The 57,256-nt window shown below is 55.4% G+C and carries 56 protein-coding genes and 1 other RNA gene (2 of these 57 only partly in view); 30 read left to right on the top strand and 27 right to left on the bottom strand.

The annotated features are described in order from the left end of the window. The 3 genes from KXG62_RS13515 to KXG62_RS13505 form a co-directional block, all read left to right on the top strand. A protein-coding gene (locus KXG62_RS13515; RefSeq protein WP_218092502.1) for an alpha-1,3-galactosidase-related protein crosses the window boundary here: on the top strand, positions 1-909 show its 3' portion. It extends 837 nt beyond the left edge of the window; only the last 909 of its 1,746 coding nucleotides appear in the window; its start codon lies off the left edge, out of view; the stop codon is at positions 907-909. Between the two features lie 32 nt (positions 910-941). Continuing rightward, complete coding sequence (locus KXG62_RS13510; protein ID WP_218092501.1) at positions 942-2,282, top strand: ABC transporter substrate-binding protein; 1,341 nt, start codon at positions 942-944, stop codon at positions 2,280-2,282. A gap of 93 nt (positions 2,283-2,375) precedes the next feature. Next, the gene (locus KXG62_RS13505) at positions 2,376-4,256 is read left to right on the top strand and encodes a bifunctional metallophosphatase/5'-nucleotidase (protein WP_218092500.1); all 1,881 of its coding nucleotides are present in this window, start codon (positions 2,376-2,378) and stop codon (positions 4,254-4,256) included. Between the two features lie 100 nt (positions 4,257-4,356). On the opposite strand, the gene KXG62_RS13500 is transcribed toward KXG62_RS13505, so the two are convergent. The 3 genes from KXG62_RS13500 to KXG62_RS13490 form a co-directional block, all read right to left on the bottom strand. Next, positions 4,357-4,539 (bottom strand): hypothetical protein, encoded by a 183-nt coding sequence (locus KXG62_RS13500; RefSeq protein ID WP_218092499.1) that lies wholly within the window; start codon positions 4,537-4,539, stop codon positions 4,357-4,359. Between the two features lie 49 nt (positions 4,540-4,588). Continuing rightward, the gene (locus tag KXG62_RS13495) at positions 4,589-5,800 is read right to left on the bottom strand and encodes an MFS transporter (protein ID WP_218092498.1); all 1,212 of its coding nucleotides are present in this window, start codon (positions 5,798-5,800) and stop codon (positions 4,589-4,591) included. A gap of 241 nt (positions 5,801-6,041) precedes the next feature. After that, positions 6,042-6,794, bottom strand: a complete 753-nt coding sequence (locus KXG62_RS13490; RefSeq protein WP_218092497.1) for a metallophosphoesterase family protein — start codon at positions 6,792-6,794, stop codon at positions 6,042-6,044. A 401-nt stretch (positions 6,795-7,195) separates the two neighbouring features. Here KXG62_RS13490 and KXG62_RS13485 point away from each other — a divergent pair, with 401 nt between their 5' ends. From KXG62_RS13485 to KXG62_RS13475, 3 genes are all read left to right on the top strand, one after another. Continuing rightward, positions 7,196-8,773 (top strand): CapA family protein, encoded by a 1,578-nt coding sequence (locus tag KXG62_RS13485; RefSeq protein WP_246627435.1) that lies wholly within the window; start codon positions 7,196-7,198, stop codon positions 8,771-8,773. Between the two features lie 17 nt (positions 8,774-8,790). Next, complete coding sequence (locus KXG62_RS13480) at positions 8,791-9,423, top strand: fumarylacetoacetate hydrolase family protein (RefSeq protein ID WP_218092496.1); 633 nt, start codon at positions 8,791-8,793, stop codon at positions 9,421-9,423. A 106-nt stretch (positions 9,424-9,529) separates the two neighbouring features. Next, positions 9,530-10,357, top strand: coding sequence for a DUF92 domain-containing protein (locus KXG62_RS13475; RefSeq protein WP_218092495.1), 828 nt, complete (start codon positions 9,530-9,532; stop codon positions 10,355-10,357). 168 nt (positions 10,358-10,525) lie between these two features. Here KXG62_RS13475 and KXG62_RS13470 read toward each other — a convergent pair whose 3' ends face one another. The 3 genes from KXG62_RS13470 to KXG62_RS13460 form a co-directional block, all read right to left on the bottom strand. Then, positions 10,526-13,000 carry a beta-propeller domain-containing protein gene (locus KXG62_RS13470; protein ID WP_246627434.1) on the bottom strand — a complete coding sequence of 825 codons (2,475 nt, stop codon included), beginning with the start codon at positions 12,998-13,000 and terminating at the stop codon, positions 10,526-10,528. A gap of 137 nt (positions 13,001-13,137) precedes the next feature. Beyond that, a complete protein-coding gene (gene pepF / locus KXG62_RS13465) occupies positions 13,138-14,928 on the bottom strand; it encodes an oligoendopeptidase F (RefSeq protein ID WP_218092494.1) in 1,791 nt (596 codons plus the stop codon). A 231-nt stretch (positions 14,929-15,159) separates the two neighbouring features. Further along, positions 15,160-15,342, bottom strand: coding sequence for a hypothetical protein (locus KXG62_RS13460; protein ID WP_218092493.1), 183 nt, complete (start codon positions 15,340-15,342; stop codon positions 15,160-15,162). A 164-nt stretch (positions 15,343-15,506) separates the two neighbouring features. On the opposite strand from KXG62_RS13460, the gene KXG62_RS13455 reads away from it, so the two are divergent. Continuing rightward, entirely contained in the window at positions 15,507-17,201 is a 1,695-nt protein-coding gene (locus KXG62_RS13455) for a thiamine pyrophosphate-binding protein (protein ID WP_218092492.1), read from the top strand. 106 nt (positions 17,202-17,307) lie between these two features. On the opposite strand, the gene KXG62_RS13450 is transcribed toward KXG62_RS13455, so the two are convergent. Together KXG62_RS13450 and KXG62_RS13445 are read right to left on the bottom strand one after the other, a co-directional pair. After that, entirely contained in the window at positions 17,308-18,111 is an 804-nt protein-coding gene (locus KXG62_RS13450) for a TerC family protein (RefSeq protein WP_218092491.1), read from the bottom strand. Between the two features lie 308 nt (positions 18,112-18,419). Further along, complete coding sequence (locus KXG62_RS13445) at positions 18,420-18,653, bottom strand: hypothetical protein (protein ID WP_218092490.1); 234 nt, start codon at positions 18,651-18,653, stop codon at positions 18,420-18,422. 305 nt (positions 18,654-18,958) lie between these two features. Here KXG62_RS13445 and KXG62_RS13440 point away from each other — a divergent pair, with 305 nt between their 5' ends. The 4 genes from KXG62_RS13440 to KXG62_RS13425 all read left to right on the top strand — a co-directional run bounded on the left by KXG62_RS13440 (position 18,959) and on the right by KXG62_RS13425 (position 23,501). After that, on the top strand, positions 18,959-19,684 hold the full coding sequence (locus tag KXG62_RS13440; RefSeq protein WP_218092489.1) for a class I SAM-dependent methyltransferase: 726 nt from the start codon (positions 18,959-18,961) through the stop codon (positions 19,682-19,684). 93 nt (positions 19,685-19,777) lie between these two features. Beyond that, positions 19,778-19,975 (top strand): cold-shock protein, encoded by a 198-nt coding sequence (locus KXG62_RS13435; protein WP_036680064.1) that lies wholly within the window; start codon positions 19,778-19,780, stop codon positions 19,973-19,975. A 452-nt stretch (positions 19,976-20,427) separates the two neighbouring features. Beyond that, positions 20,428-21,441 carry an ABC transporter substrate-binding protein gene (locus tag KXG62_RS13430; RefSeq protein WP_218092488.1) on the top strand — a complete coding sequence of 338 codons (1,014 nt, stop codon included), beginning with the start codon at positions 20,428-20,430 and terminating at the stop codon, positions 21,439-21,441. Next, complete coding sequence (locus KXG62_RS13425) at positions 21,438-23,501, top strand: iron ABC transporter permease (protein ID WP_246627433.1); 2,064 nt, start codon at positions 21,438-21,440, stop codon at positions 23,499-23,501. Before KXG62_RS13430 ends, KXG62_RS13425 begins: the two co-directional genes overlap by 4 nt. 247 nt (positions 23,502-23,748) lie before the next feature. On the opposite strand, the gene KXG62_RS13420 is transcribed toward KXG62_RS13425, so the two are convergent. The 6 genes from KXG62_RS13420 to KXG62_RS13395 all read right to left on the bottom strand — a co-directional run bounded on the left by KXG62_RS13420 (position 23,749) and on the right by KXG62_RS13395 (position 30,543). Continuing rightward, entirely contained in the window at positions 23,749-24,414 is a 666-nt protein-coding gene (locus KXG62_RS13420; RefSeq protein ID WP_218092487.1) for a nitroreductase family protein, read from the bottom strand. 210 nt (positions 24,415-24,624) lie between these two features. Further along, positions 24,625-25,722 (bottom strand): efflux RND transporter periplasmic adaptor subunit, encoded by a 1,098-nt coding sequence (locus tag KXG62_RS13415; protein ID WP_218092486.1) that lies wholly within the window; start codon positions 25,720-25,722, stop codon positions 24,625-24,627. A 21-nt stretch (positions 25,723-25,743) separates the two neighbouring features. Beyond that, on the bottom strand, positions 25,744-27,144 hold the full coding sequence (locus KXG62_RS13410; RefSeq protein WP_218092485.1) for an ABC transporter permease: 1,401 nt from the start codon (positions 27,142-27,144) through the stop codon (positions 25,744-25,746). Further along, a complete protein-coding gene (locus KXG62_RS13405) occupies positions 27,141-27,833 on the bottom strand; it encodes an ABC transporter ATP-binding protein (protein ID WP_218092484.1) in 693 nt (230 codons plus the stop codon). Before KXG62_RS13405 ends, KXG62_RS13410 begins: the two co-directional genes overlap by 4 nt. A gap of 164 nt (positions 27,834-27,997) precedes the next feature. Then, on the bottom strand, positions 27,998-29,185 hold the full coding sequence (locus KXG62_RS13400; RefSeq protein ID WP_218092483.1) for an MFS transporter: 1,188 nt from the start codon (positions 29,183-29,185) through the stop codon (positions 27,998-28,000). Further along, on the bottom strand, positions 29,182-30,543 hold the full coding sequence (locus KXG62_RS13395) for a multi antimicrobial extrusion protein MatE (RefSeq protein ID WP_218092482.1): 1,362 nt from the start codon (positions 30,541-30,543) through the stop codon (positions 29,182-29,184). The genes KXG62_RS13400 and KXG62_RS13395 overlap by 4 nt, the downstream gene beginning before the upstream one ends. 164 nt (positions 30,544-30,707) lie before the next feature. Here KXG62_RS13395 and KXG62_RS13390 point away from each other — a divergent pair, with 164 nt between their 5' ends. From KXG62_RS13390 to pfkA, 4 genes are all read left to right on the top strand, one after another. Continuing rightward, complete coding sequence (locus KXG62_RS13390; protein ID WP_218092481.1) at positions 30,708-31,025, top strand: hypothetical protein; 318 nt, start codon at positions 30,708-30,710, stop codon at positions 31,023-31,025. 171 nt (positions 31,026-31,196) lie between these two features. Continuing rightward, the gene (locus tag KXG62_RS13385; RefSeq protein WP_218092480.1) at positions 31,197-31,802 is read left to right on the top strand and encodes a hypothetical protein; all 606 of its coding nucleotides are present in this window, start codon (positions 31,197-31,199) and stop codon (positions 31,800-31,802) included. A 43-nt stretch (positions 31,803-31,845) separates the two neighbouring features. Continuing rightward, positions 31,846-32,871, top strand: a complete 1,026-nt coding sequence (locus KXG62_RS13380) for a tetraprenyl-beta-curcumene synthase family protein (RefSeq protein ID WP_218092594.1) — start codon at positions 31,846-31,848, stop codon at positions 32,869-32,871. Positions 32,872-32,926: 55 nt separating this feature from the next. After that, positions 32,927-33,892, top strand: coding sequence for a 6-phosphofructokinase (pfkA, locus tag KXG62_RS13375; RefSeq protein ID WP_218092479.1), 966 nt, complete (start codon positions 32,927-32,929; stop codon positions 33,890-33,892). 128 nt (positions 33,893-34,020) lie between these two features. On the opposite strand, the gene KXG62_RS13370 is transcribed toward pfkA, so the two are convergent. Further along, positions 34,021-34,476, bottom strand: a complete 456-nt coding sequence (locus KXG62_RS13370; protein ID WP_218092478.1) for a peroxiredoxin — start codon at positions 34,474-34,476, stop codon at positions 34,021-34,023. Between the two features lie 172 nt (positions 34,477-34,648). Between KXG62_RS13370 and KXG62_RS13365 the strand changes: the two genes are divergently transcribed. The 3 genes from KXG62_RS13365 to KXG62_RS13355 all read left to right on the top strand — a co-directional run bounded on the left by KXG62_RS13365 (position 34,649) and on the right by KXG62_RS13355 (position 37,256). Beyond that, the gene (locus KXG62_RS13365) at positions 34,649-35,185 is read left to right on the top strand and encodes an NADPH-dependent FMN reductase (protein ID WP_218092477.1); all 537 of its coding nucleotides are present in this window, start codon (positions 34,649-34,651) and stop codon (positions 35,183-35,185) included. A gap of 36 nt (positions 35,186-35,221) precedes the next feature. Then, positions 35,222-35,914: a uracil-DNA glycosylase gene (locus tag KXG62_RS13360; protein ID WP_246627432.1), complete on the top strand. Its 693-nt coding sequence runs from the start codon at positions 35,222-35,224 to the stop codon at positions 35,912-35,914. A gap of 181 nt (positions 35,915-36,095) precedes the next feature. After that, positions 36,096-37,256 carry an MFS transporter gene (locus KXG62_RS13355; RefSeq protein ID WP_218092475.1) on the top strand — a complete coding sequence of 387 codons (1,161 nt, stop codon included), beginning with the start codon at positions 36,096-36,098 and terminating at the stop codon, positions 37,254-37,256. A gap of 84 nt (positions 37,257-37,340) precedes the next feature. On the opposite strand, the gene tatA is transcribed toward KXG62_RS13355, so the two are convergent. From tatA to KXG62_RS13330, 5 genes are all read right to left on the bottom strand, one after another. Next, on the bottom strand, positions 37,341-37,592 hold the full coding sequence (tatA, locus tag KXG62_RS13350; RefSeq protein ID WP_218092474.1) for a twin-arginine translocase TatA/TatE family subunit: 252 nt from the start codon (positions 37,590-37,592) through the stop codon (positions 37,341-37,343). A 173-nt stretch (positions 37,593-37,765) separates the two neighbouring features. Then, the gene (locus KXG62_RS13345; RefSeq protein WP_218092473.1) at positions 37,766-37,960 is read right to left on the bottom strand and encodes a hypothetical protein; all 195 of its coding nucleotides are present in this window, start codon (positions 37,958-37,960) and stop codon (positions 37,766-37,768) included. 177 nt (positions 37,961-38,137) lie between these two features. Next, positions 38,138-38,974, bottom strand: coding sequence for a YitT family protein (locus tag KXG62_RS13340; RefSeq protein ID WP_218092472.1), 837 nt, complete (start codon positions 38,972-38,974; stop codon positions 38,138-38,140). 172 nt (positions 38,975-39,146) lie between these two features. Beyond that, positions 39,147-39,953, bottom strand: a complete 807-nt coding sequence (locus tag KXG62_RS13335; protein WP_218092471.1) for a DUF4247 domain-containing protein — start codon at positions 39,951-39,953, stop codon at positions 39,147-39,149. A 78-nt stretch (positions 39,954-40,031) separates the two neighbouring features. After that, positions 40,032-40,568, bottom strand: a complete 537-nt coding sequence (locus KXG62_RS13330; RefSeq protein ID WP_218092470.1) for a DUF4178 domain-containing protein — start codon at positions 40,566-40,568, stop codon at positions 40,032-40,034. A 294-nt stretch (positions 40,569-40,862) separates the two neighbouring features. Between KXG62_RS13330 and cshA the strand changes: the two genes are divergently transcribed. Then, positions 40,863-42,452 carry a degradosome RNA helicase CshA gene (gene cshA, locus KXG62_RS13325; protein ID WP_218092469.1) on the top strand — a complete coding sequence of 530 codons (1,590 nt, stop codon included), beginning with the start codon at positions 40,863-40,865 and terminating at the stop codon, positions 42,450-42,452. Between the two features lie 156 nt (positions 42,453-42,608). Here cshA and KXG62_RS13320 read toward each other — a convergent pair whose 3' ends face one another. Continuing rightward, a complete protein-coding gene (locus tag KXG62_RS13320) occupies positions 42,609-42,704 on the bottom strand; it encodes a sporulation protein YjcZ (RefSeq protein WP_218092468.1) in 96 nt (31 codons plus the stop codon). 172 nt (positions 42,705-42,876) lie between these two features. Between KXG62_RS13320 and KXG62_RS13315 the strand changes: the two genes are divergently transcribed. From KXG62_RS13315 to fsa, 3 genes are all read left to right on the top strand, one after another. Next, positions 42,877-43,752: a YesL family protein gene (locus KXG62_RS13315; protein ID WP_218092467.1), complete on the top strand. Its 876-nt coding sequence runs from the start codon at positions 42,877-42,879 to the stop codon at positions 43,750-43,752. An 84-nt stretch (positions 43,753-43,836) separates the two neighbouring features. Then, positions 43,837-44,017: non-coding RNA, 6S RNA (ssrS, locus tag KXG62_RS13310), on the top strand. Between the two features lie 43 nt (positions 44,018-44,060). Next, the gene (gene fsa / locus KXG62_RS13305) at positions 44,061-44,717 is read left to right on the top strand and encodes a fructose-6-phosphate aldolase (RefSeq protein WP_218092593.1); all 657 of its coding nucleotides are present in this window, start codon (positions 44,061-44,063) and stop codon (positions 44,715-44,717) included. Positions 44,718-44,842: 125 nt separating this feature from the next. Here fsa and xylB read toward each other — a convergent pair whose 3' ends face one another. After that, positions 44,843-46,366, bottom strand: coding sequence for a xylulokinase (gene xylB / locus KXG62_RS13300; RefSeq protein WP_218092466.1), 1,524 nt, complete (start codon positions 46,364-46,366; stop codon positions 44,843-44,845). Positions 46,367-46,699: 333 nt separating this feature from the next. Between xylB and KXG62_RS13295 the strand changes: the two genes are divergently transcribed. After that, entirely contained in the window at positions 46,700-47,089 is a 390-nt protein-coding gene (locus KXG62_RS13295) for a DUF1499 domain-containing protein (RefSeq protein WP_218092465.1), read from the top strand. Positions 47,090-47,149: 60 nt separating this feature from the next. Here KXG62_RS13295 and tpx read toward each other — a convergent pair whose 3' ends face one another. After that, complete coding sequence (gene tpx, locus KXG62_RS13290) at positions 47,150-47,653, bottom strand: thiol peroxidase (RefSeq protein ID WP_218092464.1); 504 nt, start codon at positions 47,651-47,653, stop codon at positions 47,150-47,152. Positions 47,654-47,766: 113 nt separating this feature from the next. On the opposite strand from tpx, the gene gltC reads away from it, so the two are divergent. Next, on the top strand, positions 47,767-48,657 hold the full coding sequence (gltC, locus tag KXG62_RS13285) for a glutamate biosynthesis transcriptional regulator GltC (protein ID WP_218092463.1): 891 nt from the start codon (positions 47,767-47,769) through the stop codon (positions 48,655-48,657). Positions 48,658-48,700: 43 nt separating this feature from the next. Here gltC and KXG62_RS13280 read toward each other — a convergent pair whose 3' ends face one another. Then, positions 48,701-48,847 carry a hypothetical protein gene (locus KXG62_RS13280; RefSeq protein WP_218092462.1) on the bottom strand — a complete coding sequence of 49 codons (147 nt, stop codon included), beginning with the start codon at positions 48,845-48,847 and terminating at the stop codon, positions 48,701-48,703. A gap of 155 nt (positions 48,848-49,002) precedes the next feature. On the opposite strand from KXG62_RS13280, the gene KXG62_RS13275 reads away from it, so the two are divergent. The 3 genes from KXG62_RS13275 (at position 49,003) to KXG62_RS13265 (ending at position 51,920) form a co-directional block, all read left to right on the top strand. Continuing rightward, entirely contained in the window at positions 49,003-50,838 is a 1,836-nt protein-coding gene (locus tag KXG62_RS13275; protein WP_218092461.1) for an ABC transporter substrate-binding protein, read from the top strand. 138 nt (positions 50,839-50,976) lie between these two features. Then, entirely contained in the window at positions 50,977-51,573 is a 597-nt protein-coding gene (locus KXG62_RS13270; protein WP_218092460.1) for a YdeI/OmpD-associated family protein, read from the top strand. A gap of 44 nt (positions 51,574-51,617) precedes the next feature. Beyond that, on the top strand, positions 51,618-51,920 hold the full coding sequence (locus KXG62_RS13265; RefSeq protein ID WP_218092459.1) for a putative quinol monooxygenase: 303 nt from the start codon (positions 51,618-51,620) through the stop codon (positions 51,918-51,920). Positions 51,921-52,003: 83 nt separating this feature from the next. Here KXG62_RS13265 and KXG62_RS13260 read toward each other — a convergent pair whose 3' ends face one another. Further along, entirely contained in the window at positions 52,004-52,690 is a 687-nt protein-coding gene (locus KXG62_RS13260; RefSeq protein WP_218092458.1) for a zinc metallopeptidase, read from the bottom strand. A gap of 29 nt (positions 52,691-52,719) precedes the next feature. Beyond that, a complete protein-coding gene (locus KXG62_RS13255; RefSeq protein WP_218092457.1) occupies positions 52,720-53,151 on the bottom strand; it encodes a MerR family transcriptional regulator in 432 nt (143 codons plus the stop codon). A 420-nt stretch (positions 53,152-53,571) separates the two neighbouring features. On the opposite strand from KXG62_RS13255, the gene KXG62_RS13250 reads away from it, so the two are divergent. Genes KXG62_RS13250 through KXG62_RS13240 form a run of 3 tightly spaced genes read left to right on the top strand, consistent with a single transcriptional unit; the run spans position 53,572 to position 56,833 of the window. Further along, the gene (locus KXG62_RS13250) at positions 53,572-54,960 is read left to right on the top strand and encodes an ammonium transporter (RefSeq protein ID WP_218092456.1); all 1,389 of its coding nucleotides are present in this window, start codon (positions 53,572-53,574) and stop codon (positions 54,958-54,960) included. 45 nt (positions 54,961-55,005) lie between these two features. Further along, positions 55,006-56,076: a DUF294 nucleotidyltransferase-like domain-containing protein gene (locus tag KXG62_RS13245; RefSeq protein WP_218092455.1), complete on the top strand. Its 1,071-nt coding sequence runs from the start codon at positions 55,006-55,008 to the stop codon at positions 56,074-56,076. 22 nt (positions 56,077-56,098) lie between these two features. After that, entirely contained in the window at positions 56,099-56,833 is a 735-nt protein-coding gene (locus KXG62_RS13240) for an exonuclease domain-containing protein (protein ID WP_218092454.1), read from the top strand. 115 nt (positions 56,834-56,948) lie between these two features. Here the strand turns inward: KXG62_RS13240 and KXG62_RS13235 are convergent, their stop codons facing one another. After that, positions 56,949-57,256: the 3' portion of a M67 family metallopeptidase gene (locus KXG62_RS13235; protein ID WP_218092453.1), read on the bottom strand. The gene runs 127 nt beyond the window's last position; 308 of the gene's 435 nt are visible here — the last part of the coding sequence; its start codon lies off the right edge, out of view — the gene reads right to left on this strand; its stop codon occupies positions 56,949-56,951.

Here is a 57,256-nt window from a genome sequence, read left to right as displayed (position 1 = left end):
GACGCGACCCACTTCACGAACTGCAAAGGCTCCATCGTGCTGGAGGACTGTCTGTTCGAGAATCAGCTGGACGACCCGCTCAACGTCCACGGCATTTACGCCCAAATTGCCGAGCGCCTGTCGGACCGTTCCATCCTCGTCCGGCTGATGCACGGCATGCAGAAGGGCGTCGTCATCGCCGAACAAGGCGAAGAGATGCAATTCATTCGCAGTGACAGCTTGATGTCCTACGCTTCGGCGGAAGTCGTAAGCGCGGATCGGCTCAACGCCGATTATACGGCGATCGTCTTCGACCGGCCGCTGCCGGAGACGATGCAGATCGGTGACGCCGTCGAGAACAAGACGTGGAATTCGGACCTTACGGTGCGCAGATGTACGGTCCGGGCGAACCGGGCGAGAGGCTTCCTGATTACGACGCCGGGAAACGTGCTGCTGGAGCATAACACGATCAGCGCTCCGGGGGCGGGAATCAAAATATCCGGCGATGCGAACCTGTGGTACGAGTCCGGGGCGGTGGGCGACGTGACCATCCGTCACAATCATTTCCTGGCTTGCAACTATTGCTTCCCGGACTGGGGGCAAGCCGTGATCGACATCGATCCGGAAATCGCCGAGCCGGAAGCGCATCCCGCAAGCTATCACCGGAACATCCGGATTGAACGGAACGTGTTCGAAACATTCGATATCGGCATTGTTTACGGCCATTCGATCGACGGCTTCGTGTTCCGCGACAATGTCATCAAGCGGACCTCGGATTACCCGATGCATAGGGGGATGACGCACGCCATCCAGCTCAAGGCGGTCCGCAACTGGCTCATATCCGGCAACGAATGCCCCGAGGATGCGCGTACGGCCCTGATCGGGGAAGAGAAGGTCGATATTTCGGTTCATCGTACAGCCAAGGTTTAATGAATGAATCATCATATCATGGAGGGATTCGCATGAGGTTGGTAACAAAGGGTCTGCTGCCGCTGCTGGCGATCGGAATCACGTCAATGATGCTGTCTGCCTGCGGCGGCTCGGGGACACCCGCGCCCGGCGCGCCTGAGGCTAATGCCGAAACGAAGCCGGAAGCGTCTGCTCCGGCCAAGGTGGTTGCCTATTCGTACTGGCAGGAATTTTCTGATGATTACTGGAATAAATTGTTGATCGAACCGGTGAAAAAGCGGTATCCTCATATTGATCTGGAAATCGTCAAGCCCGGTACGAACGGGACGAAGCGGCTGGAAGAAATGATCGTTGCCGGCGAAGTTCCCGATATCGTCATCAGTGACATCGGCACGGCCAAAGGCATCGGCGACCTCGGCTTCAACTATGACATGACACCGATGATCCAGAAATATAAACTCGACTTGAGCAAATATGATCAAAGCACGATCAATTACGTCAAGACGTTCAGCTCGACCGGCGGCATCATATCGCTTCCTTACTCGACCAATTTTATCGCTTTGTTTTATAACAAAGATATCTTCGATAAATTCGGCGTCCCGTATCCGAAAGACGGCATTACGTTCGATGAGGTACTGCAAAAGTCCAAGCTGCTGACCCGTTCCGATAACGGCACGCAATATATCGGCTTTGACCATAACAGCATTCACTTTTTGGCCGGGGGGATTACGCGGGATTATTTCGATCCGAAAACCGGCAAGGTGAACTTGTCTACCAAAGAGTGGCGAATGGCCTACGATTTGTTAACCCAGCTGATCGCCATCCCGAACAACCGTTTTCCGCAAGATAAAACGAAAATTACGCGATGGCATAACGAGGATTTTTACAAAACGCAGATCGTCGCCATGTCGGGCGTGCCCAACCTGATCTCTGCCGGTCTTCAAACGGTGCCCGACATGAACTGGGATATGACCTCCTACCCGGTGTTCAAGGAGTACCCGCGGACAGCGCAGGCCGCAGGCGGCTATTCTTTATTCATGAATCCGAACAGCAAAGTATTGGACGATGCGTTTAAAGTGGTCCTGACGGCGTTATCCGAGGAAACGCAGTTGAGGGTGTCGCGAAACGGCGCCGGTCCAGTGCTGCTGACCAAGGAAACGATGGATGCCTTTGCCGCGGATTTGCCTTACACGAAAGGGAAAAACGTAAAGGCCGCCTTCTACAACAAGCAGTATTGGCCGAAATACCCGACCATCTACGACGCAACCGCTCTGGGCATCGCCTACAACCGTTCGCTCGATCTGTATAACGGCAAAGACATCAACACGGTCATTCGCGAAACCGAGGAAGAAATTACGAAGAAAGTGGATGAAATGAAGCTCGGCACCAAGTAGGATTCGTCCAGCCGCAAGACTGAGGCAAGCGGCGGTCCCTATGCCATTCGCAGCATGCGCTGGGGCTGAGTACAGAAAGGGGCTTCTCAAGCGGTGTCCATTTTACCCTCGAATTTTAAAGACACTCCGGAGCGCAGGCGGACGGGGAGAACTATGCGGCTCGCCGGGTGGCTGCTGATGGCGGTGCTGGCTGCCGTGTTGTCGGCTTGTTCCGGTCTGCTGCTCCCAGGCGGGACCAAGCCGGCCGCCGGTTCCGCTCCGGTTGAGCTGCAACTGCTCTCGCTCACCGATTTTCACGGCTACTTGCAGCCGACCGCGGACAAGAACAACAGCCAGCTCGCTACGCCCGAAGGCCAGCTTCGGGTCGGCGGAGCGGCGTATGTCGCGGCGCATTTGAAGAAGCTTCGTGCCGAGCGGGGGCAGGGGCATTCGATGCTGCTGTCGGTTGGCGATAACTTCAGCGGCTGGCCGTTTGAAGTCGAGGCGTTCAAGAACGAGCCGACCGTCGAATTTTTGAACAACATCGGGGTCGAGGCGTCCGCAGCCGGCAACCACGAATTCGATATATCCGCCGACTTTTTGACCCGGCATATGATGAAGGGAGAGTGCTTCGGCACGGCGGATACGGACAGCTGCTTCAAGAACTCCGCGGGCAAACCGTTCGGCGGCGCTTCCTTCGAATACCTCAGCGCGAATATCAGCGATGCCCGTACGAACGGGCTTGTGCTGAAGCCGTATATCGTCAAGAACGTGTCTGACGGACGCGGAGGAACGATTCCGGTCGGCATCATCGGCCTAACCGAAGCTGCCGCCTTGACGAAGGAGCCTTTGTCCATTCAGATGGGCGTGCTTGCGGCGGATGCCGCTCCCGAGCTGAAGGCGGGCATGCCGTCGGACCCTGCGGCGAGAGCGCTGGTGGAACCGGCAAACCGCTACGCCAAGGAGCTGCAGGATCAAGGGATACAAACGATTATCGTCCTGATGCACGAAGGCGCGAAGCAGAGCGGGCCCTATAACGGCTGTCTGAATCCGACCGGCCCGGCGATCGACTTCGCCAAGTATGCGTCGCCCGCCATCGACGTCATTCTGACGGGGCATTGGCACGAGGCGTTCAACTGTTCGATTAACGATCCGGCGGGCAATCCGCGGCCTGTCATGGAGGGCGGCTTTCACGGCAAGCTGATTACCGAAGTGAATTTGAAGATCGACCCGGCGACCAAGGACGTCATTCGCGGAGTCACCGAGGCGAATAACCGTCCGGTCACGCGGGACATTGCACCGGATCCGGAGGTGGCAAGCCTCGTCTCCTACTGGGTCCAGCGCGCGAAGCAGCAATGGGCGGAGCCGCTGGCCAGTCTGACCGGCGACTTGTCCCGGACACGCAATGCGGCAGGCGAAAGCGCGCTGTCCGACGTCATCGCCGACGCGTTCTACGCTTCCGGTCAGGCGGATCCTTCCAGCCCGGCCGAATTGGCCATGATGTCCGGCGACCCGAAGCGGGATTTGACTTATGCCAAAGGCCAAAATCCGGCGGACCGCGATGGAGTCATTACGTTCGGGGAGCTGTATGAGAGTTACGGCACGCAAATATCGCAAGTCAACGTCAGTTTTACGGGCGAGCAGCTCATTCGCATTCTGGAGGAGCAGTGGAAGAAGAAGCCCGACGGGACGGAGGCGTTCAGCCCGCTTAACGTCTCGCACAATGTCCGTTATGTGTACGACCGGACGAAGCCGATCGGACAGCGCATCGATCCGGCGCAGCTGTTCATTAACGATAAGCCGGTCGATCCGAAGAAGTCGTATCGGGTTGCAACCACCGGTCTGCTGGTTGTCTCCGGCGCCGCCACGTATCCGTCATTTGCAGGCTATACCGGCGCAAAGCGAATCGCGGCTTGGCCGGTTGCCGATTACTTGAAACAGCAGCGAGCCGTGAACGTGCCCGAGCTGAACCGGGTTCGTTCGCTCCAACCGTAAAGCCGCAGCACAAAATGAGCCCTGACGTGTGTCAGGGCTCATTTTGCTGTGAAGCGGGGCTATGCTGCCGTATCCCGGGCTTCCGGCCGCCGCCAAAGGCTCAGGACGCTTTGAGCAGTCCGTCTTTCGGCTGCTCCGGCGGGGGCTCGGGCTTTTTCGGCTGGCCTTTGTCGTGCAGCACGACCGACCGGGGCGGTTCGCGAAGCTCCATACTGCCGTAATACCAGATCATCAATTCCGCGCAGACCAGGATGAACAATACTTTTTTAATATTGATTTTCACGCCAAGCACCTCCTGCGGAAAATGAACCATGCAAGACGCTGCGGACTTCCTAACTCTCGGAAGTCGCATTCAGCGTACGCCGGTAGAGCGTCAGGCGTACCCAAATCATATTCAGAAACAGCATGACCGCCGCCACCATAAAAATGCCGCGGATGCCGATCCAGCCGGAAAGCGCGCCGCCGATCACCGGACCGAGCATGTTGCCCAGGCTGAGCGAGCTCGTGTTGAACGCATACGAACGGCTTTCCATCCCGTTTGGCGTATACTGCCGGATCAGCGTCTGCACCGACGGCAGCAGTCCGCCCATGAAGATGCCCAGCATGAAGCGGGCGGCGAACAGCTGCCATATGTTCGTGACGAGCGCCTGCGGGATGAAGGCAAGCCCTGCGCCGATCAGCGCGATGGCAAGCACCTTGACCGAGCCGATCCGGTCGCCGATTTTGCCGAGCAGCGGCGAGGCGATCATATTGGAGAAGCCCGTAATCGACCCGACAAGCCCGGCGTAAAAGGCCAGCAGTTCGCCGCTGCCGTGCAGCTCCTGCACGAACAGCGGGATCAGCGGCATCGAGCTGAGAATCGAGAACTGGATCACGAACGTTACGGAATACAGCGCCGGCAGCTCCTGGATTTTGCTTAATTCTTTGAGTCCGACCCAAATCGACTGTTTCGGCTGTCGTTTCGCCTGCGCCGAATCGAACGACTCCTTCACGAGGAATGTCGCCAGCAGCGAAGCGGCGAACAACAGCCCGCCCGTGATGTAGAAGATCGGCCGAAATCCGATCCATTCAGCCAGCAATCCGCCGAACAGCGGGCCGAGAATCGTGCCGGCCACCCCGCCGGACTGCAGCGTTCCCATCGCCATCCCCATCTTCTCCCGGGGCGTATTGGTCGACAGCAGTGAAACCGCCGCCGGTACGAAGCCGGAGATGACGCCGTTGAGCATGCGCAGCAGCAGCAAATGCCACGGCGTGAGCGCGAAACCCATCAGCGTCATGACGATAGCCATTCCGAAGCCGGAACGCAGCAGCATGACCTTGCGGCCGTACCGGTCGGCGAGGCCGCCCCAAATCGGTTGAAAGATAAACGAGGTGACAAAGTTGCCGGCAAAGATGATGCCGGCCCACATGGCGACTGCATGCGCATCGTGAATGCCCATTTCCTGAATATAAAGGGGCAGGAACGGAACGATCATCGTCATGCCGCCCATGACGAGAAAGTTGCCGAACCATAGGACGGTCAGATTGATTTTCCAGTTTGCCAAAACGGTATCCCTCTTTCTGAATGCTGCAAATGACTCGTGCGTTAGCGTCGGTTTACCATTCGCGGGTAATGCTTCCTTTGTATTATAGCACAATTCGGCGCGCTCATCGCATGGCTTGGCAGCGGCAGCCAATCATCGGGATCGCAGTGGTCTCGTTCCGGCATAGGGGGCGCTGGGGCGTCCCGCGGGTGTGGATAACCTTACATTAGCTTAGCGCCCGATCCGGGTGAGAAGCAGAGCATTATTGCACCCGTCCGCTGCGCATCTCGTAGCGGAACCGGTCGAGCTCGGGCATGCCCGCCTGCTCGGCAATTCTGATCACGCGCTCGACATCGTACGGCACGCGCACGAGTCGGACGGAGAACGGAGCCGGCCGGGTCTCGTGCATGATGCCTTCCACAATGGCATAGCTGGCTTGCGCCAGTCCGTCATAGGGAGCGCCCACGCTGCCCGCATTAAACAGCATCAGTCCTTGCCGTTCTTGCGATTCGAGCATGCGCACGAAAGGGACATGGATGTCTCCGTAGCCGACGACATCGGGGGCAAGTCCCGCGATACCGTCGAAATCGCCCGTCAGCTCCGTGTTGGCGAACAAGGCCAGCTGTTCTTCAATGCCCGCATCGCAGTGTACCCGGCGATAGACGCTGTGGGCGGAGGCATGCAGCATCCGGATACGCCGGCCGCTCATCGTCAGCTCCGCGCAGAACAGCAGCTGCGTCAAGTAGTTCAGCCGGTTTGCGCCAAGCTGCTGCAGCTGCCATTTGCCCGCTTCGAGCACTTGGGGGTTGCCGATGCCGAGGTCCCAGTTGCCGAGCACCGTCGTTTCGCAAAGCTCGCGAATCCGGTCGACCGCTTCCGCCGGCTGGGGGCCTTTGCCGACAAGGTCGCCGAGACAGATGATGCGCCGGATCCCCCGGCTATGTATGTCATTTGCGACCGCTTCAAGGGCGGGAATATTTCCGTGAATGTCGGAGATGATGGCAATGTTGTCCACGAATACATTCCTCCAGGATGGTGGTAATCGATTCCAGTTTGTTGTGCCCATTATACCACACCTCGGGAACCCGCTGACACGCTGAATCTCGGAAACGGCGAACAGCCTTATGCGAAGATGGCTCCAGCGCGCATGATTCAATGGAAAAAGCAATGCCGGATCGCGCCAAATGTCCGAATGCCGGATGCGCCATCTTCATTTCCTACCGATCGGTATGCGCGCTTACCGATTATTATTGGAACTTTGGCCCATGACCTCGGCCGGAACATTTGGTATAATGGACCAATGAGAACATGTGCGCTCGTTTTGGAACAGGCAGCCGCGAAAAGGAGTAGGTTACCATTACATCGCGTTCTGAGAAACATAAAAAGCATAAGGAAACGAAATTTAAAAAAACGCTGTTGCTCAAAATCGGCGTACTGACCGCGCTGACGATCGGTTCGTTCGCATACCTCGTTCATTGGCTTGATCAGCCGTCCCAGCCGGGACCGGGGCAAGTTGCCGCGGAGTCGCCGGGCGTATCCGGCAAGCCGATTGGCGGCGAATCGAAGCCGCCCGCGGGCACGGCGCCGAATGACAAGCCGCCTGCGGATTCCTCCGGCGGAGCGGCCGTGCCGCCGGCTCCGGAAGAACGCGTGAATCTTGCGTTTATCGGCGATGTGATGTTTGCCGATAAGGTAAGCGATTTGATCCGCGAGAAAGGCAAGGAATATCCGTTCAAATACGTCAAATCGTATCTGGAACAAGCCGATATTGCGGTGGCGAATCTCGAAACGCCGATCACGCAGCGGGGGGCGGCGCAGACGAAGGAATACGTGTACCGCTCCAGTCCGGACATGCTGCCGGAAATGAAGAAGGCCGGGATCGATTTGGTGAATTTGGCCAATAATCATAGCATGGATTACGGGCAGGAAGGGCTTGTCGATACGCTCGATTATTTGGATCTGCAGGACATCCTGCGCGTCGGCGCAGGCCGCAATACTGAAGAAGCGTATCGTCCGGTCATCATGAACCATCAGGGTATGAAGATTGCCTTTCTCGGCTTCAGCCGGGTCATTCCAGAGACGAGCTGGTATGTAGGCAAATCGAAGCCGGGGCTGGCGGAGACGTACAGCACCAAGCTTCCGCTTGAAGCGATCGCCAAGGCCAGGGAGCAGGCCGATCTGGTCGTCGTGATCGCGCATTGGGGGGAGGAGCGGAACGACTTGCAGGTGAAGCATCAGACCGACCTGGCGCATCTGTATATCGACAACGGCGCCGATCTTGTCATCGCGAGCCACCCGCACGTGCTGCAGGGCTTCGAGCAGTATAAAGGCAAATGGATCGCCTACAGTCTAGGCAATTTTATTTTCACGACCAACAATAATCCGATGACTTGGGAAAGCATGATCTTGCAAGCATCCTGTACGAAAGCGCGCGCCTGCGAATTAAGCATGGTGCCGATCATTACGAAATGGGCTCAGCCGATCCAAATGCCGGAGGAAGACGGCTGGAAGCTGTTCGAACGGTTGACGGGAATATCGGTCAATGCGAAAATCGATAAGGAAGGGAAAATAACGCTCGGTCCGGTCCGGACGCCCAAGTCTTCCATCGTCAAGCCGCAGGATAGTACGCAGAAGCCAGCGGATACCGGCAAGACTTCGGATTCCGCCAAGACACCCGCATCGACGTCGACGCAATCGTCCGGCGCCTCAGGCAGCAGCGGCGCTAAGCAAGGAGAGACGAAGACGGGAACGGGAACCGCGAAGCCCGGCGATACGAAACAAGGCGAGGCGAAGCCCTCCGATCCGAAGCAGAGCGGGACCAAAACGCCCGATCCGAAGTCATCGGGCGCGAAACAGAGCGATCCGAAGCAATCGGAGACCAAGCAGGGCGACACGAAGCAAGGCGCCGGTTCGAAGCAGACCGAGACGAAGAAATCCGGCACACCGCCGCCGGAATCGAAGACGGCAGGGCCCGAACAAACCAACATGAGATAAAAGGATGAGTGACGAAGATGAGCGATACGATTCGCAATATTTATTGCGTCGGCCGCAATTATGGCTTGCATGCGGCGGAGCTGGGAAATGACGTGCCGGAGGAGCCGATGATCTTCACGAAGCCGACGCATGCGCTCGCAGCGATCGATGGAGGCGAAATCGCGCTGCCGGACAGCCGCGGGGAAGTGCACTTCGAGGCGGAGCTCGTGCTGCGCATCGGACGAGACTACGAGCCCGGGCTTACAGTGAACGAACTGGTGGACGGTATGGCGCTCGGCATCGATTTCACGCTTCGCGACGTGCAGTCCGTGCTCAAGAAGAAGGGTCACCCTTGGCTCCCAGCCAAAGGCTTCCGTAATTCGGCCGCGCTCACGCCGTTCCATTCGTTTCCGGGATTCGAGGAAGTGAAGCAGGTGGAATATACGCTCGTGAAGAACGGGATGGAAGTGCAGCGGGGAAACCTGAACGACATGATCTTCGATTTCCAGACGGTCATCGATTATATAGCGCGGCATTACGGGCTGGGCGCGGGCGATATTATTTATACCGGCACGCCGGCAGGCGTGGCCGCGGTGAAGGACGGGGACCGCTACATCTTGTACTGGGGAACGGAAGCGTTCGGCGCGTTTACCGCGCGGCTTGGCGAATAAGCGCGAAACGAAATAACCGAGAGAAAATGGACGACACAAAGGCTGCCTAGGGTAGCCTTTGTTGCGCTTTGTTCTCCATAATCCATTGGCAAAGGGGAAGGAACGGATGTTCGACATTGGGATCGGTCTGGCCGGCAGTGCGGCCATCGCCGGAGCGGCATACGCGAAGCGGTCGCTTTCCGCATCGGGCTTTGCCGCTGCCGTCGTGCTCGGGACGCTGATGTATGCCGCGGGTAGCGCCGCCTGGTTCGGCACGCTGATTGCATTCTTTATATCGTCGACGCTGCTGTCGAAGTGGAAAGGCCGCAAGAAAGCGGCCGCCGAGCGCGGCTACGCCAAGTCGGGGCGGCGCGATGCCGGGCAAGTGGCGGCGAACGGCGGGCTTGGCCTGCTGCTGTGCCTCGGCCACGCGCTGGCGCCGCACCCGGCGTGGTGGGCCGCCTTCATCGGCGTGATGGCGACGGTCAACGCCGATACGTGGGCGACCGAGGTCGGCGGCCTCAGCCGCACGACGCCGCGCTCGATTGTGAGCGGCCGCCAAGTTCCCGCGGGCACCTCGGGTGGCATCACGCCGCTTGGGCTGGCCGCTTCGGCGGCCGGCGGGCTGTTCATCGGCGTTGCCGGATGGCTGCTGCTGACGCTCGCCGGCGGGCCGGAAGCGAATTACGGCGGCGCTTCTTCCGCCCTCGGTCTGGCGCTGATGGGCGTTGCCGGCGGCCTGCTCGGTTCCTTGGCCGATTCCTGGCTCGGCGCCGTCCTGCAAACGATGTACCGCTGTCCGGTCTGCGGCAAAGAAATCGAAAAAAACCGCCACTGCGACGCAGCGGCGGTGCGGATTCGCGGGGCATCGTGGATGAGCAACGATGCCGTCAATGCGATCAGTTCCGCTATCGGCGGGCTGATCGGCTGGCTTCTTCTGGTATGGCTGCGCTAATCGTCCTTGCGGGAATACGCCTTGTTCGTGACGTAGATCGCCATGGCCGAAATGATGAGCGCAATAATAATGCTGACGATAATAATGGCGGTAACCATGATGCGAAAGGCCTCCATCCGGGTTCATTCTTGTGCCCATTGTACCGTACGGAGGCGAAAATGCCAAGCTTTACGGCCTTTTCGGCTCCCAAGGCGGCAGCGTCAAGGTGCCGATCTCGCGCAAGTCGGTCAAATCGTTTGCTTTGATCATGCCTTGCGACGAAGTATACAGCGTATCGCCGATATACAGCAGCCGCTCGATATTTTTATCGCTGCCGTACCAGGAGCGGCCTGCCTTTTGGATGTCGCTGTCGGACAGATGCGTAATTTTGCCCCGCAGTTGGAACCCTTTCGTCAGGTCGAGCTGATATACATAAGCACCCTGGAACGTAAACTCCCCGTAACGGCTAGCCTCCTTGGCCGATCCGGCCGCGTCGGAAGGCGTGCGCACTTCCGCGACGCGAACCGGGAAGGCGAGCAAGTTTTTCTCCTTGGAGAACAGCAGCGCCTTGTGATTGCGCAGCAGCTCCGAGTCCGTGCCCCGATCGCCGATCGCCTCTTTGAACAGCTCCTTCGGATTCGCCACATCGGTCACGTCGAACATCGCCAGCTTCATGCCCTGATAATAGGCGGTCGTATCGGCGCCCGGAATGCCGCTCTTGTTCGGGACTTCCACCGTATCTTTGCCGAAGCCGATGATATGATTTTCGTCATACGGGTGCAGGTAGTCGCTGTAGCCCGGTATTTTCAGTTGTCCGAGAATGCTCGGGCCAGCCGGGTCTTTCAGGTCGATGACGAACAGCGGGTCCACTTTTTTAAATGTTACCATATAGGCGCGGTTTCCGGCGTAACGGACTGAATATATGCGTTCCCCCGGCGCAATGTTTTCGATTTTGCCTGTGATGTTCATCGTATCGTTCAATACGTATATATTGTTCTTGGACGTATATTCATCGTTGCGCCACATTTCGCCGCTCGTGGTGGCGATGCGGAAGTAGCCGTTCGATTCGTCCATCGAAAATTGATTGAGCGGCTGGCCGGGCACCTTGCCCCGGCCGGAGTACTGGACCAGGCCGTTATTCATGGCGAACTTGTAGACGACACTGCTCGAGTCCATCGGAGCCGGTCTTGGGAGCAGCCGCTTCACCGCAGGCTCGCCTGCTTGATCTGCCGACGGCTCGGCCGGTTCCGCCGGTTGAGCGGCAGGTTCATACTCATTCACCGTAACATACAGGTTGTTCTGCGACGCATAGACGTACTGCCCGGAGCCAAGGTAGCTGGTGACCTGCATTTTTTGATCCGGCTGGCTCACGCTTAAACCGCCGACGAGCAAGTAATTCGGCTCAACCGATTTGGGAAAATAGCGGATATCCTCGAATCCGATTTGAATAAAAGCGTCGCCTGCGGCGGAATCGCGGTACGACGGCGTCTCGATGGCTGCCGGCTCGGCCGCGGAGGTGCCGTTCAGCGGCATGACCCGGTAGTTGATGCCTTTGTTCGCCACGATATACAGCGAATCGCCGACCTTGCGGGAGGAGATGTAGCTGCCCTCCAATTCCGCTTCGCGGACCGGCTTCAGATTCGTTCGGTCGCCGAGCTCGTATACGATTGCTTTGGTCGCCGAACGGCCGCGCGGTACAGGCCAGATGGCGATTTTGCTGCTGACCGCCATGTCGGAGCCCGATCTTGAGACCGCAGGAGCAGGCTGTACCGATCCGCTTGGGTCCGGATAGTACGTATTGCCGATGACAATCAGCTGGTTGTCGTCCACATAAATTTCCCGCGGATTGAAGTTCGGGTCGGACCAGTATACCGTGCTTACGACGCTCATGCTTTCCGCCGGATACGCCTTGGTGACGAGGACGCGGTTGCGGTTCACCTGATAAATGTACGTACCGTCCGTCTTGATGACGTCGGCTTCATCAACGCCTTCCACCTGCACATTCGTACCGGAGTAGGAAGGACTGCCGCCTCCAGCTGCGGCGGAACCGGAGGCCGAGGAAGCGGCTGACGCAGGAACCGCCGCGGACGCTTCCGATTTTGCCGCCGCGGAATCCATCGTCACCATCGTTTTGGCCATCAGACGATACGAGCCGGCGGCGGGCGAATCCTTCAGCAATTGCTGCATTCGTTCGAGCGAACCGACGGTCGGCAAGCTTTTGTCCGCGTCCACAATCGAGACGGTCTCATTCAGTCCGTCCCAATACACGTTGAAATCGAACGATTCGCTGAAGAAGCGGAGCGGGACGAGCAGCGATTCGTCATTAAGCAGAGGGCTTTCCTCCAGCTGGACGGCGGCGCTGCCGCGAATCGCCTCTTTGCTTCCGGCAGTCAAGCGTATTATGCGATCTCCTTTCGCAGCGGTCACCGTCTGCTGTGCTTCGTCCCACGCAATCGTGACGCCGAGCGATTCGGAAATGTCGCGGAGCGGGATCATGAGCGTACTGCCGACCAGACGCGGAGCGACGGCCAGCCGGACAGGGCTGCCGTTGAGCTGTACTGCGATGCCCCCTTCAGTGCTGGCTGCTTTGGACGGCTGCACGGGCGCGGCCGAAGTCAGAAGGGTCATCGCAAGCAGCGTTGCGACAAGCGTACTTTTTTTCACCTGAAACTCCCCCCATAGGATACATTTACCTTTCTGACGCAGGATGGAGTCAAGATGTTTCACCTGAGATAACGGTTGTCCCCGTTTTTTTGCACAAAAAAAGACCGAAGCGGCGAATGGCCGGCCTCGGTCGCTCGTTATTTTGCCAATTCTTCCATTTGTCCGAGCAAATCCTTGAAGACGCTCATCGCTTGCTTGATTGGCTCTGGCGTGGACATATCGACACCCGCGCGCTTCAGAATATTAATCGAGTAGTCGCTGCCTCCGCTCTTCAGGAAACCAAGGTAGCGGTCGACTGCCGGTGCGCCTTCGTCCAAAATTTGCTTGGCGAAGCTGGTCGCCGCCGAGAAGCCGGTTGCGTATTTGTACACGTAGAAGCTGTTGTAGAAGTGGGGGATGCGCGCCCATTCCATCTCGATGTCCTGATCGACGATCATGTCTTTACCGTAATACAGCACGTTCAGGTCGTAGTACACTTTGCTGAGCAGCTGCGGCGTAAGCGACTCGCCTTGCTCCGCTTTCTCGTGAATGATTTTTTCGAATTCCGCGAACATCGTCTGGCGGAATACGGTCGTACGGAATTGATCCATGTAATAGGTGAGGAGATACATTTTCTCCTTCGGATCGGTCGTCCGCTTCAGCAAGTAATCCATCAGCAGCGCTTCATTGAGCGTGGAAGCCACTTCCGCCAGGAAAATGGTGTACTGCGCATAGCGGTAAGGCTGATTTTCGTCGGACAAGTACGAATGTAGCGCGTGGCCCATCTCATGCGCCAGCGTGAACATGCTGTTCAGGTTGTCCTTATGATTGAGCAGTACGTAAGGATGCGTGCCGTACGCTCCCCAACTGTAGGCTCCGTTGCGTTTGCCTTCGTTCTCGTAAATGTCGATCCAGCTGTTGTCGAAGCCTCGCTGCAGCACGTTCAAGTAGTCCTGCCCAAGCGGCTTCAAGCTCTCCTTCACCGTCTGCTTCGCTTGGTCGTATGTAATGTCCATATCGAACTCTTCGACCAGCGGCGCGAACAAGTCGTACATATGAAGCTCGTTGACCTTCAGCAGCTTTTTGCGGAGCTCCATGTACCGGTACATGAGCGGCAGCGCTTCGTGGACGGCATCGATCAGGTTCGTGTACACTTCCTTGTCGATGTTATCGCCGAACAGCGACATTTCCAGAACGGAAGGGTATTTGCGCGCCTTCGCATAAAAAATGTTTTTGGTCACATTAGCCGACAGCGTCGAGGCGATCGTATTTTTCTGCTTCGCGTACGTCGCGTACATCGTTTCGAACGCCTGCTTGCGGACGCTTTGGTTGCGGCTTTCGAGAAATTGAATGTAGCGACCGTGCGTCAGCTCGACTTCTTCGCCTTTCTCGTTCTTTACTTTCGGAAATTTGAGATCGGCGTTGTTCAGCATGCCGAAGATCGTGCTCGGCGCTTGCGACATATTGCCGACCTGCGCCATCAGCGCTTCCTCCGCTTTGCTGAGTACATGCTGCTTCTGGCGGATCATTTCCTCCAGCGTCCGTTTGTAGGACGAGAGCTCCGGCGTTTTTACGAGCTTCTGCAGCTGCTCGTCGGACAGGCTCAATATTTCCGGGGAGATGAACGAAGTCGCTTCGCCCGTCTGGACGCTCAGTTTGGTCGCTTTATCCGATAAAGCCTGGTATGTAGGGTCCGCCATGTCTTCATGATGCTTCATGTTGGCGTATACGTATAAACGTTCCGTTTTCTGCGAGATTTGATCCTCCAGATCGAAGCATTCCTTAATGGCGGAAGCGTCGCTTAATTTCCCTTGGAAACGGGCGACTTCCTTCAGCTCGCTCTGAACCTCTTGGAATTCCTTGTTCCAGGCTTCCTGGTTCTTGAACATGTCTTCCAGATTCCAGCGATGCTCTGCGGGAACCTCGCTTCGTTTCAGTACTTGATTCATGGGAGCCCTCCTTGACAAATGATTTGGTTTCGCCATGCCGTCCGCCCGGATCGCGGGAGCAACAAGCGTGCCGGAAAGCAGCATCGCGGTTAACCATATGGGGATCAGTCGCATCGCCGCTCACGCTCCATAGATAAGATGTCCATCAGGAAAGCTTTGTATAGTATGGGCGGAGCGCGGCTCAAATATTAGTATATGGAATTTGCAGGAAGAAGTCTAATGACTCAGGCTCTACATCGGAGCGGCCAAAAAGCTGTATACGATCAGCGCGAACGAGAACGCCACCATCACGAGTGCCAGCAGCGCCAGCGGACGCTTCACCCCGGAAGGCAGGCTGTCTTTCTTCATGATCAGTATGAGCGCCAGCGAAAAAGAAACGATCAAAAACGTAATAATCGACGCGGCATTATTCATCCATTGTCACCTCTGGTCCCAGTATGGTTACGATATGTTCATTCTACACTATGTTCGCCAAGCAAAGGCGATTTCCTCCAGCCGCTGCCGCGTGTTTCTTAGGCGGAAGGGCAAACTAGGGTGGACACAGACTATGGTAGACAAGAAAAGGAGAGATTGTTTTCATGAGCGATACAGCCACTTTATCTCCCCCTGCGAGGCCGCAAGACCCGGTCAATGCGGGGCAGCCGCTCCCCCTGGCGCAGCGGACGGCAGCGCAGTTTATTGTCGAGCAGCTTCGTCTCTGGAAGGTGGAACGCATCTATGGCGTGATCGGCGACGCCAATTTAAGTTTATTGGATGAGCTGGGCAAACAGAACGCGATCCGCTATGTTCCGTGTCGGCACGAGGGCGGGGCTGCCTTGATGGCTTCCGCGGAAGCGAAGCTGACGGGGCGGCTTGCGGTATGCCTTGCCACCAGCGGTCCCGGGATCGCGAATATGCTGAACGGGCTGGCGGACGCTGCGCAGGACCGAAGCCCGGTATTCGTGCTCGCGGGACAAGTGGACACGTCGAAGTACGGCACGCGGGCGAAGCAGTATATCGACCAGCAAAAGCTGTGTGCCGCCGTCAGCGGCCGTTCCGAGCTGCTGGCCCATCCGGAGGCGCTGCCGCAGCTGATGGAGCAACTGCTCGTTCATTCGGCTGCGCAAGGACAGGTGACGCTCTTGTCCGTCCCGAAGGATCTGTACGCAAGTCTGGTAGCGGGGGAGCCTGCGCCATACGGCAGCCACCTCTATCAGCCGTTATACGCTGCGGATACAGAGACCGAGGAGCTCGCACAGCTGCTCAGTGCGGCGCAGCGTCCGGTGCTGCTTATCGGCCGGGGCGTGGCTTCGGTGCGGGAGCAGGTGAGGGCCGCAGCCGAGCAGTTGAACGCCGCGGTCGTGACGACGCTGCCGGCACGGCCGCTGTTCCCGAACGACCATGAGCTGTATGCCGGCGGGCTGGGGCAAGCGGGGAGCGAAGCGTCCAGCGTGCTGCTTGCCGAGGCCGATGTGATCGTCATGCTCGGCGCCACCTGGTGGCCGGAAGACTATGTCCCAGTACAGGCACGGATCGTGCAGGTCGATAAAAACCGCGAGGCGCTCGGCATCGGGCATCCGCTGCACAAAGGGATTGTCGGCGACTTGTCGCAGATCATGCCCAAGCTGAGCGAACGGCTGAACGCTGCCTCTAGCCAGGACCGCAGCCCGTGGCTGGCGCGGATCAAAGAAACGACCGCCAAGTGGAAGCGGCAGATCGAGACGGAGGCCTCCGGCGACGGGACGCCGATCCCGCCGCAGCGCATTATGAAGCTGATTGCAGAGCAGGCTTCGGACGACGCCGTGATCGCTATTGACACCGGCGACGTGACCTTATGGTTCAATCGCATCTTCCAGGCGAAACCGTCCCAGGACATCCTGGTCTCCGGCCGTTGGCGGACGCTTGGCTTCGCACTGCCGGCGGCTATCGCGGCGCAGCTCGCTTATCCGAACCGGCAGGTGATCGCGATCGCCGGGGACGGCGGGGCCGTGCAGACGATGATGGAATTCCAGACGGCGGTCGAACAGCAGCTGCCGATCGTATGGATTGTATGCAACAACGGCGCCTATGCGATGGAGAAGCATCGGATGGAAGCGGCGGGAATGAGTACGCTGGGCAGCGTCATCCGCAATCCCGATTTCGCATTGATGGCTCAAGCCTGCGGCGGCACGGGCATGAAGGCAGCGACGGTGGATGAACTCGCGCAGCAACTGCAGCAAGCGCTTGGCTCTCGCAAGCCGGTGCTCATCGAAGCAGCGACAGCCTGCATTCCGGTACCGCATACGAAGATATGACATAAAATAAAGCGGATCGGCCGGCAAGGCCGAGGGCTTCCCGATCGCTGCTTCCGATCGTTCCCCGGCTTTGCGGCCGATCCGCTATTTCATTTGCGATATCAGGTTAACTGTTCGTTTCCAGCTTCACAAGGACGAGGCGTCCTTTCTCGTCACGGCTTACCCGGAAATTATCGTCGGGCTGAATATTCGCTTCCGTCTCCAGCTCGTGCGGGATGGTCAGCTGCCCCCGCTCGTTCACCGAGATCAAGAAGCCGAGCATTTTTTTCCACAAGCCTGCGAGCAGCACTCCGACGACAACGACTGCGACAATGACCCATTTCAGAATGACGTTTTCTTCAAAAAATACTTTGACGTACAGATCGCCAGTGATCATTTTTGCGGCCGTAAACGCCAGCACCGCCGAACCGATATAGATGATCCAAGGGTATTTCTCCACCCACTTGATGAAGAGCGTGCTTCCCCACACCATGATCGGCACGCTGATCAACAAGCCGATGACGACGAGAAGGAAATCGCCGTGCGCCGCTCCCGCGACCGCCATAACGTTATCGAAGCCCATCACCGCATCGGCGATAATGATCGTCCGGATCGCCGGCCATAGCTGAGGTCTTGCTTCAATGGCGTGGTCTTTCTTATCAACGAGCAGCTTGTAGGCGATCCAGATGAGGATGAATCCGCCAATCAGCAGCAGCGCCGGGAGTCCCAGCAGCCATACGACGGCGAGCGTCGCAGCCGCGCGAATGACGACGGCGCCCACCGTCCCCCAGATGATAGCGCGTTTTTGATGCGTCTTCGGAAGATTGCGGGCGGCAAGTCCGATGACAATCGCATTGTCACCTGCCAGCACAAGGTCGATCAGAATGATGCTGAGCAATGCGGCAAAAAATTCAGCGGACAAAAGTTCCATGCTGAGCCACTCCTTTTTTCGTAATTTACACAAAAATGACCTCTACCATACGGTAAAGGTCATTTCATACGCAGAAAAAGACCTTTACCATTATAGGCAAAGGTCTTGCTAACAACGTTTCGTTGCCAATAAAGCCGGGGCTCTGATAGGAACCCGAACTGACGACTTTACTGTAACAGCTACTCCCCTTTGGAGGACATCCTTATGTAATTGCCCTTATTATAACGAATGGACAAGGCGAGAGTCAAGCCTAGATTTTGCTTCTGTCTAGTTTTTGCTTCTTGCAGACTCAACCGGCTGCATTCGCGTTATACTTGCCTGAACGCTTCCATGATCCGCTCGTACTCTTCTTCGCCGTCTTCGAACGACGCCTTGGAGAACCGCTCGTTCACCCAATGCATCATTTCCGGTCGGCTTAAAAACGTACGGCAGTCTTCGCCCCATTGATCGGATATTTCGCGCAAAATGAGCTGCTTGCCGTTGACTTCGACGGTGAGCATGTTCCATTTGTCCTTCTTGTATATAATATGTTTTTTGATCATGATATTCGCAGGCTCCGTTTCGTGAATTATGATAGTCCATGCGCGAAATGATACCGCAACGGGAGCGGAAATGCAAGAAGCCTGGCTCATAGGCTCATAGCTGATAGGATATGTTATCGAACGTTTTCACGAGAAAGCGGACGAAACTATAACTGAAATAATAAATGAAAGGAAGCTATTGCCAACCGGGCGACCGCAGTGCTACAATGTGCGATAAGCTCCAGCACCAAGGCCGGAGGGCAGGTGGGGGCTTATCGCAAGACGCAGTAATTATAATTAGCCGAGCAGAGGAGAGCTGAGAAGAGATGAGTGAACAGCAACAGCCAAAGTATGAACAGACGGGTGTGGCCATGACATGCCGGTCATATGAAGAGTACGTGCGAATGTTTGCGCTGGAGTCGGAGCTGGCGCCGCGAGGTCCGGTATTGGACGTTTCCGGCGGGGCGTCGTCATTTGCTGCGGTATTATCCGGACAAGGAATACAGGTCTCGGCGGCCGATCCGCTCTATGTGATGCCGCCTGAGAGTATATATGCGCACGGTGTGCGCGAGATTGAGGTTTCGACAGAGAAGCTGTCAAGGCTGGAGCGGCAGTTCGACTGGAGCTTTTACGGCAGCCTGACGCAGCACCGCGCTATGCGGGAGCAAGCGCTTGAACGTTTCATCGCCGATTACCGGAGCGACACGGAGAAAGTCAAGTACGTTGACGCCGGACTGCCGAATCTGCCTTTCCAGGACGATACGTTCGGCCTGGTGCTTTGCAGCCATTTCCTGTTTTTGTACCACGAACAGTTCGATTATGAGTTTCATGAGAAAGCGGTCTTTGAGCTGCTCCGAGTGTGCAGGCCGGGCGGCCAAGTGCGGATGTACCCGATCTATACGCTCGGCTGGGATCGTTACCCGCACATGGAGCGGCTCGTCCACGAGCTTCGCAAGCGCGGCGCGCAGGTGGAATTCGTCCCGTCGGAGCTGCCCTTCATTCCAGGATCTTCTGAGCTTTTATGCGTCTTTAAGCACACTTCGGAGCGCTGACGCATATTTTTAAGCGAGTTGATTTATCCTTATAACGGTGATATAATTTACACATTCGCCCATGATGGCGATACATCTAGGAGGTTGTTTTCATTGAAAGGTACAGTAAAATGGTTTAACGCAGAAAAAGGCTACGGCTTCATTCAAGTAGAAGGCGGCGACGACGTATTCGTTCACTTCTCTGCTATCCAAGGCGACGGCTTCAAAACGTTGGAAGAAGGCCAATCGGTTGAATTCGAAATCGTTCAAGGCAACCGCGGACCACAAGCAGCTAACGTTCACAAACTGTAAGATTGAAAACTAACTAAACCAACCGGTCCGTTTCGGACAATGGTTGAATCGATATAAGTTTTTTCAAGAAATCAAAACGATCTACTTCTTGAACTTCGCTTCTTGATTTCGTAAGAAAACTTACCGCATTCAGTGCGGTCGCTCGTTGGAGTTACATCGATCAGATAGTTTTCTTTTCTTGCTTCTTATCTTGCGACAAGCAAACGAAAACCGTTTTCGAATGTTTACATTCGAAAACGGTTTTTTTAATTTTCTTCTGGTTATGCGGAAAAACAGGCATGGGAGATGGAGCCTCGCGTGCCGAGGGAGGTTCATATTATTTGCGGAAAGTATTGACAACATTTATGAGAATGATTATTATTTTCAAATGAATAATGATAATCATTCTCAACTGTTGGCAGGGATGATGACAGCGAAGTTTCTTGCCGCAAGCGAGTCAGGGGGAACGTAAGATGAGGTTGAAGAAGAGCAAGCCGATGTTCATCGTTTTATGTCTTATTTTTTTGTTTTTGACGACCGCTTGCGGCACGTCGAGCCCAGCGTCGAAGGAAGCCGGGCAGCCGGCCGCGAATACGGGCGCTCAAGAAGCTTCCGGGGCAAGGACGATCAAGCACGCACTCGGGACGACCGAGCTGAAGGGAACAGCGAAGCGCGTCGTTGCGCTGGAATGGTCGTATGTTGAGCATTTACTGGCGGTCGGGGTACAACCTGTCGGCGTAGCGGACATTAAAGGGTACAAAACATGGGTCAATATCTCTCCGCAGCTCGACGCTAGCGTCGTAGATGTAGGCGCGCGTACGGAACCGAGCCTGGAGGCGATTGCCGCCTTGAAGCCCGATTTGATCGTTGCGCCGGATTTCCGGATCAAAGCGAGCTACGAAATGCTGAGTAAAATCGCCCCGACCGTTGCCTTCAATCCATATCCTGCGGAAGGAGAGGGCAACCAGTTCGAGGCGATGGAAAAAACGTTTCTAGCTGTCGCGGAAATGGTGGGCAAAAAGGCGGAAGGCGATAAAGTAATGAGCGATCTGCAAAAAACGTTCGACGATGCGAAAGCCAAGCTGAAAGCCAAAGGCAAGGAAGGCGCGGAGATCGCGGTCACGCAGGCGTATTCCCAGCAAAATGCCGCCGTGCTGCGCATGTTCACCGACAACTCGATGCTGATTCAAATCCTGAACAAGATCGGGCTTAAAAATTCGTTCAAGTCGGCGAAATTCGAACCGAACGGCTTCTCTACGACGAGTGTCGAAGCGCTGCCGGCTGTGCAGAACGCCAACTTCATGTATATTGTGCAGGATAACGACAACATTTTCGAAAAGCAGCTGAAAGATAATGCGGTGTGGAACGGATTGACGTTCGTGAAAGAAAAACGCACCTATAAATTTCCGGGCAATACGTGGACATTCGGCGGTCCGTTATCGGCCAAATCGATCGTCGATCTTGCGACCGGCGCGCTGGCGAAATGACGAATCTGGCCGTGAACAGCGCTGCGGGCGCTGCCCGGTCCATCGGCTGGAGAATACCGCTCCTGTTCGGGGGAGGCGTGGTCATACTCGCCTTCCTCCTCTTGATCAGCTTGATGTATGGGGAGGCGGATATTACGCCAGGGCAGGTGATCGGGGCGCTGACCCATCCGCAGGATAGCGCGGCGCATCAGATGATCCGCGGTATTCGTCTTCCGCGGGCGGTAATGGGCCTGCTGGCCGGCGCAGCGCTGGCCGTTTGCGGCGCGCTGCTGCAGACCGTTACGCGCAATCCGCTCGCATCCGCTTCCACCTTTGGTTTGAACGCCGGTGCGTACTTTGTCATTATGGCTGCCGCCGTATTCGTTCCTGCGCTGAAAGCTAACGCGCCGCTGCTGCTCGGATTGGCAGGAGCGCTGGGCGCAGCGGCGATGACGTATTGGATCGCCGGAGGCAAGCGAAGCACGCCGGTACGGATGGCTGTGGCCGGGATGATCGTCGGCTTGGTGCTGTCCGCCTTTACGAGTGCGCTTCAGCTCCTGTTCGAGACGCAAGCGTCGCAGCTGCTTGCCTGGGGGGCCGGCTCGCTGATCCAGAACGACTGGAGCGGCGTGCAGTATGCATGGCCGTGGATAGCGGGCGCTCTTCTCTACGCGATGGTGTTCGCCCGCGCGTTCGACCTGTTGGAGCTCGGCGAGGAAACGGCCCGCTCGCTCGGTCAGAAGGTCGAGCTGGCCCGGTTCTCCGGCATGGCGGCCGCTGTGCTGCTGGCCGGCGTCACGGTCAGCGTCGTCGGCCCGATCGGATTCGTCGGGCTGATCGCGCCGCACCTGATGCGGCTGCTCGGCCTGCGCCGCCATGCGATTCTTCTGCCGGCCAGTGCCCTATGGGGCGGCATCATTCTTGTCGGCGCGGACACGGTCGCCCGTATGTTTCGCAGTTCGGTCGGCGAACTGCCGGCGGGAGCGGTGACGGCGGCGATCGGCGCGCCGTGGCTCATATGGCTCGTCATCAAGACGATGAAAGGGCGGCAGTCGCAGGAAGGCGGGACGTCCATGAGCGTTGGGGCCATCGGACGGCGATTGCCGTATCCCGCGCTCGTCATCGGCCTGCTGGTGCTTCTGATCGTCTTGATGACCGGCGGACTCATGGCCGGAACGCTGCGTCTGTCTGCTGCCGACATCGGGCAGGTGCTGCTCGGAGGGGGCGAGCCGTTTGCGCGGAACGTCGTCATGGATTTGCGCTTGCCGCGCATCCTGGTCGCAGCATTTGCCGGGGCGGCGCTCGCGATTGCCGGCTCGATGATGCAGGGAGCGCTGCGTAATCCGCTGGCCGATCCTTCCGTCCTGGGGGTGACGTCGGGAGCGGGCTGCGGGGCGCTGGCCGTCCTCGTGCTATGGCCGCAAGCGCCGGCCATGATGCTTCCGCTAGGCGCGATTGCCGGTGCCGCCGGGGCGGCGGTATGCGTGTATGCCTTTACATGGCGCAAGGGCTTTCACCCCGCCGCACTCATTCTGGTCGGGATCGGCGTATCGGCGATCGGCACGGCAGGCATTCAGTTTTTCGTGATCAAGTCCGGCATCGCTGCGGCGCCTGCCCTCGCTTGGCTGGCTGGCAGCACATACGCGCGCGGCTATGCGGAATGGCTGCGGCTCGCCGTCGTGACCGTCATCCTCGCGCCTGTGGCTTGGGGGCTGGGACGTAAAATCGACCTGTTAGCCTTCGGAGACCAAGTATCGCTTGGTCTCGGGTTGAAGCTTCAGCGCACGCGGCTCATTGCCACGGCCATCGGCGTCGCCTTGGCCGCGACCGCAGCCTCCAGCGTCGGCTCGATCGGATTCATCGGCCTGCTCGCGCCGCACGCGGTCCGGCTGATGATCGGCCACCATCACCGAAGGTCGGTCGTCCTCTCCGCGCTGCTCGGCGCCGTCCTGCTGGTCGCGGCAGATTTTATCGGCAAAACGGTCATGGCGCCAAAAGAAATTCCCGCAGGCATTATCGTTGCGTTGCTGGGGACGCCATATTTGCTGATGCTGATGTATCGCAGCGCGGTCCGCAAGTAAAGGCAGGTGACTGCGGCGTTCGATTGACCGAAGTCCGCTATAGAGCGGGGAAGCCCCGGAAAAGCGGCGGCAAAGGGGATCGGCGCGTCGACGGTGGGAGAAGCGATACGGCAGAGGGCAGCGACCCACGGCCCGCACGAAGCGCTTAGGAGCGGCAGAAGAATGAACTGCCGATGTGCATAGAAAAAGGATGGAACCAGAGTGGCCGAGGCCGCAATAGGTTCCATCCTTTTTATCATGACAAGCTTCAGGTCACGATCCGCAAAATATCGTCCACTTCCTTGCGTGCAAGGCGGGCCGGACGTTCGGAAGGGTATCCGAGGGCAATGACCATATTGATCTGGCATTCCGGACGAATATCCAGGTAAGCGCGCAACTGCTCCTGCGCCAGCAGGACCGGGCCGGTCATCGGGCAAGTCGCAAGGCCGCGGGCATGGGCGGCGAGCATCAAATTTTGCGCGGCGAGACAGCTGCTCTTAATGCCTTCCTCGGCCCATACCGCGTCGTCCACCAGCTGCACGGGATCGAAGATGCGCTCCCGGAATTTGGAGTTATACGGCGTGGCCAGGCAGACGATCAGCACGGGCGCTTCCGAGAATGCGGTAGCATAGGGGCCGAACGATCTGGTCAGCATCCGGGCTTCCTTCGAAAGGCCGCGCTCTTCCGCTTCGGCGGCTCTCTTGTGCAGCTGCTCCCACGTCAATTTTTCGATTTCTTTGATCATGTCGCGGTTTTTCACCGCGATGAATTCCCAGGTTTGCGAGTTCGTATCGCTTGGCGCGTAACGGGCGCAGTCCACGATCTCGCGGATATCTTCATTTGAAACGTCTTGTTCCGTATATTTTCGGACGCTTCGGCGGTCCAGCACGATCGATTTGAATTCTTCGTAAGAAGCGGGCAATGTATTGTTCATTCTGGATCATCCTCTCCACGGTGTACCCGTTAATCTTAGTACTTGGTACTAAGAACTATCCCTCATTATAACGCGCTTTGCCACGTATAACAACAGGACAGCCGAAAATGCGTCGCACATAACAAGCGGTCGGTAAGCCAAACTTGATCGTGCTTGCCGGAATATACCGCTTGCCTTGTGAACGCAGTACGGCTGGCTTGCCGGGACCGCCTATTGCAGCACGACGGTTTCGCCCTCCTGCAGCCCGCTCATGATTTCCGTCTTCTCCGGCGTCTCTACGCCCACCTGCACGACACGGCGTTCCAGTGCTCCCGAACCGTTCATCACCATAACGTAGGACTCATCTTTTTCCCGCTGTACGACGAGCGTCGGGATGACAAGCGCGCCTTCTTTTTTATCCGTTTGGATCGAGGCCGTCAAGCTGAGTCCTGCGATCAGCCGTTCATCCGGCTCGAGCGAAATGACGACCTCGAACTGCGCGGCTGTCGTGACGGTGGCTTCATCCGCATCGGTATCGTTTTTGGCAAATTTGGACAGCCGTTCGACCTTTCCTTGCAGCTTGACGCCCTTGAGCGCGTCGACCTTCACCTCCGCATCCATTCCTTCCTTGATTCGGAACAGGTCGTACTCGCCGACGATAGCTAGAAGCTGAAGCTTTTTCAGGTCGACGATTTTGCCGACCCGCTCGTTTTCTTTCAGCGATTGCGGCTCTTTGGTCGATTCGAACAAGAAAATGCCGCCCTCCGGCGCAGCGAATTGCGCCGAGTGAAGCTTCTCCGTCATCTCGGCTAATTGAACGTGGGAATGCTCGAGATTCAGGCGAGAGATGTCTTCCTGCATTTTGCGGCTTTCCGATTTCGCAAACCGCTGCTTGGCGTCCGTTTCCGAAATGCCCGCACTTGCCGACGCATCGTTATCGATCGTCTCCTGAAACTGTCCAAGGCGAATATCCATTTCCATTTTCTTGGCGTCCGCTTGCATTTTGGCGATTTCGTTGCGCAGCGATGCATCGTCGAGCCGGAACAGCATGTCTCCTTTGGCCACCTGGGCTCCGTCCGTAACATGCCACGACTTGATATCGGCCGAGAATGGCGCATTGATATACGTTTGCTTTTGATACGAAGATTTGCCTTTCACTTCAACAGTGTTCGTCAAATCTTCTCGCGTCACTTTGAATTGCAGTGCATTCGCCGGATTGTTCATGGACGACGAAGTCTGCTTCGAGGGCTGGCTCTGCCAATATAACAAGCCGGTTATGCCGAGCACGACAATGGCGGCAGCGACGGTAATCCACTTTTTCTTCTTCATAGCTTCCAGTTCTCCTACGCTTTAGTCTCGTTTAATCGCGGTCAGCGCGTCGGTGCGCGAAGCCTTGACGGCCGGATAAATCCCGGACAACACCCCCGTCATGATGGCGAAGAACAAGCCGACGGGCAGGATCCAAGGGCTGATAAACAATATTTCCTGCTGCGCTCCCGGACGGGCGGGGGCCAGCTTCATGACGGCGATATTAATTCCCCAGATGACCCAGTATGACAATAAAATGCCGGTCATGCCGCCGAGCAGCCCGAGCAGCGCAGACTCGACCATAAACATATTGCGAATTTGCCGCAAATTGGCGCCGAGCACCTTCATGATGCCGATCTGCCGGCGGCGCTGGTACGTGGACATCGTCATCGCCACGATGATCGAGATCGACGCGACGAACAGGATAAACACGCCGACGCCGCCGAAGATGAGCCGAATGATGACAAGCTCGCTTTGCATCCGCTCTTCGCGGTACAGATTCGTTTCCACCGACAGCTTCAATTTTTTGATCCATTGTTCAAGTTCTTTGACATGGGAGCTGTCGTCGACCTTGATTTTCACTTCGTTGTATGTACCGCTGCTCGTACTCCGGTTCGCTGCCGAGCCCGTAGAGGATTTGCCGTTTTTTTGTTCCATGGCATCCAGCAGCTTTTGGCCGAGGGCAGGGGAGACGAAGGCGGTTTTCTGGTTCATGACGACGTCGTCGGGCACGCCTTCGGGCTTCTTCAGTATACCTACGACCCGCAGCGGGAAAGGCGTTCCGCTTTCCTCCGTGCCGAGGTTGGGCTTATAAATTTGCGGCGTCAGGACGATCTGCTTCTGGTACATCGGATACGCAATATACATCTGGTCCTCCAGCCGCTTGGCCGCCTGCGCGCCGTCGAGTCCGCTTCCGTTCTGAAGCTGCCGCGACCGCTGCAACTGCTGATCGAACAAGCCCATCGTTGCGCCGTAGCTGAGGATAATCGTGTTGTCTTGATCGGACGGCCCGCCCTGATGTAGCTCGAATCCGAAATCGGGCAGCGTCTCGAGCTCGGTGGCGTACAGGCTGTTGATGTATCCCCGCTTGTTATCGACGAGAAACTGAAAGTTGTTCAGTGTCTGATACGTGCCGAGCGCCTTGACATGGGGGAAGCCGCGGATCAGGTCGATTTTGGCCTTGGTCAGCACGTACGGCTTGGCCGCATTCGGGTCGCCGGAGTCGCTCTCGTCCCCGCCGTGACCGCTGCGCACCGTAATTTCATCGGATTTTAAATAGAAGCTCATCTGCATGCGGCTGTAATGATTGATCGATTCGCCGAAGGCCAGCGCTACAACGATGGAAGCGGAGCCGATGGCGATCCCCATGATGCACAGCGCAGTAACGACGACGCGGCGCTTAAGCTGATCCCAGCCGAGCCGCATATAATCACGAAATCTCACTGCGCTTCACCTGCCCACGCCGCATCTTCGACGAGACGGCCGTCGCGCAGCTGAATGACGCGCTGCGTGCGTTTGGCGACCTCCAGCTCGTGGGTCACGATAACGAACGTGATGCGAAGCGTCCGGTTCAGCTCGATGAGCAGATCGATGATTTCCTTCTCGGTCTTCGTATCGAGGTTCCCCGTCGGCTCGTCGGCAAAGACGATCGCCGGCTCCGTCACCAGCGAGCGGGCGATGCTGACCCGCTGCTGCTGGCCGCCGGACAGCTGGGAAGGGAACATCTCCGTCTTCCCCCCGAGCCCAACTTTGTCGAGCAGGGACGTGGCTTTCTCCCGGCGCAGCTTGGCTTTCATGCCTTGAAATACGAGCGGCAGCTCAACATTCTCCCGGACGGTCAAATGCGGGATCAATTCGTAGGATTGGAATATAAAACCGATTTGCGACCGGCGAAACTCGGCCAGCCGATTCTCATTCATCGTCTCGATGCCGCAGCCGCCGATCACAATACGTCCCGAGGTCGGCTTCATTAGCCCGGCCATCAGGTTGAGCAGCGTCGATTTGCCGGAGCCGGAGCTGCCGAGCAGGGCGACCATCTCGCCTTTGTCCACCTTGAAGTCGATATGATGCAGGACAGGCGTCGTTTCGCCGCCGTTCGTAAAGCTGTGTGAAAGTTGTTCTACTGCAAGCACATAACCCCTCCGTTGTCCCAGTAAGATACATACGATAAGACGGGGCATTCCCGGTGAAGTTGCAAAAAACAGGCCGATTTAAGAAAATGTTAAGTTTTGCATGCAGCAAAAAAACGCCGGGAACGCCTCTATACATAGACGACGCTCCGGCGATAAACCTTGCACTATCGGGCGGAATTTATTTTTTCGGTTAAATCTTCCGTACTGCGTGCATTGAGCAGCAGGAAGCCGATCATAGCCAGAGCCGATAAGGCGGAGCCGGCGGCATACATCGCGTGAGGGCTCCAGTGGTTAAAGATCCAGCCGCCCAGCGTGCCGCTGACGAGCCCTGCGAGGCCGGACCAGATGACGGCATACAGCGCTTGTCCGCTCGCCCGGAACTGATCCGGTACGATGCGCTGAATGTAGCGGATCGCCGTGAACAGGAAGATGCCGAACGACAGCGAGTGCATCGTCTGGATCGCGATGACCCAGAGCGGGTTGTCGACCAGGCTCATCAGAAGAAAGCGCAGCGCATACACGAAGGAGCAGATGGCAAGCAGCGGGAGCTCCTTGTACTTGTGGCCGTGCTTGCTCAAAAAAATAAATATGGGAATCTCGCTTAAGGCCGACGCCATCCATGAATAGCCGACGATCGTCTGATCGGCGCCGAGCCGCTGCAGGAACAGCGCCAGGAAGCCGTCATTCATCCGCGTGGCGAGAGCGGCCGTGAAGATCGTCAGCAGGAAGGCGAGAAACGGCTTCGACGTAACAATCGGGACGAGACCGGCGAAATCCGGTTTCTTATAGGTGGGATCCCGCGCGTCGGTAAGCAGCAGGGAGAGCAGCAGCGAGACGGCGATGGTCGTCAGGCTGAGGGCGGGCACCAGCCCGGTCCCGAACCCTTTGAGCACCATGCCGAAGACGAGCGCGCCGAGCGCGAAGCCGATCGAGCCCCATACGCGGAAGGAGGCATAGCTTTTTTTCGTACCGCTGATCGAGAGCAGCGTCATGCTGTCGTTAAGTGAGCTCATCGGCGATTGGAAGAAAAAGAAGATTGCCATCAGCACCATCAGCAGCCAGAAGGTGACGGTCTGGAACACCAGGAAGGCGACGATCAGCTGACCGATCAGGATGAGAATCATAATCTTTTTTACCGTACGGTACTTGTCGCTGGTAAGCCCCCAGAACAGATTGGACACGATGCCGATCATCGGGCCTACGGAATAGAGCAGCCCGATCTGCAGGGTCGAGAACCCTTTGTACTGAAAGTAGAGGGGAAAGTAGGATATAATGATCGACATTGTAGCATAAAAAGAAAAGGTAAAACCTCGCAGCGCGACATCGCTGGAGGTCCTTGACTGACGGATCATAATGATTCACTCGATTCGTTGTTTTTTCTGGTTGTCGTATGGATATGAGGCAGCGGCCGGTTCTCGCTTCTGGCAAACTCTCTGAGCATGTACAAGACGACGAGCGCTTCGGCGACCATGCCGAGCGACTGGGCCAGCGCGCCGATCATCCCGTTCCAGCCGGGAGCCGCCGCGATGCAGATGACTAGCGTGACGAGCAGCGTCAGTACGTTGGCCGCTTGCGACCAGACCATCACCTTCGTTTGGCTGCGCAGCATCAGCAGTCCGTTGCCGAAGTCCAGCCACGGGAAAATAAACGTCATGATCATGAATACCTTCAGCGTAGACAAGCTCGCTAGCATCAGCCGCTCGTTGACGCCCATCACTTGCTCCATGAACCATGGCCCGGCCGAAGTATAGGCGAGCAGTGCGATCAGGCAGCTGGGAATGAGCGACAGCATCAGCGTGAACCGGCGGACCGCCGCAGCGTCCTTACGGTAAAAATTAAGCACAATTTGGTGAATATAAGAGAAGAAGCTCTGAACGAGCTGCGTCAAGCTTCCGGCGATGGCGAACGCGGCGATGGAAAGCTCGAGCTGCGTCGTTTTGCCGAGAAACGCATTGATGGCCGGTCCGGCGATGACCGCGATCGCCGATGAGTACAGCAGCGGTTTGTAGAACTGGAATATTTGCTTCGGCCGCTCGATTTCATGATCCGGCTTCTTCTCGGGAATGCGGCGCAGCAGCGCGCGGCCTTCCCAGAAGCTGACGGCCGCTTCGATGATCATGCCGGTCAGGAAGATGACGGCGCCGACGGTCCCGCTCGTTACGCCGGTTTTGATAAAATAGAGCGACAGCGCATACATGCCTGCCAGACGGATGAGCATCCCGATCGTAAGCCATTTGGTACGCATGTTAAAGATGATGATGCCATGAAAAATGCAGCGGATGCCGGAAAAAATACTGACGAACATCAAGACGCGGTACACGTTCACCATGGGGCCAGCCAGCTGCTCGTCCGCGCCGAATAAATGCAAAAACACCCAAGGGCCTACAGGGGTGTAGCTGATCAAGCCGCCTATGAGGAAAATGGAGCCAAGCACGTATAAGCCGACAAGCGACATCGCGCGGAAGGAACGGCGGTCGCGCACGAGCGCCGAACAGGTTTGGCGAAGCAGCACCGCAGGCCGTTCCGTAATGCCGAGGATGCTCATCGGCAGGGCATAGCTTGCGATGAGCAGCTCCGGATGGGCCGAGCGCGCAAGCGTACTGTTAATAATGACATGAGATATGGTTACAAGGCTCGCCGATATTCCAAGAGGAATGAAGAAAGCGAGAAGCTGCCGGAATGAAATACGGACCTGGTCTGGTTGATTCATAGTCGCTCTCCCTCTTTCAATGTCACCCATTATAACACGGATCCCAGCCTAAAGGAGATAAAATTTACTTTTTGACTGGAAGCTATCCCACCGTTCGTGTTACATTAATATAGATAAACTGTCAGCGCCTTTTTCGTCATCCAGAAAGGAAAGGTGGAGCAGACATGGAAGATTTTTTTGCGCTTGACGAGCGGCTCGGGATTCCGCTGCCGCAGATGCAAAAAGATTTCGACGCGTATACGAAGTCGGAACAGACGGAGATGCTGCTGCGCTGGGAGCAAATACGAGGTACGATTCCCGAAAGGATCAAGCAGATCGAGCGCGTCATTATCGCGAAGCAGGATGAATTGAGCGTGGAGAACAATTTTGCCAGGTCGTGCCGGTTGAACAGCGAGATTGCCGATCTCGCAAGCGCGATCAACGACCTGCATTTATGGTTCCGCGTCAATCAGGATATAACGGCGGAACGGATGCATCGCTAACACCATCCGGGCCCGCTGTCGTCGCGGCTGGGACAATCTGCCGCATGGCATCGGTTGTCCGTGCTCACACCGCCGGGTGCAATGCTGCATTCGGCTTCCGCACATGACAACGGTTACGGATACAGCCGTTGCCGGTTGTCCGCAAAATGATGAAAGAGGAGGTTGGAGGCTTTGACTTGGAACGATAGCTTGCGAAGGCTTACCGCACAGCTTACCGGCCACAAGCCTTCGCTGTACCCGACGGAGGAGCTTGACGATTTGATGGACATCAAGATCGCCAGGCTGTCGACGAACGGTTTTGAAGGAGACCGATTAACGTACGCGTTAGCCTTGAAATCCGGCCTGCACTTGTTTAATGAAAGCCTGGACCCGTCGCATGATCTTTCACAGGAAATCCATACGCCGACCGGCAGCTATTGGCATGGCATCATGCATCGGATGGAGGGCGATTACGGCAATGCGAAATATTGGTTTCGCCTGGTTGGCCGCCATCCCGTCTACGAGGCGCTTGCCGGCGAAATCGGCACGCTGCTGAAGCAAACCGATCTGCGGCAAATCGGCAGCGCCGTGCTGCGTGAGCCGCTGGAGCGATTGAAGGACGAGGGAGCGTGGGACCCTTATCTGTTCGTCGACATGGTGGAGTGTCAAGTTACCCAGGCGCGGGATGCCGCCGGCGAAGCGCTGCTGATGGACATGCAGCATATCGAGATGCTGCTGCTGCTGGAACATTGCTACGCCGAGAGCGGCGGGGAAGGCGAGCTTCTTGAGCCCCGTTAGCCTACGCCGCGGCGAGCAGGCGCCCCGGGGACCGGTCGGTTTGATGCTGCGCGTGTACCGCTACGTGCTTCCCGAAGTGCGGGAGCAGCTGCGTTACTGGCGCGGGAGAGCGGAGGCGATCCCCGATCCCGAGCTGCGCAGGCAAGCGCTTGCCAGCATGGCAAGCAAGCAGTTTCACTGCGAAGGCGGCGCCGTGTATGCGGCGGCGCATTTATCGATGCGTCATATATTGATTCCGCTCATTGTCGCGTTTCAGACGATCAGCGATTATTTGGATAATTTGTGCGACCGCAGCACGTCGCTGGACCCGGAAGATTTTCGCCGGCTGCACTTGTCGATGCTCGATGCGGTGGACCCGGCGGAGCCGCTGCACGATTATTACGAATTTCGCGAGGAGCGGGAGGACGGCGGTTATCTCGGCGATCTGGTGAAAACATGCCAGGCGAGCATCCGCCTGCTGCCGTCGTTTCCGGATGCGGCCAAGTCGGTCCGGGAGCTGGTCGGGCTGTACTGCGATTTGCAGGTGTACAAGCACATTCACCGAGAGCTTCGCGAGGAGGCGCTGCTGGCATGGTGGCAGCGGCATAAGGCCAAGTATCCTTCGATCGGCTGGAACGAGTTCGCTGCGGCGAGCGGCTCGACGCTCGGGGTGTTTATGCTGTTTCTCGCAGCCTCGCGCGCGGAGCTGAGGTCCGCCGACGTCGAGGCGATTCGCGACGCCTACTTCCCGTACATATGCGCACTGCACATTCTGCTCGATTATTTGATCGATCAGGAGGAGGACCGCGCAGGGGGCGACTTGAATTTTTGCAGCTATTACGACAGTATGGATGTGACGGTAGAGCGGCTGGCGCTGATCGTGTCCGAAGCGCGCGACAAATCGCAGCGGCTGGAGCATCCGCCCTTTCACCGGATGATCATCGAGGGCCTGTTGGCACTGTATTTGTCTGATCCGAAAGTCAGCAAACAACAGGATGTGAAGCGAATTTCCCGGGAGCTCATGAAGAACAGCCCCATGACGCGGATGTTTTTCTTCGTGAACAGCATCTGGATTCGCAGAACTTCTTAGTATATATCTTCTATAGCTTATGGATAGAAGCAAGTGAACTCAAGGAGGAACCATCATGTCAGTTAAAAAAATTGCGGTGCTCACGAGCGGCGGCGATTCCCAAGGAATGAACGCGGCTGTTCGCGCGGTCGTGCGCAGCGGTCTGTATCACGGGCTAGAGGTGTTTGCCGTTCAACGCGGCTATGCGGGTCTCATCAACGACGATATTCGCGAGATGGATTTGCGCAGCGTGGGTGATATTATCCAGCGCGGCGGCACGATATTGCAATCGGCCCGCTGCAAGGAGTTTATGTCGCCGGAAGGGCAGCAGCTCGGGGCGGATAATTTGCGTAAGCGCGGCATCGACGGCATCGTGGTCATCGGCGGCGACGGCTCGTATCAAGGGGCCAACAAGCTGAGTAAGCTCGGCATCAAGACAATGGGAATTCCGGGGACGATCGACAACGATATTCCGTTTACGGATATTACGATCGGTTTCGATACGGCCGTAAGCATCGTCGTGGACGCGATCAACAAGCTTCGCGACACGATGAGCTCCCATGAAAGATCGTCCGTCGTGGAAGTTATGGGCCGCCATTGCGGCGATATCGCGCTGTATGCGGGATTGGCCAGCGGCGCGGAGACGATACTCGTACCGGAGGTGCCGTACGATCTGAACGAGATCGCAGCGCGGATGGCCACGAACTTCTCGCAAGGAAAGCGCCATAGTATCATCGTCGTAGCTGAAGGCGCTGGCAAGGGAGAAGACATCGCAGCGGAAATTATGCGCCGCAACAGCATTGAAGCGCGCGTGACTGTGCTCGGCCACATTCAGCGCGGCGGAGCGCCGACGCATAATGACCGGATTCTGGCCAGCAACCTCGGCGACTTCGCAGTGCGTAAGCTGATCGAGGGGGATTCCGGCAAGTCCTGCGGCATTATCAAGGGCGAGCTGGTCGCTACGGATATCAATACAGTCGTCAACTCGAAGAAGCAGTTCAATATGGAGCTGTACGAGCTTGCCAAACGGCTGTCGCAATAACGCAAAGGTGGAATCAACACAAAAAGACGCAGCGTAGACACGCTTCGCGTCTTTTGTGTTGTTAGCGTACGGAGGCGGCATAGAAGACCGCGATGCGATAGGGACATGCCGTTCTTTATTGCGCCTGATCAGCTGGGACGATGCTGTCCGGCAGCAAGCGCTTCGATGATTTCGCGGGTTGGCCGGTTGCCTTTCTTGGCATAGACGATCGTGCCGTCGCGGTCGATGACGTACACGGTGCGCTGCTGGCCCAGCAGGCCAAGCAGCATATGCCCGACATCGTACAGCTCGCGGATGCGCTCGCCTTCATCGGCTACTAGCGGAAAATCATACCCGTACTTTTCGGCGAATTTGCGATGATCCGTCACCGTGCCGGGATTGACGCCGACCACGAGGGCATCGTAGGCCGCATATTGGGTTTGGGAGTCCCGTACGGCGCACAGCTGCTTCGTGCAGATCGGCGTCTCATCTTTGGGGTAAAAAATAAGCACGACCGGCCGTCTCCCCAATATTTCCGTTAGGCGAACGGCGCCTTGTGTGCTCTCGGCCGAGAACGCGGGAGCGGGTGTTCCTATCGCTAACATCGCGGTACCTCCTCGTACTGGAATTACTTTTATTGTATCGAACGAGCCTGTATGCGGCAAGCGAAAGTGCGAATCTATCCGCTCCGGAGCCGGTTTGCTGTGTGCAGACGTTGACTTTACTTAATTTTCTATATTACGATGTATGTAAAGTGATCGAGAGGAGATTGTACATATGAAATTTATGATTGTGTCCGGCAGCAACCGGAAGGATGCGACAAGCACGCAATTATGCCGTTATATCGAACGGCTTCTGCGGGAAAGCGGTCACGAAGCGGCGCTGTTCGATTTGTGGGAAAAACCGCTGCCCTTTTATACGAAAGATTCGCAGCCGGAAGACGCCAACGTGAGCGAGCTGAAGCAAGGTCTGCTTGAAGCCGACGGCATCGTGCTGGCCACGCCGGAATATCATGGCAGTTTATCGGGCGTGCTGAAGAATGCGCTCGATTTTGCAGGCTTCGACCATTTCGACGGCAAGATCGTCCTGTCCGTCAGCTCGGCCGGCGGCGCGGTAGGCGTCAGCTCGCTGCAGCATTTGCAGACGATCGTTCGCAACGTGCACGGCATCAACTGCCCGGAGTGGATCTCGATCGGCGGCGCGCAGCGCACATTTTCGCCGGACGGCGTTCCGGAGGACGAGAAGACGCGGGAGCGTGTGCAGCGGACGCTGAACTATTTTACCAAGATGGTCCGAACGTTTCGGATGAAGTAAGCGAACCGTTCTATGAAAGGGGGGAGCAGCACAATCGTGGCTTCGATATTGCATAACGATTGGGCGCCTCTGCTCGAGGAAGAATTTCAGAAGCCGTATTATTTGCAGCTGAGGCAATTTTTGAAGCGGGAATACGGCACATATACGATCTATCCGGACATGCATGATATTTTCAACGCGCTTCACTACACGTCTTACGAGCAAACGAAAGTCGTTATCCTCGGGCAAGATCCGTATCATGGTCCAGGGCAGGCGCATGGACTCAGCTTCTCGGTAAAGCCGGGTATTCCGGCTCCGCCGTCGCTGCAAAACATGTTCAAGGAGCTGCACAGCGATCTTGGCTGCCGTATCCCTGACAACGGGTATTTGGTTCGTTGGGCCGAACAGGGCGTGCTGCTGCTGAACACGGTGCTGACCGTTCGGGAAGGACAAGCCGCCTCGCATAAAGGGAATGGATGGGAGACGTTTACCGATCGCGTCATTTCCCTTCTGAACGAGAGGGAACGGCCGATTGTGTTCATCCTGTGGGGAAGCCATGCCGGACAAAAAAGCCAGCTCATCACAAACCGCCGCCATCATATTTTACGTTCCGTTCATCCAAGCCCGTTGTCGTCTCATCGCGGATTTTTCGGCAGCAAGCCTTATTCGCAGGCCAACGTGTTTTTGCATAGCATCGGCAGCGAGCCGATCGATTGGCAAATTCCCGACATCGGACAACGAGGTCAGTAGCTATTACACCGCAATCATCGGAAGCCCGGTTCCAGCCTTATGGAAATCGGGCTTTTCATATTTCCCTGCCATCTTGCCAGTTCACGATAAATGATTATAATGAAGGAGTTCGCCAAGTGAGCGGCACATGAAGCTGCGAATAGACGAATAATACGGTCATTTCGACAAAGGGTCGGATACGATGAAAAAACAAATATGGACGCTGCGGGGATTGAACTTCTCGTATTATGCGACGAGCGCGGTTCTTATGCCTTTTCTGCCCATTTACTTTGAGAACAGGGGCTATTCTTCTTCGCAGATCGGGCTGCTGATGATGATCGGCCCGTTCGTTACGCTGTTCGCCCAGCCGTTCTGGGGATATTTGAGTGACCGATACCATACGCTGAAGCTGCTGATTTGCGCCTTATGGGTAATGACGGTGCTGTCCAGCGTAGGTATTTTTCAGACGACAAGCTATTCGTTTGCGCTGTTGTTTATGCTGCTGCTTTACTTCTTCATGCAGTCATCGGTGCCGCTGCTGGATACGATGACGATCAAATCGACGTTCAAAGCGAAAGTAAGCTACGGGATGGTGCGGATGTTCGGCTCGCTCGGCTTCACCTTGATGGCGATGTGTTCCGGACCGCTGCTGCAGGCGCTTGGGGGACTCGATCATATTCCGTATTTGTACTGGACCCTCTGGATTCTTCCGCTCGGATTGCTTCTGCTGCTTGAAGACGACAAGGGAGCGGGCGGGCGCCGCGCTTCATTGTCCGATTTCGGCAAACTGCTCGGCAACAGACACTTTCTGTGGTTTTTACTGCTGATTTTCGTGCTTACGGTGCCCCACCGGATGAACGATGTATTGTTGGGGCTGTACCTAAAGGATCTCCACGCGACGAATACGATGGTAGGGCTGGCTTGGGCGATTGCGGCTGCTAGCGAAATTCCGACCTTCGCCCTGCTCGGACGGTATATGCATAAATTCAACGAATTGGCGCTGCTCGGGGTCATCGGCTTGATCTATACGGTTCGCTGGCTGTTGTACGGATGGATAACCGATCCGTTCATACTGCTGCTGCTTCAAGCGTCGCATTGCATCACGTTTGCCGCGTTTTGGATCACGGCCGTTCAATACGCGGTCAGGCTTGTGCCGATGGAACTGCAATCCTCGGGACAATCGATCCTGTCGATGGTTTTTCTTGGACTCGCGGGAATTACGGGCGGTCTGGCCGGAGGCTGGATTAAGGATCAGATGGGCGGAGCGGTCATGTATCAGCTTGGGGCAGGGATGGCGTTCATCGCAGCGCTGCTGCTGCTTGGCACCCACGCGTATTACCGAAAAAAAAGCCATCCGCTCTAATGGCAGCGGATGGCTTGCTTATTCCCTATTTGCAATGCGAACGCCTTATTCCACGAAAGGCTTCTTCTTGTGCCGCGCGCTCGATTACTTGCCGGATGACGGCTGCGCCGACGGAGCCTCGACTTGTACGGGAGTCGCCGCCAATTCTTTCTTCGCTTCCGGCTCGCTCGGCGGATCTTCGGACGATTTACCGCTGTTGCCGTTGGTCGCATCCTTGAATTCACGCAGCATTTTGCCGAATCCGCGCCCCAGCTCAGGCAGCTTGCTCGGACCGAACAGAAGCAGTGCGACGAGCACGATTAATATTATATGCATGGGAGTCAACGCGTTAAACATAGTTTGGACACCTCCGAAATCGTTCAGCTTCATCATAACATGATTTATTTTAACTTTAACATAAAATTATTACGAATCCATAACATTTTTTTGTGCCGCGTCAAAAGGCTGGCGTCCGTCTCGATCGTTCCTCTGCCGTTGCAGCCGTGCGGCTGTAAAAAACGCCTCCTTCATTAATGAAGGAAGGCGTCTTTCTGATGTTCGGAAATGCTGTATTGAATAATTTCCATCGCATCCTCTGCTACTAACGAGGAAAGACCGTTACGAAGGACGATTTCGGATTCCAGCTCGTTCTTCGTAAGCGTAGGATACAACTCAGGGGTTAATTTCATTACAATCGTTGCCAACCTTACTGTTTCCACAAGCATCACCCTTCCCGTCGTCATCTGGCGCACAAAGTTCGGAGCGAATTACGAGTAACAGAGGTAAAGCCATAGGAATCGAAATGAAATTGTAAGTTAGTTGCTTCTCTCATTATACCATAAAAGGCATACGGATGTATGGTCTCTTATACACATTTATGGATCGTTCTGCCAAAATATGCATTATGTACGTCGAAATAAGCCCATGACTCCAAGCGTTTGCGTGACGTTGACGAACGCTTGCGCGTCCCATTGCCGAATTAATAGCTGAAGGTCATTCAGCTCGTAACGGGTGGTGACAGTCATCAGCATGTGCTGCGGCTCCTTCATATAGCCGCCTTCCGTCTGGATCACGGTAACGCCGCGATGCAGTTTATGCATTTTGCTCAGCAGCAAATCTTTTTTTCGCGTTACGATAAACACGGTCACCTTCAGATGCCGGATATGAATCGTATCCATTACTTTGCCTGTAATAAACATCGATAGCATCGAATATAGCGCCAAATCCCAATTTTGCTTGTAATAGCCGAGGGCTACAATGACGAATCCGTTCATCACGAACAAGAAGGTGCCCAGTGAAAAATCGCGTTTGCGCGTCAGGATGGAACCGATAATGTCGAAGCCGCCGGTCGATCCTCCCGCACGCATCGATAGTCCGGCTCCGAGCCCTACCAGTACCCCCCCGGTAACCGATGACATGATCAAATCCTGACTCACCGGCCGGACGGGCAGCCACTGCATGAACCATGTGGTCAATGAGACTGAAATGACGCTTAAAATGATAAACTTGCGGCCGATCGTGATCATACCCCAAACAAGAACAGGCAAGTTCAAAATGAAATAGAGCAGCGAGATGTTCATATCGGTAAAATAACCGACGATCATGGCGATGCCGGATATCCCGCCGCTCAGCAGCTGATGCGGGATTAAAAACAAGTTAAAGCTTACTCCGATCAGGGCGGAACCAATAACGATGAACAGGACGGCTCCGGTCAAGGAGCGTTGAACCATGGCCAGCATATGCGACACCTCCCGTCCTAGTATGGGTCTTTTGCGGGGGTGGCCATTCAAATGCCTGGTAAATCGGAGGAAGGGTGGGTCGACCGCGCAACGCAGCGATGTGACGAACGAGGGAAATAAAAAAGCAAGCTTCCTGGGCGGACCCGGAGAAGCTTGCTTGTGCCAATCGGCGTTACTTGCGTTTGAATGAGCCGGAACGGCTGCTCGTGCTCGGCTTGCTGCTAGTTGGCGCTTTGTACGTCGGCTTCGAGCCGTCATTGCGGCGAATGTTGGACGACGATGACGACGAAGAGCTTGATTTGGGCGGCGTCGTCACGGACGAGCCCGATTTCGGCGTTGTCGTCGAAGTCGATCCGGAAGCAGCCGGGGGCGCCGTCGATGAGCTCGATTTGGGCGGTGTCGTGGTGAAGCTGCCTTTTCGGTCCGAAGTCGTAGGCTGCTGGGTTTGAGCCGGCGTTTTCGACGCCGTTCCGCTTGAACCCGCAGGGTACGGTGCCGCCTGATATTTGCCGTAGTCATCGTAACGCTTGCTGGACGTGTACCCGCGATAATCGTAGCCTCGGCTCGAGTTAAACCATCCGCCGCCAAGTACCGATTGGAGGATGGAGGCGGTCAAATAGCCTTGCAAGAAGGAAGAATCATAATTCTGCTTCGCGTATTCGATGGAATCCAGCTCGACCAGCGTATTGGCTTCGTTGCTTGGATCCTTTTGTACGTTGACGATTTTATTGTCGTAGACGAGAAACATATTATCGAGCGATTCTTTGCTGGTTTCCGACGGTTTTTCTTGCTGCGCGAGCTCTTTGGCAACGGTAGGTACGTCCTTGCCTTCCACGACGTATACTTTTGCCGTACTCTTGCCTTGGCCCTGGACATCGATTAGAGAGTAATTGTCCTTGACGTAGCTGCCGGCGTCGCCGCATCCCGCCAGAAGCGCAAAGACGAGCAATAAGGCTAGCCACTTGTATGCTTTGTTCATGATGCGAAGGTCACCTCCTGTATACGCACCTGAAGCAGTGAATGATGGGAAACAATGATTCCGATATGTTTAAAGCCGTCAGCGCTGCGTGCCTTTCATGAATTTGACTTGCCCCGCAGGCGTGCGGCTGCCTTCCATCGCCACATATTTGCCGTCCTGCCATTGCAGGAAGAAGTACTGGTCGTCTCGGCCGAAGTAGCGCCAGAACAGCACATCGTCGTTCGAGCGAAAATCCGTGTTGCCGTCGGAGCGGACTGTGTCGCTGCGGTTATGCTCCAGCTCATAAGTAAAATCGCGGCCTAGGTCAAGCGATGAAGGCACATCGTTAGGGTCGTCAAGCGAGCCTTCGATAAATTCGCATATGAAGCATTCATACGAGCGGCCTTTCTCGACGACGAGACATGAAATATGTTTGCCGTTCTGCAAATAGTATGCAAAACGGTGGGGGGCAAATCCGCGGTCGAAATACGTAAGCTTGCCGGAGACGACATATTCCTCAAGATCGACGGTGACAATATCGCCTACCAGCGAATCCTCCAGCGGATTCGTCGGCTTTGCTTCCGGCTCCTGCTTATTGGCTTTCATAATCGAACTTACTCTCTTCCATATGGACATGGATGCTCACTCCTCCATTGTACAACCACGATATCAAGGATGGTATCAATTTTGTTATCCAATTGCTATTATATACGATCTAAAATGTTTTAGGGTTTCAATTTGAACAAGGATGGAATATGAATACCGATTATGGTATAATACTAAAGATATTCTTAAGTACGGCCTTTAACTGTTCATTTTTAAACACGCTCGGGAAGTGTTTATGAAGAGAAGAAATATATGGAGATAGGAGTCGCACTTAAGGGTATAGATACAATGAGAACCCTAAAAGACAAAGGAGACTGAAAACATTTGAAAACATTTAGTGAATTCGGCTTGGAACCAAAGGTATTGCGCGCTATTACAGAGATGGGCTTCGAAGAATCAACCCCGATTCAAGATAAAGCCATCCCGGTAGCAATGGAAGGCCGCGACCTGATTGGCCAGGCACAAACAGGAACAGGGAAAACCGCCGCCTTCGGGATTCCGCTGATCAATAAAATCGATATTAAAGAAGAACGGATCGTCGCGCTTATCATGTGCCCTACGCGGGAGCTTGCTATTCAAGTCGCCGAAGAGATCGAGAAGCTCGGCCGTTTCAAAGGCATTCGATCCCTGCCGATCTACGGCGGACAAGATATCGTGAAGCAAATTCGCGGACTTCGTAAAAAGCCGCAAATTATCATCGGTACACCAGGACGTTTGCTTGATCATATCAACCGCAAAACGATCAAGTTGGACGACGTGCAAACCGTCATTCTGGACGAAGCCGACGAAATGCTTGACATGGGCTTCATGGACGATATTCAAGCGATCCTGAAGCTTGTGCCGGAAGAGCGTCAGACGATGCTGTTCTCCGCCACGATGCCGATCAACATCCAAAAACTGGCACAGCAGTTCCTGCGCAATCCGGAGCATGTGTCCGTCATTCCGAAGCAGGTTAGCGCGCCGCTGATCGACCAGGCGTACATCGAGCTTCACGAGCGTCAAAAATTCGAAGCGTTGTGCCGTTTGATCGATATGGAAGCACCGGATCTGGCCATCATCTTCGGACGGACCAAACGCCGTGTCGATGAGCTTGCCGAAGCGCTGCAAAAGCGCGGTTACACCGCTGAAGGCTTGCACGGGGACTTGTCCCAAAATCAGCGCGATAACGTAATGCGCAAATTCCGTGACGGAAGCATCGACGTGCTTGTTGCTACCGACGTTGCGGCTCGCGGTCTGGACGTTTCCGGCGTGACGCATGTCATCAACTTTGACCTGCCGCAGGATCCGGAAAGCTACGTTCACCGAATTGGCCGTACCGGACGCGCAGGGAAAGAAGGCGCAGCCTACACGTTCGTAACTCCGCGTGAAATCGATCATCTGCACTTCATCGAGAAAATTACGCGCCACCGCATTACGCGCAAGCCGATGCCGAGCCTGGCCGAAGCGATCGAAGGCAAGCAAAAGATGACTGCAGAGCGCGTTCTAGAAATTTTGCAAAAAGATGAACATAACGAGTATAAAGGTTTGGCGATTTCGCTGCTGGAGCAGCACGACTCCGTCCACCTGCTCGCCGCTGCGCTCAAGCTGCTGACAGGCGACAAAAAGGAAGTCGAAATCGAGCTGACGCCGGAAGACCCGATCCGCGCGAAGAAAAGAAGACCGGACGTTCGCAGCAGCGGCCGCCGTCCTTCCGGACCATACGGCACAGCCGGCGGCGCACGCCGCGGCGATCGTCCGTATGACCGCGATCGCGGGGGTTACCGCAGCGGTGGTGGAGACCGCAGTGGTGGCGGCGGAGACCGTTCACGCCGTGACGGAGGCCGTGACAACCGCGATTACCGCGGCCGTACGGACAACCGTGACCGTGGTTACTCCCGTCCGTCCAACCGGACAAACGAGGAAACGCTCGTTTAACTAGTCAGGCCAGAGGCAAGCGCGTTCGTTACGGCGCGCTTGCTTTTTTTGTACGTGAATTGCAATATGCTGTACGCTTATTCCATAAAAAAACGGCAGACGCCCGGCCGTATAACGGATGCGGGCGTCTGCCGGCTCATCAGTCGATCGAGGTTGTCAGTACAGCAACCCGCGGCTTACGATCACCAGCAATATAAACAATACGAGAATCGTGCCTGTGGAAGTCCAAAATCCACCCGCTACATGACTCATGAAATAAGCCTCCTTGTTCATTTGGTTTGACTAGGTATTCTACCATCAACATATGCCCGCACGGGCGAACGGTATAGACGGGTACCTAGATCACCCGAAATAGGCTATAATGGATATTATATCGCAATGACAACGAGTTACTCGACAGCTGCCAAATAAGGGGGACAAACGATTGGAATTTCGTGGATTAATGGGTGGAGTATACCGCATAACGGAATGGATCATGCGGCTATCCGTCATCAACTTGCTTTGGGTGCTCTGCGCCGCTCCGTTTTTTTTCCTCGGCTTGATCCTGCTGCAAGCGCAAACATCGGATCAAGTGTTCCAGATGCTTTTCTTGATGTGCGTGATCTCGCCGTTTACGTTGTTTCCTTCCACGACCGCCATGTTTAGCGTCGCTCGCAAATGGCTAACGGGCGAGGAGGATGCGCCGCTGCTCAAAACGTTTTTCCGCGGCTACAAAAGCAACTTTTTGCAAAGCATGCTCGGGGGGTTCATTTATCTCATTCTGGGCGTTATTTTATATACGAACTACTCGTTTTACGGCGGCCAGACCAGTGTGTTCGGCGTCCTTCGCTTTCTGGTACTGTCGCTTTCCGTCATTTTGACGATCTCGCTGTTTCACTTTTTCTCGATCTTGTCGCATTTGCACATGAAGCTGCTGCAAATCATGAAAAGTGCGCTGCTGATCACGATCGGCAGTCCGATTCGTTCCTTGTCGCTTATTGTGCTAATCGGCGTCATTGTGTACGTCAGCTTCTTCAAGTTCACCTTTTTGATTCCGTTTTTTATGGGAAGCTTGATCGCGATCGTGTCGTTCTGGCATTTTAATCTGATCTTCGGTAAACTGCAGATGAAGCAGCAGGAACTGCTGGAGAAGGAAGCGGAGGCCGAGGAGCAGAAGCAGGGCGGCGGAACGGACGAGCCGGAATCTTCGGACGAACCGAGAGCGTTGCAATCGGGAGAAGCTGGGGATGCACAGGCGGAAAGAACGGCCTCGCCGGAGAATGACATTCGGGAATCGGAGCATACTAGGAAGAAGGAATAGCCGTGATTTTCCGTCAATTCCATTACAATTATGGCTTGATGAGGTTTACTTTCCTGGGTGAAACCACTATAATGTAGTTACAACAAAATCCTGCGATGTACGTTTCGGTTTTCAGTTGTTTTGAACCAATGACTGTTTCTTGGGAGACCTATATTGAATCGCGGCTGACATGCCCTCGAAAAGGGACTTCAAAACCGATTCTGCGGACACCCACCTGCGAGAGCGGGTTTGAAACAAGAAATCGGACGGCATTTGCGGGTTTTTTTTGTGCTGAAATGGTCGTATACATAGGAGAAAGGGTGTTAGAAATGAAGCTGTTCATCGATACAGCGAACGTGGATGAGATCCGTAAGGCGCATGAGCTTGGCGTCATTGCCGGCGTTACAACCAACCCGTCGCTGATTGCGAAAGAAGGAAAAGATTTTTTTGCAACAGTAAAGGAAATCGTGTCGATCGTAGGCAATTTGCCGATCAGCGCGGAAGTCATCAGCTTGAAAGCCGATGAAATGGTAGAGCAAGGCAAGAAGCTCGCCGATCTGGGCGAAAGCATCGTCGTCAAAATTCCGATGACCGAAGATGGATTGAAAGCGACGAATCAGTTCGCGAAACTCGGGATCAAAACAAATGTTACGCTCATTTTCAGCTCCCCGCAAGCACTGCTTGCCGCGCGCGCTGGCGCTACATACGTATCGCCGTTTGTCGGCCGTCTGGACGACATTAACCAAGTGGGCATGAAGCTGATCGAGGAGATCAGCACAATCTTTAAAGTGCACAACATTGCTTCCGAAATCATTACCGCAAGCGTACGCACGACACCGCATGTCATTGAAGCGGCGCTGCTCGGCGCGGATATCGCGACGGTTCCTTATAAAGTAATCCAGCAAATGGCGAAGCATCCGTTGACGGATGCAGGCATCGAGCGTTTCCTCGCCGACTGGCAGGGCGCAAACTTGTCATCCTTCTAAGAAGGCCAAGCCTCGCCGCAATGCGTTTCCTTATACGATATATGTAATTAAAAAAGAGCAGCGCTTGTCGTTCCCGGAATGGGGAGCGCAGGCGCTGCTTTTTTATTGGATGTTGCATGATTGGCTTAGACCAGCTCGTGAAGCCGGTGGAACGTATCCCTTAACGTCCCGTACAGCGACCGGTATACGTCATAATACGCTTCGTAGCGCGCCTGATTCGCCGGGTTCGGCTCGACTCGATCCACAACGCGAATCCACTGCTCGCACAGCGACGGAATATCTTTCTGCAGGACGCCGGAAGCAGCCATAACGGCGGCGCCATAAGCCGGCCCGTCCGTCGAGTTGACCGTAACGACCGGATAACCGAAAATATCGGCGATCATTTGTCGCCAGAACACGCTGCGCGCCCCGCCGCCGTTAACCCGCAGCTCGCGGATTTCGATGCCGGACTGCTTCACCAGCTCCAGCGAATCGCGCAGCCCGAATGTAATGCCTTCCAGTACGGCGCGCGTCAGATGGGCTTTCGTATGCCGCAGATTGAGGCCGATAAAGCCGCCGCGTGCTTTCGGATCGGGGTGCGGTGTCCGCTCCCCGGTCAAATAGGGAAGGAACAGCAGTCCTTCGCTGCCAAGCGGGGCATTTTGCGCCAGCGCGGTCAAAACCTCGTATACGTCGCGGCCTTCCGCAGCGGCCTGCTGCAGCTCCTCGTAGGCGAAATGGTTTTTCCACCATTGGAACGAGCCGCCGGCCGCCAGCATCACGCCCATGCGATGCCATTTGCCCGGCACGCCGTGACAAAACGAATGCAGCCGGCACTCCGGATCGGCCTCGTACGCATCGTCGTGCACGAAGACGACGCCGGATGTGCCGAGCGCGACGGAGGCGATGCCGCCGGAGACGACGCCGACGCCGACGGCGCCGCAGGCCTGATCGCCGCCGCCGGCGACGACCGGCGTGCCGGCGGCCAGGCCCGTGCGGCTTGCCGCTTCCGGCAGCACTTGGCCGGCCACGGCGTTGCTCTCGTAGAGCGGCGGCAGCCATTCCGCAGGAATGTCCAGCCGTTCCAGCACTTCCTGCGACCAGCGGCGGCCGGCCACGTCAAGCAGCAGCGTTCCGCTGGCGTCGGCGAGATCCATGCCGAAGGCGCCGGTCAGTCGCAGGCGGACGTAGTCCTTCGGCAGCATCAAGTGCGACGTGCGCTTGTAATGCACCGGCTCATGGTTGCGGAGCCAGACGACCTTCGGCGCCGTAAAGCCGGTCAGTGCCCGGTTGCCGGTCAGCCGGCCGAGCGCTTCCTTGCCGATCGTCCGCTCGATCCAGTCGCATTCGGCGGCGGTGCGCTGGTCGCACCACAACAGCGCCGGCCGGACGACGTCCAGATCGGCATCGAGGAACACCGAGCCGTGCATTTGGCCGGACAGACCGACGCCTGCGACTTCCTCGCCGCTGACACCCGCCTTGGCGAGAAGCGCGCGAATGCAGTCGGCCGTGCCGTTCCACCAATCTTCGGGATGCTGCTCCGCCCAGCCCGGCTGCGGCTGGAGCAGCGGATATTCGACGCTGTGGCTTGTTCTCACGGTTCCGGCTTCGTCGACCAGCAAACATTTCACTGCCGATGTGCCTAAATCAATGCCCAAAAAATACGTCATGCCATCACCTCATACAAGCTTTATTTTCGGAATCAAGGCTGATTCACAAACTTTGTTTATTAATTAAACAAATACATGATTTACTATATTCGCACAATGTTAGCGAATTCCTGCCGCCCATTGTTTTTTTGTCTCCCTATTGAGGGCATGCGGTTTTTGCCCTTGCTGCCTGGATTTGTTACAAAAATCGTAACGAATTGCCCATTTCCTCTTTCTCTTCTTAGCAAACAATGTTATCATAAAGGATAGCGTTAGCCCGGGTTTATACAACCTCACAGACCATGCTGACGAAGCAGTTTTGCTGGAAGCGCAGAACTTATAGGAGGGAAGGCTTTGTTAAAGCGAACCTTAATCGGACTCATACGCAGCGCTGAAACAACAGGAGAGAAGGCAAAAGACCCGGCTTTGAAAACCCGGTACTATAAAATCTCCATGGATCAGGCTTGGGATGAAATCATCAACATGTTTAAAAAATTGAACGGGTACAAATTGCTTCACGAAGTGAGAAACGTAGGGGAGATTGTCGTAGAGAAACGAACGATTACCGGCAGGACGCAGGATATTACGGTAACGCTCTTTTCGATTAACCCGCTGAAGACGGCGGTCGATATTTATTCGGCCTCTCGCGGTTCGCTGGGCGACTTGGGCTCCAACTACCGCACGATTCTTGATATTTACAAGCATATCGATAAGAAGCTCGCTGCTCATAAAATAAATAATTAGCAACAAAAAAACAGCGTGGGAGCTTTGGCGGCTCCCCGCTGTTTTTGCATGTGCGTCCGATTAAACTAATTTCTTAACGGCTTCGACAGCCGCTTCGTAGTTCGGATGCTCCGTCATTTCTTTCAAGTATTCGACGTATTGAATCGTGTCGTTCGCATCGATGACGAAGATCGATCTCATGTCGAGCTGGAACTCTTCGATCAGTACGCCGTATGCTTTACCGAAGGAGCGATCCTTGTAGTCGGACAGCGTGACGACTTTGTCGATGCCGGCAGCGCCGCACCAGCGGGATTGAGCGAACGGCAAGTCTACGCTGACCGTAAGCACGACTACGTTGTCGCCGAGCTTAGCTGCTTCTTCGTTAAAACGGCGCGTTTGCGCGTCACAAACGCCTGTATCGAGAGAAGGTACCACGCTGATCAGCTTTACTTTTCCTGCATAGTCGGAAAGAGAAGCCGTTTCAAGCAAGTTTTTGCTAATAGTGAAGTTCGGAGCTTTATCTCCGGCTTTCAGTTCGGGTCCGATCAATGTAATCGGGTTGCCTTTGAATGTAGCTTGTGCCATATGTACATGGACCTCCTTCAAATGTATAGGAATGATTGGTATTCCACCGCTTTTTATTATAAGCTTTTCACAAGGAACTTGTCCAATGGAGGATAGGAAAGGAAGTAGCGTTCGTGGAACTAAGACAGCTGCAATATTTTGTGAAAGTAGCCCGTAAACAACACGTCACCCAGGCGGCGGAGGAGCTTCACGTCGCGCAATCCGCGGTCAGCAGACAAATTCATCAGCTCGAAGAAGAGCTCGGAGTGCAGCTTTTCGTACAGAAGGGCCGCAACTTGCAGCTGACTGCTGTCGGCAAGCTGTTCCTGAGCCGTGTGGAAGGCATTCTTACCGATCTGGAGCGGGCGGTTAATGAAATACACGAATACCTTGATCCGGAGCATGGAGAGATTCGCATCGGATTTCCGCACAGCCTCGGCATTTATTTGCTGCCGACCGTCGTGGCGCACTTCCGCAAATCGCATCCCGGCGTCAAGTTCCGACTTCGGCAGGGCACCTATAACAGCTTGATTCGCGATGTGGTGAAAGGCGAAATTGACCTCGCCTTCATTTCACCTTTTCCAGAGAAGCATGACCGCGTCTGCGGCGAGCTGCTGCTGCAGGAGGAGCTGTACGCGATTTTGCCGCAAGGCCATCTGCTGTCGGAGTACAAGCAAATCCGGCTCGAGCAGCTGAAGGACGAATCCTTCGTTATGTTCAGTGAGGAATACTCACTGCGCTCCATCGTGCTTGAAGCATGCGCCAAGGCAGGCTTTACGCCGCAGATCGGGTTCGAAGGAGAGGAGACCGATACGATCCGCGGTCTGGTCGCGGCGGGAATGGGCGTCAGCCTGCTGCCCGAAATGGCGCTTACCGAGATCAGCGAGCTGCAGCCGGCGAAAGTACGGGTCGTCGATCCGCAAGTTACGCGGAGCGTAGGTCTGATTCACCGCAGCAGCGAAAAGCTGCCGCTTGTTGCCGGCGTGTTTCAGCGTTTTTTGCTCGACTTCTTCCGCGACAAATAGCGATGGGCAATAAAAAAACCGGAGAGCTTCCGTCTCCGGTAATCTATAGAATGAACATCAGGCTGGCGGCCGCGGTGCCGAGCAGCCAATCCATCAGCGGCACCTTTGCATACAAGGTGCTTTTTGCTTTTCGGTCGGCTTGCCGAATATTTTCTTTCATTTGCATTTCCAGTTCGAACAGATTCATCATGGTTCCTTTCCTCCTGTTGAGCGGCTGTGAGCGGAAGGGGCGGGCTCGGCGGCTCTTGTTTCATCGGTTTATACTTTTATTATAGCTTGATAAAGATGAACAAAAAGTGTAGCATTAATTTTGACACTTTCATCTTTTACGGGAGGATCGCGGCGATGGACCATTACTACATGAAATTACGAAAGCGCTATCCCCATTCGATGGAAGGTGATGAAATCGAAATTACGATGGGCGAGCTGACGGAGCTGTTTCACTGCACCGGCCGCAATGTAAACCTGGTGCTTCGGCGCATGGAGGAGTCCGGGTGGATCCGGTGGTTCCCCGGCCGAGGGAGAGGCCATCGCTCCAGGCTCGTGTTTTTGGCTCAAAGCGAAGCCGTTGTGCTTGAGAGCGCTCAAGCGTTTGTGGAACGGGGCGACATTCAGCAAGCCTTTGCTTATCTCGACGAGCATTCATACCTTCCTTCCATTAAAGATCAATTCGTGTACTGGCTTGACATGCATTTCGGGTTCAGTCCCGAGATGAAGAACGAGCAAAAAACCGACACGCTGCGGCTTCCATTCAGCAAACCGATTGAAACGCTGGATCCGGCCTTTATTACGTATGTCGTAGAATGCCACATGGTCCAGCAAATTTTCGAAGTGCTTGTCAAATATAATGAAAAGACAGATATGATCGAAGGCAACTTGGCGCACTACTGGACCAGCTCGAATAAAGAGACGGAATGGACGTTTTACCTGCGGAAGGGCGTTTATTTCCACCATGGCAAAGAAATGACGTCATCGGACGTGAAATTTACGCTGGAACGAATCAAGAACGAAGAGCAGGGCTCGCCGTTTCACTGGCTGTTCACTGACGTGGGACGCATAGAGATACTGGATAAATATGCGCTGCGAATTGTTCTCAATAAAGCGAATCCGCTGTTTTTGCATCATCTGAGCTTGGACCGCGCTTCCATCGTGCCGGCGGATGCCGTTCAGGAGATGGGGAGCCGGTTTCGGCGGATGCCGGTTGGAACCGGACCGTTCAAGGTGGTCCGCAATGATGACAGCATGCTTGTGCTGGAGGCGTTCCCGCGGTATTTCGACCGGAGAGCTCATCTGGACCGGATCGAAATTTGGTTTACGCCGGAGCTTGAGCGCAAGGCCAGCCATTTGTCCGCGCCATCGTACCAAATGCATTATCAGTGCCATATTGACGGAGAAGTCCCGAACGATTGGCAGGCAATCGAAACGATCGGGCGCGATTGCAGTTTTGTTACGTTCAACATGGATTTGCCCGGTCCGCAGCAAAATGTATATTTTCGGAAAGCGTTTCTTCACGGGCTCGACCGGAAGCAGCTGAATGTGTCGGGGATGGGGGAAGTCTCCCTGGCCAAATGGTTTCACGAGCTGTCCCGTGAGCACAGCGACACGGATGATCAATACGATCCGATGACGGCGAGACAATGTTTGGCAAGAAGCGGGTACAAGGGTGAGACGCTGCTCCTGACGTACTCGTCCAACTTCCGGAACATTGCGGAGAGCATTCGGGAGCAGCTTTCCGAGCTGGGCATTCGAATGGAATTGCGGCAGATGGATAGTACCAAAAATGTGGAGCATCGAATGCGGCAGATTCATCAATCGCATTTTTGCCTATGCCGCAATGTGGTCGAGCAGGACTTGGAACTTTCGGTGATTGAGCTTTTTTTGGCGGCGAGTTGCCATGTCAGGGCGCATCTCGGTACGGAAATGCAACAGCAGACCGACTGGTTGATCCGCAGGCTGTACCAGGAAGGCTCCTCGGTCATCCGCGGCACCTATTTGAACCGGCTGCGCAGCCTGGTTACGGAGCAGGTGTATGTGCTGTTCTTATTTCAGCATACACAGCGTACCGTATTCCACCCGTCGTTGAAAAACGTGTCGCTCAATGCAATCGGATGGGTGCAGTTTCGCGAATTATGGTTTGAGCCGACAACGGGACAGACGGCGAATGCGGCTGGGGCGGAATAAATGTTAGAATGCAAGCTGAGCAACAAATGCTGAGATTGCAGTATCCACTGACTGCAGCTGTCAGGGAAGTTCATGTAATCTGAAGAAGTGATAAGCTTCCGCAATCGAACGTTTCTGACTCAGATTGGGGGATGAGAGATGACGACAAAAAAGGATAACGAGCTGCCGGTATTGTATTGCCGCGATCAGACGGAATTCGAGCAGTGGCTTGAGCGGCACCATGCCGATTCGCCGGGCATAAGGCTGAGGATGGCCAAAAAGGATGCGGGCATGGACTCCGTTACGTATGCCGAAGCGTTGGAATGTGCGTTATGCTACGGGTGGATCGACAGTCAAAAAGAAGCATACGACGACAAGACGTGGGTACAGCGTTTCACTCCGCGGAAACCGAAAAGCATTTGGTCCAAGGTGAACAAGGATAAAGTGGAACGGCTGATTGCCGAAGGGCGAATGAAGGCGGCAGGCCTTGCCGCGATCGACGAAGCGAAGCGCAATGGGCAGTGGGACAAGGCCTACGCTTCGCAAAGCACGGCTGAGATCCCGGACGATTTGGCGGCTGCACTGGAAGCGAGTCCGCCGGCCAAAGCATTCTATGACAGTCTGGACAAGCAGAACCAGTATGCGATCAAATTCCGCATTCACCAGGTTAAGAAGCAGGAGACCCGTGAGCGGCGTATACGGCAATTTATCGAAATGCTGGAAAAAGGCGAGAAGATTTATCCGACGAAATCGTAAACGCGGCAAGCGCTGCGAAGTGCGATAAGGAGAGGTGGATGAAGATGAGTAAGTTTGCGGCGTACGTTAAATTCAAGGCGCACCCGGGCAAGGGCGAGGCTCTGGCTGAAATATTGCTGGAAGCGGCGGAGCAATGCAGGACTGTGGAGGACTGCGAACTGTACATCGTCAACATCTCCGAGGAAGACCCGGATACGATTTGGGTAACAGAGCTATGGAGCGATCAGGCAGCGCATGACGCTTCGCTGCAGGGCGAGGAGGCAGCCGCGATGATTCGACGCGCCATGCCCCTGATCGCGGGAGCCGAACCGGTTCGGCTTAAGCCGCTCGGGGGCAAGGGTGCGTAGCCCGGCTTGCGAATGATTCGCTGTCTTTGCAAGGTAGTAAAAAAGACCGCACTTGAGCGGTCTTTTTTACTATGGGCGTATCCTTAATCGTCGCTGCGGTTGGTGAAGATCATAATATACTTGATGAGCTCCAGCAAGGAGATCAGCGCTGCGGCTACGTAGGTAAGCGCGGCAGCGTTCAGCACTTTGGCTACGCCGCGTTCTTCGTCGTTGGTGATGAAGCCTTCGGAAATCATCAGGTCGCGGGCCCGGTTGCTGGCGTTGAACTCGACCGGCAGCGTAACGAGCTGGAACGCTACCGCCGCGGAGAAGAACAAAATCCCGAGGCCAAGCAAGAAGTTGAATTGTTGGAAGATCAAGCCGGCAATAATCAGCAGCGGCGCAACGCCGGAAGTGAAGTTGACCGCCGGGAACATGCGGTGACGCAACACGAGCATAGGATAGTGCACTTTATGCTGTATGGCGTGGCCGACCTCATGACATGCGACGGATACGGCCGATATCGAGTTTTCGTAGTAGACCGGCTCCGACAGCCTCACGGCACGGGCGATCGGGTCGTAATGGTCCGTCAATGCACCCGGCACCGGTTCGACGGGCACGTCATACAGTCCGTTCGCGTCCAGCAGGCGGCGTGCGGCGTCGTATCCTGTCATTCCGGACGCAACAGGCACGTCGGACCATTTGCCGAATGTCCCCTTTACGCGGAACTGAGCCCAGATCGACAGTCCGAAGGCGATGAAGATCAAGTAATCCATCGGATGAAACCACATAGAATCCATTCCTCCATATATTATGTTTATTAGGAAAGGGGCCCTTTACCTAGCAGCAACAGAAGCGCTTCAATGCAGGCCGCCGCAGGCGGCGTCAACATCTTGTGCAGATTTTTCATCTGTGAAGGCTTAAGCTTCTCGAGCAGCGGCCCTACTTCCTTCGCTTCTTTTTCAAGCTGGTTCAGCAGCAGCTGCAATGATGTAAGCTTATCTGTCACGATTTCATCTCGGCTAACCTTATTTATACGCGATAGGCTTGCCTTGATTTCCTCCAAGGTATACTTCTCCCTTTTCATATGTTCAATACGTTTCAGTCGCGCTAAAGTTTCATCGCTATACAGACGATAATTTGTTTCCGATCTGGATTCCGGTTCGATCAGCCCGAGCTTCGTGTAGTAGTCGATTGTTCTGGGACTGACTTCCGATAAGCGGGCCAGCTCACCGATTTTGTACAGTCTCATATCCCCATGTCCCATCACCTCTTTACCTATTAATATGTAGTCTTTCGTCTCGTTAGTATTAATGATACCTGAATCCAAACCATACAGTCAAACGTTATGCTTTCCATATCGAATGACACGGGGTTGGAGCGGCGGCATAAACTTTCAACATGCGCTTTCCGCGCTGCATGGCAGTTGGTCGAACCCGGATCGCCACGATCATTGGAAGACATTCGCGCGAGAAAAAGATGGTTTAAGAGCAGGGTTGAACAAGCATCATGGAGGAAATCTGAATTATGTTATATTCGCGTTAGATTATTTTTCGCATTTTCTTCATTTTTTTATGATCAACATGTTGCAAATTAAAAGAACTGTATTATAATGACATTAAGAATTTCAATAAATGTTATATAAATTAACATTTGTGAGGGAGTGGTCAACATGGTTAAAAAGTTATTGTTATCCATGGGCTTTATGTCAGCATTCATGCCGGCGATGGCATTCGCTGCTGACGACGCAACACCCGCTCAGCTGCAAGGCGCGATCGATGCGGTATGGGTTATGTTAGCGGCCATTCTCGTCATCTTCATGCAAGCCGGCTTCGCTTTGCTCGAAGCAGGTTCGACCCGGATGAAAAACGCCGGTCACGTCGCAGGCAAGACCGTGCTCACCTTCGGCTTGTGCGCCATTGCGTTCTGGGCGATCGGCTTCGGTTTCGCCTTCGGCGACGGCAATGGATTTTTCGGAACGACGGGCTTCTTCGTCGACGGAACGGAGGAGCAGGCGCAAGCGGCGTTCAGTTCTCTGTCGTTCTCGGATGTCCCGATCGCGATTAAATTTTTGTTCCAGCTCGCTTTTGCCGGCGTATCGCTGGCGATTGCGTGGGGCGGCTTCGCGGAACGCGGCAAGCTGCCGGTTTACTTCATCTTCGGCATTTTATACACTGTACTCGTCTATCCGATTGTAGCTCACTGGGTATGGGGCGGAGGCTGGCTGTCCCAAATCGGCATGCAGGATTTCGCCGGTTCGACGGTCGTCCACCTGCAGGGCGCAACCGCGGCGCTGGTTGCCACACTGCTGCTCAAGCCGCGGATCGGCAAATACAATAAAGACAACACGCCAAACCTGATTCCTGGCCATAACCAGGTGCTGTCCGTGCTCGGGGTCATCATTCTTTGGATCGGCTGGTTCGGCTTCAACCCCGGCTCGACGCTCAGCGCGATGAACGACGGCTTCTTCGGATACATTGCGCTTACGACGAATTTGGCCGCTTCGGCCGGCGCTGTAGCCGCGCTAGTCGTATCCTGGATCTACTTCGGGAAGGCGGACGTTCCGAGCATGCTGAACGGCGTGCTGGCCGCACTGGTGGCGATCACCGCGTCCTGCGCCTTCGTTACGCCGCGCGATGCGATCATCATCGGAGCGATCTCCGGCATCCTGACGTTCTTCACGGCGCAGTGGTTCGAGAAGGCCGGCGTCGACGATCCCATCTACGCGTTCTCCGTGCACGGGATCGCCGGGATTTGGGGAACGCTCTCGACGGGGATCTTCGCTACGCCGGAGCTTGCGGAGAAGGTCGGCGTTGGCAAGGCTGGTTTGCTATACGGAGGCGGCTTGGAGCAGCTGGGCGTGCAGGCCCTTGGCGTATTTGGCGCATTCCTGTTCGTGCTGGTGCTTTCCTACATTATATTGTACGTTATCCAAGCGACGATCGGCCTGCGCGTTACCGAGGAAGAAGAGATTACCGGTCTGGACTTGTCCGAACACGGAACGTACGGGTATCCCGAACAAATGAGGAAAACGCCGGGGGGCACTTCGAACTCGGTTTAGTGGAAGACCCTATCTACAATTAACTACAAATAAAGGGGATACGTTATGGAACGTCACTCATCGGAATGGATTCTGCAGGAAATCGCAAGCGCCCGTAATATATCGGAGCTGCGCGCGTTCCGGGGTCAGGCGCATGAGGCGTTCCAGCGGCGTCTTCTTTTTTCCTCCCCGCTGGATTGGAATCGGGATACGAACGCATTTCATGATGCGATTATTCGCCAAGTCGTTGCATGGGCGGAGCGGAAGCTGCTGGATGAAGGGGCGGGCTCGCCGCCTCTCCCTTACGCCTTTTTGCTCTTCGGCAGCGGAGGACGGAGCGAGCAGACGCTCTGGAGCGATCAGGATAACGGGCTCGTGTATGCCGATCCGCAGTCGGAAGCGGATCGGCAGGCGGCGGAGACGTATTATCCCAGGTTGGCGGAGGCCATATATACGCTGCTGCTGTCGGCCGGGTATCCGCCCTGCAGCGGCGGGGTGATCTGTACGAATGAGCGATGGCTGAAGCCTTTGGCGGCGTATCGCTCCATGCTGCTCGACTGGTTCGGCGAACCGGATTGGGAGCATGTGAGATACTTGCTCATTACCGCCGATTTGCGGGCAATTTATGGCGATACTTCGCTGGCCGACCAAATCATGGATGTGTTTCAACAATATTTGGCCGATAAGCCCGAGATGCTTGAATATTTGCTGCGCAACACGCTTCATCACAAAGTATCGATCGGGCTGTTCGGGCAGCTGATCAAGGAACGGTATGGGGAAGATGCCGGCGGCGTAGATATTAAGTACGGAGCCTATATTCCGATTGTGAACGGTGTCCGGCTGCTTGCCCTGGAAGCCGGCGCACGCTGCAGCTCTACAGAAGATCGCATCCGTTCGCTCGTATCGTCTCAGGCGCTTGAGGAGGAGCTGGGAGACGACTTTCTGGAGGCGCTGGCCATCGCCTTGAAGCTGCGGTCAATGACTCCGTACCAAATCGAAGACGGCCATTATACGACCCGCGGCAAGCTGTCGGCCGAGCAGCTGACCAAAGAACGGGCATCCGAGCTGAAGCTTTGCTTGCGGATTGGCAACGACTTGCAAAAGTATGTAAAAAAGAGAGTTCATCGGGAGTTGTGAAAAAAAGGTTAGGTGATCGGAAATGAAAGATATGAAACCTGCCGGACGAATGTGGAGCTTATATAAAATGGGAGGCCTGACGCCGGCCATCACTTCGATGTTCGATGCGCGAAGCGCTCAACAGATGGCTTTCATTCGATCCATGATGAAGGAACAGCGTAAAAACTCGCTGTACGATATTTCGCTGGATTCGGTGGAACTGGTCGTTTTCGATCTGGAAACGACCGGTTTTTCGCCGTATAACGGAGACGAGATCATTTCCTTCGGAGCCGTCTCAGTGGCGGGGAGCTTCATCACCGAGGAAACGTTTTACAGTCTGGTGAATCCAAAGCGGAGCATCCCGAAGGAAATCGTAGAGCTGACGGGCATCTCCAATGAAATGGTGCAGGAAGCGCCGGACATTCTGCATGCTTTGAAAGGATTTCTCGAATTTGTCCAATCCAAAATATTGATTGCACATGGCTCGGGGCATGATAAGCACTTTCTGAATTCCGCGCTCTGGAAAACGTCAAAGGTCAATTTATCGCACCGGCTGCTGGACACGATGATCATCGCCAAATGGCTGAATCCGAAGCTGCCTGCGTATGATCTGGATTCGATGCTGGCGCTGTACGGCGTAGAAACGACAGTTCGCCATCACGCGCTGGAGGATGCGGTCATGACGGCGAGGCTGTGGGTGAAGCTGCTGGAAGAAATCAGATCCCGGGACGTCCATTCGCTGGGCGATTTGTATTTGCAATTAAGCCATCATCTTTAAGAGAGTCTTCCCGCATGCTGCGCAAAGCAGTAAGCTGAAGGCTCTTTTTTGTCGGTCAAGCACAATTGTCGTTTGTGCCGATCTTCATCGTGATTCTGTTTTTTCAGCGATATATTCAATCCTCTACGATCATCGGAATACCGGACCATGCAACCGTACCGTCATCAAGTGCAGCATAACGATATACCTTGGCAAGCGGGACACTGCCTTGAAGCGATACGATCCAATGCGTTGCTGTTCGATGCCAGGCGGTGAGCAAGTCTTCGCCAGAAGGGACGGGTGGAGCTTGAGGGTGGGAGTGAGCGATACCGAGCAGGATTGCACCGCTAGTCTCCAGTTGATATAAGACGCTTACAACCTCGCGAGGGTCCATGTCAAAATGATTCTCCGGCCGCGGCGACCGGTTGCTTACGGGAATAAAAC

Origin of the sequence: Paenibacillus solanacearum (genome assembly GCF_910593845.1) — a bacterium.
Lineage (GTDB): Bacteria > Bacillota > Bacilli > Paenibacillales > NBRC-103111 > Paenibacillus_G > Paenibacillus_G solanacearum.
The sequence above is the reverse complement of the archived record's forward strand: the minus strand, read 5'-3'. Positions and strand labels throughout refer to the sequence as shown.

Excerpts from the sequence above, each read along its gene's own strand:
- KXG62_RS13460 (WP_218092493.1), bottom strand. The coding sequence starts at position 15,342 with ATGAATAATGCCGCGTCGATTATTACGTTTTTGATCGTTTCTTTTTCG.
- KXG62_RS13390 (WP_218092481.1), top strand. The coding sequence starts at position 30,708 with ATGGAAGATTTTTTTGCGCTTGACGAGCGGCTCGGGATTCCGCTGCCG.
- KXG62_RS13480 (WP_218092496.1), top strand. The coding sequence starts at position 8,791 with ATGAGCGATACGATTCGCAATATTTATTGCGTCGGCCGCAATTATGGC.
- KXG62_RS13365 (WP_218092477.1), top strand. The coding sequence starts at position 34,649 with ATGAAATTTATGATTGTGTCCGGCAGCAACCGGAAGGATGCGACAAGC.
- KXG62_RS13260 (WP_218092458.1), bottom strand. The coding sequence starts at position 52,690 with ATGTGGTTTCATCCGATGGATTACTTGATCTTCATCGCCTTCGGACTG.
- KXG62_RS13425 (WP_246627433.1), top strand. The coding sequence starts at position 21,438 with ATGACGAATCTGGCCGTGAACAGCGCTGCGGGCGCTGCCCGGTCCATC.
- KXG62_RS13335 (WP_218092471.1), bottom strand. The coding sequence starts at position 39,953 with ATGAACAAAGCATACAAGTGGCTAGCCTTATTGCTCGTCTTTGCGCTT.
- KXG62_RS13330 (WP_218092470.1), bottom strand. The coding sequence starts at position 40,568 with ATGTCCATATGGAAGAGAGTAAGTTCGATTATGAAAGCCAATAAGCAG.
- KXG62_RS13280 (WP_218092462.1), bottom strand. The coding sequence starts at position 48,847 with ATGATGAATCTGTTCGAACTGGAAATGCAAATGAAAGAAAATATTCGG.
- KXG62_RS13270 (WP_218092460.1), top strand. The coding sequence starts at position 50,977 with ATGACGACAAAAAAGGATAACGAGCTGCCGGTATTGTATTGCCGCGAT.
- KXG62_RS13510 (WP_218092501.1), top strand. The coding sequence starts at position 942 with ATGAGGTTGGTAACAAAGGGTCTGCTGCCGCTGCTGGCGATCGGAATC.
- KXG62_RS13380 (WP_218092594.1), top strand. The coding sequence starts at position 31,846 with ATGCTGCGCGTGTACCGCTACGTGCTTCCCGAAGTGCGGGAGCAGCTG.
- KXG62_RS13415 (WP_218092486.1), bottom strand. The coding sequence starts at position 25,722 with ATGAAGAAGAAAAAGTGGATTACCGTCGCTGCCGCCATTGTCGTGCTC.
- KXG62_RS13475 (WP_218092495.1), top strand. The coding sequence starts at position 9,530 with ATGTTCGACATTGGGATCGGTCTGGCCGGCAGTGCGGCCATCGCCGGA.
- KXG62_RS13395 (WP_218092482.1), bottom strand. The coding sequence starts at position 30,543 with ATGAATCAACCAGACCAGGTCCGTATTTCATTCCGGCAGCTTCTCGCT.
- KXG62_RS13340 (WP_218092472.1), bottom strand. The coding sequence starts at position 38,974 with ATGCTGGCCATGGTTCAACGCTCCTTGACCGGAGCCGTCCTGTTCATC.
- pfkA (WP_218092479.1), top strand. The coding sequence starts at position 32,927 with ATGTCAGTTAAAAAAATTGCGGTGCTCACGAGCGGCGGCGATTCCCAA.
- tpx (WP_218092464.1), bottom strand. The coding sequence starts at position 47,653 with ATGGCACAAGCTACATTCAAAGGCAACCCGATTACATTGATCGGACCC.
- KXG62_RS13400 (WP_218092483.1), bottom strand. The coding sequence starts at position 29,185 with ATGATCCGTCAGTCAAGGACCTCCAGCGATGTCGCGCTGCGAGGTTTT.
- KXG62_RS13445 (WP_218092490.1), bottom strand. The coding sequence starts at position 18,653 with ATGATCAAAAAACATATTATATACAAGAAGGACAAATGGAACATGCTC.
- pepF (WP_218092494.1), bottom strand. The coding sequence starts at position 14,928 with ATGAATCAAGTACTGAAACGAAGCGAGGTTCCCGCAGAGCATCGCTGG.
- KXG62_RS13355 (WP_218092475.1), top strand. The coding sequence starts at position 36,096 with ATGAAAAAACAAATATGGACGCTGCGGGGATTGAACTTCTCGTATTAT.
- tatA (WP_218092474.1), bottom strand. The coding sequence starts at position 37,592 with ATGTTTAACGCGTTGACTCCCATGCATATAATATTAATCGTGCTCGTC.
- xylB (WP_218092466.1), bottom strand. The coding sequence starts at position 46,366 with ATGACGTATTTTTTGGGCATTGATTTAGGCACATCGGCAGTGAAATGT.
- KXG62_RS13245 (WP_218092455.1), top strand. The coding sequence starts at position 55,006 with ATGGAACGTCACTCATCGGAATGGATTCTGCAGGAAATCGCAAGCGCC.
- KXG62_RS13250 (WP_218092456.1), top strand. The coding sequence starts at position 53,572 with ATGGTTAAAAAGTTATTGTTATCCATGGGCTTTATGTCAGCATTCATG.
- KXG62_RS13450 (WP_218092491.1), bottom strand. The coding sequence starts at position 18,111 with ATGGAACTTTTGTCCGCTGAATTTTTTGCCGCATTGCTCAGCATCATT.
- KXG62_RS13255 (WP_218092457.1), bottom strand. The coding sequence starts at position 53,151 with ATGAGACTGTACAAAATCGGTGAGCTGGCCCGCTTATCGGAAGTCAGT.
- KXG62_RS13370 (WP_218092478.1), bottom strand. The coding sequence starts at position 34,476 with ATGTTAGCGATAGGAACACCCGCTCCCGCGTTCTCGGCCGAGAGCACA.
- KXG62_RS13240 (WP_218092454.1), top strand. The coding sequence starts at position 56,099 with ATGAAAGATATGAAACCTGCCGGACGAATGTGGAGCTTATATAAAATG.
- KXG62_RS13455 (WP_218092492.1), top strand. The coding sequence starts at position 15,507 with ATGAGCGATACAGCCACTTTATCTCCCCCTGCGAGGCCGCAAGACCCG.
- KXG62_RS13320 (WP_218092468.1), bottom strand. The coding sequence starts at position 42,704 with ATGAGTCATGTAGCGGGTGGATTTTGGACTTCCACAGGCACGATTCTC.
- KXG62_RS13265 (WP_218092459.1), top strand. The coding sequence starts at position 51,618 with ATGAGTAAGTTTGCGGCGTACGTTAAATTCAAGGCGCACCCGGGCAAG.
- fsa (WP_218092593.1), top strand. The coding sequence starts at position 44,061 with ATGAAGCTGTTCATCGATACAGCGAACGTGGATGAGATCCGTAAGGCG.
- KXG62_RS13420 (WP_218092487.1), bottom strand. The coding sequence starts at position 24,414 with ATGAACAATACATTGCCCGCTTCTTACGAAGAATTCAAATCGATCGTG.
- KXG62_RS13430 (WP_218092488.1), top strand. The coding sequence starts at position 20,428 with ATGAGGTTGAAGAAGAGCAAGCCGATGTTCATCGTTTTATGTCTTATT.
- KXG62_RS13275 (WP_218092461.1), top strand. The coding sequence starts at position 49,003 with ATGGACCATTACTACATGAAATTACGAAAGCGCTATCCCCATTCGATG.
- KXG62_RS13345 (WP_218092473.1), bottom strand. The coding sequence starts at position 37,960 with ATGCTTGTGGAAACAGTAAGGTTGGCAACGATTGTAATGAAATTAACC.
- KXG62_RS13440 (WP_218092489.1), top strand. The coding sequence starts at position 18,959 with ATGAGTGAACAGCAACAGCCAAAGTATGAACAGACGGGTGTGGCCATG.